Genomic DNA, 57,671 nt, shown 5'->3' with positions numbered 1-57,671 from the left:
CAAGAAACCCGCATAGCATAAGGCTTTGCGGGTTTTTTGTTGTCTTATGCTGTCCAATGGGGTGCGTTGCCATCCAGCCCTTTTAGGCATATCGTTTTGTATGCCTTCCGGAGCGTATGCCTATGCCTCGTATCACCCGCCCATTGTCCCCAACCGAGATCAAAGCAGCCAAGCCCAAAGAGAAGGAATACACCCTCTGTGACGGGGCTGGTCTGGAGCTCGTCATCAAGCCCAATGGCTCCAAGTTATGGCGCCTGCGTTACTACCGTCCCCTAACTAAACAGCGAAACATGATCAGCTTTGGCTCCTGGCCGGAGATGTCGTTGGCTGACGCGAGAGAGAAGCGCTCCGAAGCTAAAACGTTGCTGCAACAAAACATCGATCCCCAACACCATCGTGACGAGCAGGCATCCGCCGCGTTATCGCTGAGCGAGCATACTTTTGAGGCTGTCGCCAAGCGCTGGTTTGATGTCAAACGCCCTTCCGTCACCCCAGCCTATACCGAAGATCTCTGGCGTTCGCTCGAAATGTATCTGTTCCCCGAGATCGGCACTGTACCCGTGATGGAGATAAAGGCGCAGAGAGCTATCAAGATCATCGAGCCAATCGCTGCTGCTGGAAAACTTGAAACAGTGCGTCGCCTCACCCAGCGGGTGAACGAGATCATGACCTTTGCCGTTAACTCCGGCCTGATCGATGCCAACCCTTGCTCGGGGATCCGCAAGGTGTTTCAACGGCCAGCCAAACAGCACATGCCCAGTATTAACCCCAACCAGTTACCAGAGCTGATGAACCGACTTTCCAAGGCCAGCATCAATTTGCAGACCCGCTGCCTAATCGAATGGAGCCTGCACACCTTGGCTCGCCCCAGCGAGGCTGGCCGGAGCAAGGTGGGCAGAGATCGATATAGAAAAGAAACTCTGGCGGATCCCACCAGAGCGAATGAAGAAGCGCAGGGGTCATGACGTGCCCTTGACGCCACAGACACTTTCCTACCTGGAGCTCATGCGCCCCATCAGCGGCCATCGTGAATTTATCTTCCCTGGTATCCGTAATCCTAAAACACACACCAACGAACAAACAGCCAATGCGGCCTTGAAACGAATGGAGTATGAAGGGACCTTGGTCGCTCACGGCCTGCGAGCCTTGGGCAGCACTACCCTTAACGAGAGAGGATTTGATCGAGACGTTATCGAAGCCGCTTTGGCGCACTCTGACAAAGATGAGGTGCGTAGCGCATATAACCGCACGGATTATCTGGAACGACGTAGGGAAATGATGATCTGGTGGTCAGAGCATATTGATGCAGCAGCGAAAACTGGCTCTGCACTGACCTGGTTGCCATCCACAAAAGCAGGTTGAGCATAATTCGGTGAGGTCTCGCAGGAAGTCCTCACCGCCCAATTGCGCGGGTGTGTCCTGAAATGACTGCCCTTTGGCTCTAACCTAAAGAAAAAGAATTAATTGTGAACATTTCCTATCAGGTTACTACGCCCGAAATTACGTTCACCTTCTACTTTCGAGCGTAATTTAAATAAATACCCGATCCTCTCCAAGAATTTATAAAATTTCTCATTGTGCAGGTCAGCATCTCGGCGATCAAATCGATACTCTGCTTCAGCAGGGAAATGCACCAAAGACGCATAATCAGAGTATGCAAGCCTCAATGCTCTGCACCAAACTTTACGGATATGCGTCGCCATGTTATCCGCATCAAAATTAGAGTAATCACCAAGATAACCATAGTCATCTCGGTTAAATAGTAGCACCACGTGATAATGAGGGTACTGGCTTGTTACTTGCTCCTTTACCCAGATATAACCCAAGAAGAATCGTTTACCAGTCTGACCCTTACGGTGACGTAACGCCTGTATCTGGCTTTTTAGTGAAGCAAAAAAGCGCGTAATCGAGCAACCCCGCGTGCTGGCCAGCTTCTTGGCTGACCTGCAGCGCATCTGCATCCATCGCGGCTATGCCGTGGCGAGTGATCCCATCCCATGAGGCAGAAGATGATTAGTGCTGTGCTTGCTATTGAGCTGGAGGCTTATCGTGAGTGCCATGGCCACATTGAAGTGGTGCATGACCAAGGCCAGACAGTGGACGGTTATGCCCTCTACCTGCGCTATGAAAACGAACGGGGCGATGCACTGGCGCAATGGCTGTGCGATCACCCTGATCACTGCTGGCTAACCCAGTTCGGCACCCTTACTAGCCACCAGTTACCACATTCCGCTGCACGACTACACACCTTGGCGGCCTGAACACCGCCAACCTAGCCTGCAGCCCCCCCCATGCAGTAACCTATTAACCAACTACCTCGCCTACCCTGCCGCGTCCAATGCGGTGGGGCGATGGCGTATGGAGCCTAATCATGTTGCATCACAAACTGATCGCCGGAGAGATCCCCGGCACCTATCTCGTCACCGAGCTGATTAACGAAGAAGACCTGTTGACTATCGCCAACCAGATTGCTCGTCAGAAACTGGCCAAAGGAGAAGCTATTACTGACAAATACTTGGCTCAAAAGGCACTACAAGCAATATTGCAGACCAGGGAACGAGAAGTGTTTGTCGCTCTTTTTCTCGATAACCAGCACCGACTTTTGGCTTACGAAAAGCTATTTTTGGGCACATTAGGTGCTGCTACTGTACACCCCAGAGAAGTTCTTAAAAGCGCACTCAAACATAATTCAGCTGCACTCCTACTGGCCCACAACCATCCCTCCGGCTACGCGGAGCCCAGCTCAGCCAACCTGCAGATCACCGAGCAGTTAAAAGGCATATTACAGCTGGTGGAGATACGCCTGTTAGATCATGTGATCATCACCGCACATACATGTGTGTCGCTCGCGGAGCGTGGGTGCTGTTGAGCACCATCAGACGGTAATCCCCCCATTTTTAGGGGCATTCAAAAGTAGAGGTCATGCGGCCTGTGCCAGACGCTGTTTCGGCGTGTAGCCACCCAGCGCCATATTGGGCCGCTCATGGTTATAAACCCACAGCCAGTTCGTGGCAAACTCCTGTAGTTCATTCAGTGACTCAAACAGGTAATGGCCCAGCCAGTCGTAGCGCACCGTGCGGTTAAACCGTTCGATGTAGGCATTCTGCTGCGGATTTCCTGGCTGGATATAGCCCAGGGTTATCCCCTCCTGTTTCGCCCATCGCTTGAGCTCTTCGCTGATGTATTCCGGGCCATTGTCACATCGGATAATGGCGGGCTTACCTCGCCACGTGATCACCTGCTCCAGCGCCCGTTTGACTCGTGAGGCGGGTAAGGAGAAATCCACCTCGATGCACAGCGCTTCACGATTGAAGTCATCGATCACATTAAACAGCCGCACCGAGCGGCCATCGCTGAGCTGGTCATGCATAAAGTCCATCGACCAGCACTGATTAGGCTGGTCGGGAACCGCCAACGGCTCTGGCTTAGCCCGAACCAACCGTTTCCTGGGTTTTATCCGCAGATTGAGCTCCAGCGCCCGATAGATCCGGTATACCCGTTTGTGATTCCAGCCAAAGCCTTGGACGTTGCGCAGGTACAAAAAGCATAACCCGAAGCCCCAGTTGCGCTGGCTGGCCGTGATACGTAGCAGCCAATCGGCAATTTCCTGGTTTTCATCGACCAGCACGGGCTGATAGCGATAGCAGCTTTCACTGACCTTGAAGATCCGGCAAGCCAGACGGATGGATATGGCGTAGTGAGTCACGGCTTTGGTCGCCATCTCCCGGCGGGCAGATGGCGTTACCACTTTTTTGCCATGGCCTCGGTGATGATCTCTGCCTTGAGGCGCTCCTCGGCGTACATCTTCTTGAGGCGGCGGTTTTCGTCCTCCAGCTCCTTGAGTCGAGCCATGAGGGAGGCATCCATCCCCCCGAATTTGGAACGCCACTTGTAGAAGGTGGTCGTGCTGATGCCATGCTCGCGGCAGAGCTCCGGGACGGGAGCTCCAGCCTCAGCTTGTTTGAGGATGGCGATGATCTGGGTATCGCTAAAGCGTGATGTTTTCATGTAGAACCTCCTGCGTTCAAGGTACGGGAAAATTCTACTTATGAGCACCCTGGTTTTTCGGGGGGATTACCAGACCACGGCAAGGATACTTGCCGTGGTATCCTTCAAGCTTGTTTTTTGATTGAACACACGAGTTTTACACGCTCACAGTTGGAACCCGCAGACAGCTGTGTGAAACTAACAGACCTATCTATTGACCACACAGATCCCCTATTCATGACAGCCAAAGCCGACTCTTTGCGACAAAAAGTTAATGCCATCCTCACAGGAAAAAAATTACACGATCATCAACGTATTGCAGCACAAAAAACATTCGATGCACTGAGTGGTAATGTCCGAGCGGTTATCACTGCTGCAGAGATGCAAGCTGGTAAGTCTGGTGTGGCACTCGCTCTTTGTTGTTTGCAGCGTCTCTCACTGACTGATGAAGAGATCTGCGACCGAACTAAGCTCAAAGACACTCTCTATTTGGTAACCATGCCTGACGTTGCCTTGTTAGAGCAGGCAGAAAAAGATCTGACAGATGCCAAAAACGTTGTTGTGAGTAACTTCATTCGATTCGACCAAGATTTAGAGCGAAGTTTTAAAGGCAATCCGCCCAAACTGATCCTGATCGACGAGTGTCACTATGGCTCAAATGCAGCAGCTATTCGGTACTGCAAGGTTTTTGATTACCTCGAAAAAGAGAATAAAGATTGCAAAGTAGTGTTTATCTCTGCGACGCCATTTGGGGCTCTCTATGCGGCAGAGACTGAATATGATGTTGCCAAGCATGAAGAAGAAATAGCAAAACATAATCACAGAGACAGAGAGGCTATCGAAGCTGCAGAAGCAGCCGAAGAGGCAGCTCGCAACTCAATTTTACGGCGTGATTTTAATACCAAATTGGTATTCCATCGCACCAGTAACGAGTACTACGGTGTTCGGGAAATGCTACGTTGCAATAAAGTCGCAGGATTGGATTCTGACTCGAGGAATATTCTTGATGACTCGCCTGCTAAAGAAAAACTACTGAACTTACTTGAACAACATGAAGGTGCTGGATGGGTATTGGTCAGGGTGCCACCAGGTGCCGCCATGGAGGCAAAAAAAGGTTTTATTCAAGCAGGATTTGCAGATCAGAATGTTCATATTCTTGGCAAAGATCTCAGTGGTGTCCCAGAAGACCAATTAACTACCATTGAGCGATTTAAAAAAGAGTTCGATGAGTGCATCGACTTTGACGAAAAGCTCATTGCTATTACTGTAGCAGGCTGTCGCGCAGGGATTAATTTTGGTCAAGATATGAAACAGCGGCTAATTGCCACCTGGGATAGTACAGTAACCAGTGTCGCAGCAGTGGTACAAGCTAACATTGGCAGAGCCTGTGGGTACCATGACAATCGAGAAGCACATCACTTCACAAGTCTTAATGCGGCACAAGCCTATGGGGCAATCCTGGATTACCTTGATAAAAATACCAGTGAACACGCCGCCTCTGATTTTGATGGTCTCAAAGAATTTTTTGAAGATGTATGCCAAGAGTTTAATATCAATGGTTTGGATGTCGGATTAACCGTCAAAAACAAGCGGCGTAGACCCATAGGTGATGTTGAAACATACATGACCGATAGCTACGTTGCCGTGCCAGCCAAGCTGCTTGATCCTGATTACGACTTCACACAGCATACCGAGGATAAATTAATCCTGCAGGCCATAGCATTGCTACGTGAAGAGCTACTCAGAGATTCTGGTCCTTCGGTAAAGTCTTCTCGTGCCATGCGTGGTGCCAAGAAAAGTTGGGTAAAAGCTCATTGGGTCAATGGCGACTCCTATGATAACAAGGAAAAAGCACGTAAAGAAGGTACGATGAAAGAACGGACCCTAAATTTTACGCAAAAAGTTGCTCAGCAAGAGCCTATAGAATTCAATACTATTGTAATGCCTGGCTCTGGTGAATACACAGAGCAAAAGCTCGTCACAGCAACCATTTTCAGTATTTATAACATATCCCGACGCAATAATGTCAGTAAATGGGTCATGACTGAAGATGATGTTCACGAAATGTGTGATCATTTTGGTATAGAACACGATGACACCATGTTCGTACTCTATAAGCGTGGGGAATATAATGCCGAGGCAAGCCGTATGAAAACTGCCGCCAATGAACTGCCAGAAAATGAAACAATCATCCATGATGAATCGCAATTTTCTGAGCAACAGCGCAACGTTTCAGTGAGTTAAACAATCACATGAACAATCAGGTAACACGGCATAGAGAAAAAGTTGCATCAGTACTATCTGGTAATACCTTCTCACATCAGATAAATGCGGCGCAGCGTGCTTTTCGTCATTTCGATAATGGATCAAGAGCTGTCGTTATCGCGGCAGAGATGCAATCAGGAAAGTCTGGTATTGCCTTAGCACTTAGTTGTCTGCAGCGGAATTCATTATCTGACAGTGATTTATGTGATCGTCGCAAGTTAAAGGATACCTTGTACTTGGTCACGATGGCTGACCTTGCGCTGTTAGAGCAGGCCAAATCTGACTTCGCTGCATGCCCCAACATGGTCGTGAGTAATTTCACGAATTTCCGGCTTACCCTGGCATCCGAGTTTAAGCATCAACAGCCACGATTGATCATCATTGATGAGTGCCATTACGGCACTCATCAAGATGGCGTTCGCTACAGCGACGTATTCAATTACCTTGATAGTGAAAATAGCGCTTGTAAGATTGCGTTTATCTCTGCAACACCTTTTAGCGCTCTCTATGCCGCTGGCGCTGACTCAATTCTTAAACATCAGTACCACACTCAACTGGTATTTCACAAAACAAGCTCCGACTACCACGGTATTCGGAGCATGCACCAGCATCATCAGATCGTGAAGCTCGATCCGACACAGCGCGATTTTTGCCAAGACTCGCTATTGCGAAGACGATTCATCAGACAATTTCTTGAACATCAAGGCCCTGGCTGGAGCCTCGTTAGGGTACAAAGTGGCGCAGCTGCTTTAGTGAAGGCCATACTGATCGAGCAAGGGATTGCAGAGGACCAGATTTATATTATTGGCCAAAAGCTAGCTGGTGTCGAAGAACATGAAATTAGCTCGATTCAAGACTTCAAATACGCTTATGATGCCGCCAGCCTCTTTGATGATAAACTCATTGCTATTACCGTTGCCGGCTTTCGAGCAGGCATAAACTTCGGCTCAAAAATGAAAGAGGAGCTAATTAACAGCTGGGATAGCACCATCTCAAATATAGCGGCAATTGTCCAAGCAAATATTGGTCGAGCATGTGGCTACCATAATAATATCAAGGCAATCCATTATACTAACCTTGATGCAATCGGTGCATATAGTGAATTACTTGATCATCTTGAGTCTCAATCCAAGCACTGTGACTTTTCAGCCTTACACGCTCAGTTTGAACATATCTGCCAACGCTATGATGTCGCAGGTTTTGACCGTGGTCTAACCATTAGCAGTAGTATCGAGAATTCTGTAAACACTACTATCCAGCCAGACCAGTTTATCTATTTAACTGAGCGTTATCGCATAGTCCCAGCAAAACTGCATGAAATTGAGCCAAACTTTAGCGACTACAAACTTGATAACGATGAATTAGAAGCTATCAGACTTATTCGAGATGAGTATCTTAAAGACGGCGGACCGTTTATAAAAAGCGGCCGGGCTTTGCGAGGGGAACATCAAAACTGGATCAAGGCACAGTGGGTCAATGGCGCCACCTACAATGACTTTACCGATAGTTGTGCCAAAGCACGAACTTTATCATTTATTAAAACCCTTGATCAGGGTGAGCCATTAATATTTAACCAGGTCGTCAATCCTGGTGGTGGTGAGAGCACAGATAGCAAGCGATTAATGGCAGCAATTTTCAGCATGTACAACTTATCACGGCAACAGAGAGCCTATAAACGCACTATGGATGAAGATGACCTTATTGAATTATCTGTGGCCATAGATATTGACTATGATGATACCATCATCATTTTGTTTAAGCGGGGAGAAATTCAAGATGCAAGCGATGGAAACAAAAATAGTAATATCACTGAGTCACGAATAACCAACCAATCAATCTTTAGATAAAATTAGGCAGAGAGCTATCTCTGCCCTCTTAAATATCATGTTTTGCAGCATCTTTTATATTTTTTACCTGAACCACATGGACATGTATCATTTACACCTATCTTTCGCCCCCCCACAAAACCAGCGAGCTTACTACCAGTCAAAGATCCTTTGCTTAATATATCTAGAATGTTACTAAATTCATCAGCCAATATTTTAGGAAGATCGTTTTCTATAAACATCTTGCTATATGTAGTCGCTTGTTTATCCCCCATTTCTGTTGCTTTTTTTATCAATTCATTGCCTTTTATCTTATCTGGCTTTACATTGTTCCCTTCGATTAAATTCCTACCATAGGCATACATCGTCTGAGTACATCCGAGTTCAATTGCCTTCTCAGCATACTCAATTGCCAATATCATATCTTTAGGGCAGGCCTTGCCTTCACTATAATAAAAATATAGTTGTCTCAATGCCAACAAGTCACCATCTAGACTTGCTGGCTTTAGTAAATCGAAGGATTCAACATAAGCCCCAGAATTGTATAAAAGAGCCCCAAGTAACGCTTGAGAAGGTTGATGATTTCTCCTTGCAGCAGACCTTAGTGCGATGAATGCTCTCTGCTTATAGGGGTCATCATTCGGCCTGTCGGCAACTAACAACGCAAATTCATAGTTGTATTCAGACCTTGCTCTAGAATGAACCAGCTCTTCTCTTTCTTTTTGGTTACACCACAAATTGACTGACACTTTATCTAATTCGGCATCCAGTTCAACCGCAGCCAAATACAATTGCAAGGCAATTTCATCATGACTCGAAAGATGGATATTTTGACGTTCAGTTACAAACGTAGTGGGTAGCTTTTGAAAGTATACATCATGAAGAGCACTTATTGCCTTCCCACCTAAAAACTTATATTTTGCATTGTCAGAAAAAAATGCTTTATATATTATTTCTTTTTCCTCAACAGCTCTTAACTCACCCTCAATAATTACCACGTTAGTTGGAGAAGATGAGAGCAATGCAGATAAGTCCATTAACAATGAACTAAACAATGATCTTGCCTGAACGAATGCCGATATTAGTTCATTACGTTGCCTATCATGCGGCAACTCTTTATTAGCATGCACTGCATTATTTGCAAATTGCCTTACTTTATGTAGCTTATCCTTGATTTCTCGAGTAAAGATGCGCTCACTGTACAGAAAATCGATAAAGTCACGTAGTGTTAAATCGTCTGTTCCATTGAGATTGTTCTTCTTCGCTAGTTCTGCGCACCACAGCTCCAAAATTTGCCTGAAACGCGTCAGAGACACGTCTGGCAGTACCCGTTGATACTCAATAGCCTCCTTATAAAGGTTTGCAATCTTAGTACCAAAGACAGAGACAAAGTCCGTATCAAAAACCGTATTGCACTCTTTATTCATAAAATCCCTTTGTCTCTGTTCATTGTTATTTATTGTTGTTAGATACCATAAGCTCTGGCGTTAAACACTCCTGCAGACTCACACCCCCGTGATTGTAGTAATCCCCTGCCTGGAACAAACTGATCCCGGGGGCCATCACTACTCGTACTGCGGAGTTCCAATGCCAGGGGCATTGCAGGTAGTCACTCTGGCCATTACCTTTCAAAATGGCGCAGCGTGGCGTGCGCAGTTCTGCCATGTGTTTGGTCAGCTCTACTTTAGGTAGCTTCTCTGGGCTCCATAACCAGCCATGGTCGGTCACCACATGTACTCTGGTCCAACCGGCATCCAACAGACTCACAATCCGCTCAACCACCCCCTTTAAGACATGATCGATAAATTTCGGCAAGCTCTGCTGACGCTCGTGCCCAAGACTATCCAGGTCACCACACTGCACCCAAGCCTTACCTTGTTCTGGCTCACCACAATCGTGCCCTTCCAGATATTGCCAACCCGCTTTAGCTAGCCCTTTCTTGAAATGATGGCTAGAGAAATCAGCCCCACTGTCGGCAAATTGCGGGACAAATTTGTCGCTTTCCAGATCACCGGTTAATAAAGGGCTAAGAGGAGTCACTGCCGCTTTCGCTGTCGCCGTCAGACTAGGGAGTGCGCTCCAGCGGGTTTTCAAGCTGGCATGAAGGTTAGCCTGCGCCAAAAGATGCATAAGACGATGGCCCATATCAAGACGCAACCCATCGACAAAAAAGAGTACGGTACTAGCCCCCTGGTATGCTCCGACCGGCTCTTGCACCCCCTGGCCACCCGGATAACCCTGGCTCTTCACCAAGTGCTGGAAGTGCAGGGTCACAGCTTCCAACCAAGGGGTATAGAGTTTGCCAAGCAGCGCGGCGGCTACCTGCTCCATAGCGCTATCGCTCGCCAAGGCCATCACTTGCAGGGCAAGATCATCGGTCTGCCATACCTTCTCCTGGTAATAGCTGGCCATGGCCTCGATATCCGGCCCACCCAGTGGCTGTCGTGTCAGTTCACTCAGCTGGCTTAACGGATCAAGCAACATCGCCCAGGGTGAGAGCCCGAGCCCAGCCCACAACCACTCACGCCGGGCTGCATGCTCAACGTTAAGCGACGCCAGGTGGGTACGAATGGTTGCTACCTCCTCGTTAACCAAGGTGGTGAGCGTCTGCGCCAGCAGTTGCTCTTCATGCTCATTGCAAAAGGGGTAGCGTGCTGGCTCAGAGAGCAATTCGCTGGGCTGCACCTGATGCAGTGCCTTAATCAATGAAGAGTGGTGTGCGGCGGTGTCGCTAAAACGCTCCCACACCGCTTGCCAGGGTCCCTGTGCATCGCACAGCAGCGGCAACAACGACGAGATCTCAGCATTGGCAGGGTCAACACCAAACGCATCTTGGCTCTGACCACAGAAGTGTTGCCAGCGGTTGCTCTGCTGCCACTCCTTTTGGATGGCCTCAGGCTCATTGAGCCAAGCCAGCATATTGCGGATTGGGTCGCCCCCCGCCAACGCATAGAGATCGCTAGTTTCTAACCGTTTGCCCTGCAAACTAACGGCCTGGGCTTCAAGCAGATCAGGCAACACCTCTAGCAACGCTTGCTGGGTTTTACCATCTTTGGCGACATCAAGCTGCAACCCCACTTTGGGATTACTTAAAAAAGAGCCCACGCTCCAATCCCGACCTGCAGTGTTATAGGCCCACCAGCAGCCGCGATACTGCAACTCGGCAAGGGGTTGCAGGGCAAGCGAACATTGGTCGATGGCACGCAGATCTTTGCGACTGACGCCGGGCAGATAGAGGATCGGGATGGCATCAGCAGGCAGGGATTGCTCTGGTGCAGTACCTGCAATCATGCACTTTAGCCAAATGGCAGGGCCGGTGCGTTCGGCGGGTCGATACTCCCCCAGCTCGAGCAGCTCAGGTAAATAGCGCTTGATAATCGGCATGGCGGCTTGCCACTGCCGGGTTTCATCGGTCCAGAGCACCACTGCGGGCGATACCTGCACCTGAGAGTTATAACGTGCGCTGTCGCGCAATTGAGTAACCAGATAGTCGATAACTTGCATGTAATTCTCGATTCTGTTTCGCGCCTTAAGGCTTTAGTCAACCCATAGCGGCTCAGCTCGCCAATGAACAAAGGGAGAGTAGCGTCCTATCTTCCTCACTGACATTCAAACTATTGTACGACAGCCAAGACAGCTTACTAATTCAAATTCCAATTTTGTTTACAGACGTTCACGAGCATTTTTTGCCGATTGTCAACTATATCAGGCGTCCACTGGGTCTCTCTCAAAACCTGTGAGGTAAGAACATAAGAACTCACTCCCGATCTGCCGGTGAAATAACTGGCTTTCTTTTTTTCAAAATTGTAATTTGATGCAGCAGAGTTCTTTGCTCTTGCTAATGGAACCAAGTTACCTAGCTTATGCAACCAATACTCACGCTCAAATGATGTCGGCCACCAACTCTCCCACTCTGAACCCGAAGCTACCGTTTGTGGCAAGACGTGTTCAATAGTCAGCACGTTATAGTTATAACTCGCAGCGCCATCACTCAAGAAAGAGTCCAACCGCAGTAACAGATAGTTTCTTCTTTTCGCAGTCAGAAAGTAAACATCACTGTTTATTACCTCTGCAAAGCTACGCTTCTCAGCAGCTTTTAGTTTTATGCTCTCAATGACTGGGCCGTTACGCTGCTCGATCTCATTTAAGACCTCAGCATAACGTTCAATTCGCTGGTTGATATTGGCAGCTGTGATATGCATTTGAGCTGCAAGACACTCCAAATCTCGAATGAATGTCAAAGTGGCTTCATGATCATCACCAAATCGCTCTAAATAGCTTATGGCAACAGGTAACCAATCTGCGTTATCAATGCGATTTAACCAGTTGAACAGAGAATTAATTTCTCCAGCATTATGACTTGATTCATAGCATGAAAACTTGGCCTTTATATATGCCTGAGCATAAGGCTCTATGACATCATCGATAAATGATTCCGCTGATAACGATTTTGATAAAACATGCGCCTTAAACTCTTCGAGCAAAGAGCGTTTTGCCTTGCTCTTGGCGTAGATCATTCGAATAAAACCAAGCAGGTCATTGAGTCCATCGCGGCCGGTATCAACTTCAATTTCTTCCCACCGGTCATTGAAGCTATCTCTTTTTGACTCAGATATCTTACCTATTGCCTCAGCTTTGATGATGTCGCTAGGCAGTAAATCGAGACCTCGATTGTTCAGCACGGAAAAGACCCGAAACGCAGATTGTTGACTTGGCGTTGATACCACAACTAAAAAGCAACGTGTCATTAAAAATATGCCGAAGCCTAGTAGTTGCTCTTGGGTCGGAAAGTTATTTTTCAACCGATTTAGTAACAGTGCAGAGTTATTTTTAATGTGCTTTTGTGACTCATTTTCTAATGCTGCATCAGGTTTAGCAGCTAAGGAATCAAAATTGAGACTTTGCACTGTCTCGGTGAAAAAGTTCTTATCTCGAGGGCGAAGCTTCAATCGAGGTTTGGCTTCAATGCCTTGCAGGCGCTTACCAGGCTCCATGACATAGGTCAGGCACTCATCACGATCGCTGCCGCTTAACAGCGAGGTCAATGCTGCAATGAAGATCGTCAGCGTTATTAACCGCTGTTGACCATCGATGACATAAGAGTGGGGCTGATTCTCTTCTTTGATGAGGACGATACTACCCAGGAAATAGCTATCCTCGCGCTCATTCTGATAAAAATCATAAAGATCATCAAACAGTTCGCCAGCTTGTTCCGTCGTCCAGGCATAGGGCCGCTGATAAGGCGGAATTTCATAGTGAAAATCCGAGCTAAAAATTTTGCTCAATGGATATTCAGCGCCTGTGATTTTTTTAGACATATATCCAATCCATCCTTAGACTTTTTTTTCAGCGGCTTGTTGTCTCGCATCACGCTTTTCGGCGAGCGACAAGTAGTGATCGTTAATGCGAGCGCCCTCTTTTTCGCCATATTGCAGGCCCAGAGTGTACCAAGGGGCTGAGGCGACGTCGTTACCGCGATCCTTGTTCCAGTTGATATTGGGCTTAAAGCGCAGGATACCGGCGCCTTTTTTGCCGACATCGGCCACTTTGAGGAAGGGGCGGATATTGAGGCGCACACCATCATTGAAATCCGGCTCCCAACCGATGGGTTGTTCGGCCAGGGGCTTCCAGCGTATAAAGATATCGAGCCCCTTTTCACCGGCCAAGATGGCCTCGAGGCGCTGTTGCAGGTTTTTGGCAGCGGTCAGGCGCTCTTCGGCGCCATCGCGCGCTTCTTTTACCCCTTGCTCCTGAATACGGATCCAGTCACCCAGGTAGGTGTAGATCAGGCGCTCCAACCCCGAGCGGTCTAGCTTGTGGTAGTTGACCAGGGCGGAGAAGCCGTCTTTGAGACCGTCCCAGATATGCCAAATAAAGGGTCTATGTTGGAACAACTTGCAGTGCTGCTCGAAGAACTTGTCGCGTAGCCAAAGCTCCAAGCTCTTGCTGCCGACGGCGGTCAGCAGCTTATCCAGGGCACCGTTTTTCCAGTCATCCTCATAGGCTGCCACCAACAATTTTTCCAACCGGGTATGGGCCGGGGCTTCGCCGCGCACGGCGGGCAGGCAGACGATGCCATCCTCATCGGCAAAGACGTTCAGCTTGGCCACCTCATCGACCAGCTGACGCTGCTCATCGGCCAGCTCCATTGCCTCGTCCAGCTCGGCAGGCCACTGATAGCCCAGCAGCCGCGCCACTGCCACTTGCAGCACTGTGTCGTCGAAACGCACCGGCCCCTCTTTGGTCCATTTACTTGCCTCATCCCAAATCACTGAAGCGCAGGGGTGGCCATGGAAGATCCATTGGGTTGGGTCATTCGTGTAGGGTTTTGGTAGGCCATTTGGGTATTGATTTATTGCCTCTCGCCCCCAAAATTCCTTTTCATAAGGCACACTAAGTAAGGTCTGTGGAGTAACATTCATCTTCTGGTTTAATTTTCTGACTTCTTTAGTGTATTCGCCTGACTGGCAATATAACCATAGAGCTGCCAGTTCATTAGCATCATTAGGAATCACCGCGCAACAATTACAATCATATATACATCCAGTATATATGGTTGGATATAGCTCTCGCATTTGGCTGACAATTACACCAGGCTTACCCCAATTCGGCTTACCTCTTAACCAGTTTTGAGCTGCATGATTGAGATGTTTTACACTCTGTGCAAGCTGATAAATCTGGCCTTTTTCTTGCTCCCAAAAAATAACTTCTGATCCACCACCATAATGAAGCGATGTTGATACTGTACTTTGATGAAACTCCCAATCCCCCATAGGGGTATATCGTGGCTCCCAAAAAAATCTTACAAATCGTGGCGAGTCACCCGCAGAACATCCAGATAATGCAGTAGCAAAATGTTGCAACAACTGACCACCAGGTAGCTCATTAAGTGTAATGGCTGCATTAGGGTTTGTTATTTGTTTCTTTTGTTCAACCCCATTAACAACGCTTATAATTAGTAGTTCTGATTTTTCTTTGGGGGACTTTTCTTTCGAAACATCCACCCCATGAAGTAACGCCTCTTTAGGCGCCACACCTTTGCTTAGGGTAATTAATGCGACAAAGGCCCCTGCTGCGGCAGCGGATTCAAAACCCTTTTCGCCAAGACGAGCCAATAAATTCCAGGTCTGCTCGGTTAATAGCTTTTCGCGGAACTTCTTATAGCTGGTCAGAAATAGCCAGTTTTGTGGCAAGACGATGGTCGAGCTCCCCCCCTGCGGATTAAAGTCGAGGCAACGTTCCAAAAATACAGTGGCCAGATCGGCTTTGGCTTCCGGGTAGTAGTTTTCACAAAAATCCTGCAATACGGCACACTGCTTACCGCGCCCCAAGTAGGGGACATTGGTCGCCACCAGATGGTAGCTCCCCGCCAGCAACTTGGCCGCGAGGGCCAAGCCTTGGGCCGCTACGCTGACATCCTGACTCTCTTCGTCGCTCTTCGCTTTTGCATCGAGCAGTTGCTGCCAGGGGGCCGGTGCGCCTTGCGCCTTACCCTCATAGGGTGCGCGCTTAATATCGATCAGGCTGCCGAGCACGGGCGCATCCTTAAACTGGCGCTTGAGCCAGTTAAGCGCCGTCTCCAGCTGAGGGTTTTGCTTGGCCAGTTGCAGCCACTCTTGGTTTGCAGCTGCCACAGCTTGCCCGGAGCAAGCGAGCTGCAAGGCAGGCAGTGGCCGATAACCACCGGCATCGGGGAAACGCCAGGCTTCGAGCGCCAGGGCAAAGGCGGCGATCTCGATGCAGCGGCCATCCAACTCCAGGCCATGCAGGTTTTGCGTGATCACCCGCTCGATGGCGGTATTGGCATCACATCCTTCCAGCTGCATGCGCATCGGCACCAGCATCAAAAAAAGCGCCACCAGGAAGTGGCCGGAGCCACAGCAGGGATCCAGCGCTTTCAGTTCACTGATCTGCTGCGGCCAAGCGTCATACCAACCACCGGCAGGCAGCCAGAGATCGTCTTGGCTATCCGTCACTTTAACAAAGCGCAGGTAAGAGAGGGGCACACCAGGGATGGCGGCGCGCTCCCGCAGCTCCTGCTCATCGCTGGCATAACGCAAATGATCTTGGGTTAAGCGGCGTTTGGCCCACCAGGCACCCAGGGCATTATCCAAGAGGAATGAGACCATATAGGGCTCGGTAAAGAGCTGGGTGACCGGGCTCAGCTCATCGGCCCCGATGGGCACGCCGGACTTGTTGACTTCGTCCTTGCGCTTGCTCTGCCAGAACTGATAGCACCAACCCAGGCTGTCTTGCGCCTCGAACACTGCCGGTGACAGGGCCATGATCAAACCTTCGAGGGTGCGCTGATGGTTGATGGGCAGGCGCACCGCCAGCACCGGGGAATCCACCCGAAACACCTGGGGCAACATCTTGGCTGCCAGTCGCCCTGCCAGCTCCCAGGCGCTGGCGCAGTCGGTCTCTTCTTCTAACAGCTCTGCGCACTCATCCAGGGTGACCGGGGTATAAGCGTCATACATCAACAGGTTGTTTTGCTCGAGAAAACGGGCAAACAGCATGCGGTGCCACTGCTCGTAGGCCATCTCTGCCAGCAGGTGAGCGGTCTCTTGCTTGCCATTATCGTGAAGCGGGTCGCCCAGCTGGCGAGCGTGGGCGCGCAGCCGGTTACGCAGCTTGCGCTGTGCGTCGTTAAGAAAAGCGGGCACTGTGGCATCAGCCACCCCTAAGCGCTCAATCTCTTCCCGGCAGGCGGTTTCAACTACCTCACGGGCGGCAAGGACGGTGCTTTCCAGCTGGTTTCTGAGGGTCTTATCCAGGGCTTGTCTCATGGTGTTGGCTCGATATGTGGCGGATGAGTAAACCCATACGCCTTAAATTGAATGCGGATATTCGGTAAAACAGCGCAGCGGCCAACGTACCGCTGCGCTCTAAATATTGGTTATCTTGGGTTTGCGTTACTCACTAGCTGACGCGTACCGGGTTACCTTGGGCCAGTTCGCTGCGCACCTGCTCTTCTACCTGTGCCAGCCAGGCTTTCAGATCCTGCTCTGATTCAATCAGCGGCTTGGGCAGCGAGATATGGCGCACCTTGGGTTTGAGTAGGGTAACTGCATCGCTCAGGGCCTTATCAAAATAAGAGGTCAAGGCTGAAATTCGATCGTTCCACCCCTGCCAGGAGCAGTTATCCAGGCTCTGCTGCACTTCTTGCAAGTTACCCAGTTTGAGTGCTGGCAACTTGGCAATGCCGTACTTGGTGAGCAGTTGACTCTGCTGATCGCCGGTGAGCTTGGCCCAACTTGGGTCACTGTCGAGTTCGCGGTAGCAGGCCTGGTACTCCTGCTCATAGCGGTCACAGTGCGCCATGATGGCATTACGCAACGCGTCTATGGCTTTGTTGAGTAGCGGCTGCACCGGGGAAGGGCTTTGAAGCAGGGTACGACCGGCACGCAGCGCCTCGCACTCTTGATTCAGCTCAGCAAACACCGCCAGTTCACGGCAGTAGGGCAGCAGACCTTGCAGGTTGTCCCACTGCTCTTTGCGCTCGGCCACCAGCTCAAGCTGTGCTTTCCAGCTCTCGTATTCGGCTTGCAGCGCCTCTTTGCTTTCAAACGCGGCGAGCAGTTGATCATTGCCCGAGAGCACCAATAGCTCATCGAGTTGCTGGGTTGAGGGGGGCAGTGGCAAGGGAGCCTCGCCCCCGAGACGGCGAGCCAGCGCCTTGGCCTGTTGTAATGCCTCGGCAAGCTTGCTGCTCTCTTCCCCGGCGTTACAACTCACCCCCAAGCTGTTGATCAGGCTGCGCACCTTGATCAATTGTACCTTGCCGATGGTGGCTGTTTCGGGGCGGAACTGGGTCGGGCCGACCTGGGCACGCTCCAGGCTGCGCGCATCGGTGGCGTTGAGTTTGGCATCGCTGGCTTTGAGTACGCCAGCAGCCAACATAGCAAAGAGTGCTCCATCGATAGCATCACGGGACCAGCCGTAAGGGGCTTTACCAAAGTGTTCGCGCACTTCACTGCCGGTTTTCATCACTCCGATAAACTTTCTGATCTCACGGCAGACCGGGTGGTTTTGCGCCTCACCCTGGTGGCCAATCGCCTCTAGCGCATCGGCATCCCCCTGGCTGGCACGGGTGTAGACCTTGGCCCACTCCTTGTGATCGGCCATATCGAAGTTGCGATAGAGGCGCACGCAGGCCGTTTCGGCCCCAGCTTGCAGTTGCGCCACCAAGGTATCGCCTCCCACTTCACTGCCACCAGAGAGGCGCAGCCACATCATCCCTTCCATCTCAGCGGTCAAGCGTTTGACCTCGGCTTCGGCATTGCGCTGGCTCGACATCATAGCGGCACGGGCCTCTTTACCCGCTTCGGTCACCACCGCATTTTGTTTGACGTCCAGGGTCATGGTGGCCGCCTGTTTCTCAACGATGGCGGCGTTAAGCTTGCTCTTACCCTCTGAGGGGATATAAAGATAAAGGGTGCCATTATCAGCGCTATCTGCGCGCGCCAAATCTTGCAGTTGCCGCTCCGGTAATCCCGGTGCCCAGACGTAGAGCTTCTCTTGTGCATCATTGGGCAACTCATCATCGAACGCAACATTCAGGGTGCGCCCCTCTGCCACCTGGCCTTGGGTAAGGCGCACTTGGCTGACCAACTTACGCACTATGGTGTGCACCAATTGATTGCGCAGGCCATCGAGTCGTGCTGGATCGGCACGGAGCTCCGCTTGCTGCTGGCGATACATGTCATACCAAGCCTGGCTCTCGGCCGTTTGCAGGCGATACTCAACGCCACTTGCAGACTGCACCGCCATGATCAGCGAGGCCTTTTCCAACGCTTGCAGCGCCGCATTGACTCGTGGCCGCAGGTCGTGTTTCTCATTCTCCAAATCTTCGATCAGCAAGTCAGCCAGGGTTTCTGCACTGGCGTGAATGCCGTAGTCAATTTCGCTCGGCAATTTGCTGATCATCAGGATGAGGGAGAGGATCCGCCCCTGCAGGATCTCTTCAGGCGAGCCATCTTTGAGCTTGCCAATCTCGGCATAGATCTCTTGCCCCACCACTCCGCTATTGACCAGATCGTTGACGATTTGATCGTAAATAAAATCGGCCGGGATCAGACAGCCAAGCGGCTTTTCTGCCCCATAACGGGTTGCCTCATGGGTGATACGCAGTTGATTACGCAGCTGTGAGCCGGTGCCGGTTTTATCCAGCGCGGGCAGCAACTTTTCCCAGAAACGGCGACGCACCGGCAGCAGCGGATAGTCAGCCACCATCCACTGTTCGTCATCACGCTGATGTTCAAACTTAGAGCCCCGCAGATGGCGGCTGATCTCGCCCAAATTTTTCTGGATCAGTGCCTCGACAGCGCCCTTGGCACTCTCTTTTTTCTGCAGGATCACTTTGCGGATCACGGCATCCACATCGGTATCGGCCAGTTGCACTGTCACCACGAAACGGCCCATCAGTCGCTGCAGGTTGGGCGTGTCGCTCAGCGCACTTTGCCCGGTGGCGACAAATAGCAGGCGCGATTTAAAGCGGCTCGCCTTGCAGCAGGTTTCAATCACCTCTTGCACATCAAAGGCGCGGTCTTCATCTCCGCCCACATACTGCTGCACCTCATCAAGCACGATCAGCGTGAGCGGCAGCTGACCATTGCGCTCCAGGGCATCCATGACCGCATCGACCATCTCGTCGTTGGTGATGTCTTTGACCTCTGGGAACTGTGCACGCAGTACCTTGGACATGTCTGGGGCGTTGGTGGCCAAATCACCGAAATGGGGCAACAGTGCCTGAGCCATCACAGGAGAGACGTAGAGATTACGCAGTTCTCTTTGCCAAGGGTCTTGATCTGCTGCTGCTTTACCATGCAGCCTGACGTACTGCTGCACGGCATCGAGTACCCCTTGGGATTTCAACCACATCACAAAGCGGGCCAGGTGGTATTGCTCTGGCAACCCGACCGATTTGAAGATGATAGAGAGAAACGCCAGGCGCACATTGCCACGCTTGCCCGCTCCCAGGGTACCCGAAGCGGCATGCAAGCCCTGATACTGATGAGAGAGCTCGGCAAGCTTGGCAAACTGCTCGCGAATGCCTGCTGGGAGATCGGCCAGGCTCAAGGGATCGGCACCATCAGAGAAGCGTTGATTGGTCCAGAAGGTGCGTAGCATCTTGGCCAAGTGAGATTTACCCGATCCGTAGAAACCGCTGATCCAGACACCTGACTGCTCAACCTTGGCGTCTAGCTTGCTCAGATAGGCCGCCAGAATTTTCTGCATGCCCGCCTCATAGGCGCCATCACAGACAAAGGTTTTAAGCTCATAACGCAGGGTAGCGAAGGACTCGGCACTCTGATCATCGTTGACGACAGCCACACCGTTGTTGGCCAACTCAGATTGCAGCGGATCGTTACTGTAAATCTCTCTATTTAGCATCCCGTAATTCCTTGTTGTTATTCGTTATGGTGACAGATGGCGGTGGCGTGATACCCCCACCCATCCTTGGCATCTAACAGACTAAAGTTGTTGTCGTGATATTCGCCGGGGAAGAAGACCACCAGCTTACCTTTTACCACTGGAGAGAGCGCCTTCACTAACCCAGAAACAGAGGCGAAGCCAAAAAGAGTACCAGTACCCAGCAGGGCCACTACATCGTTGCTCCCCAGGGTTTTATCGACTTCCTCTTTCAGACGCTCGGCCAGCTCTTCGGCAAAAAATTCATAACTGCCCACTAGCAGCTCCGGCTCGGCGAAATAGGCGTCTGCATAGTCGTGTTCCCCCATCCACTTGGGGAAGGCATCTGTGATATCCAACAACTGCCAACGGTGACCATGCTGCTCAACGGCCAGTTGAAATTCAGTGACCCGAGCCCGCAGCTTTAACTCATCTTCTTTGTGGTACACCACAAAGACAGCGCGCTCTTCGGCAGATAGCACCGAACGCCAAGGCACCGAGATATAAGTGGTAAAACGCTTAATCAGTTTTGAGAGGCGATCACCCATGCTCTCGTTCTCCTCAAGATGCTGGCGCTATTGGCCAGAGGGGGAAGCGGATTTCGACAATGCCACTAGCCTGCTTGTAGGTAATTACGCCATGCAGCGATGCCATGTAGGCCAGCTCATATCCCTCTGCCGGATCCAGGCTTAGCAGTTGAAACCATGGAGTCTGAAACAACCCTTGTCCGGCACGCCCTTCACAGTGACCGAGAAAGAGTGCAAATGCCGCATTGACATAGGTCACGACCGGACTGGTTCTTACCTTTTTGTATTTGCCTTGCAGGAACCCGGCGTGCGTCCAACTGCCGTTGATATTCTGGGCAAACGAGCGCAGGGAAGCCGGGCTGAAACGGTTAGGGTCGGGGGCGGCTAAAACGTGTTCCACCTGTTCACGTTCCAGTACGTCTCCCAACGGGGTCGTACTAATCAACGACTGGGTCTGCCTTAATAACGGGTCCCTGGCCAGCGCAAGTTGCAAGGTCAACAGAGGTTGAGCCTCTTCACTTCGCTCCCATAGCTGGCGAAACACGTGAAACAAAGGGATCTCCGGGGAGATACCATACAGATCGACCAGGTGGCGGAACGTCAACTTGCGGGCATTGTCGCTGCTTTTATGCAGCACGTTGTAAAGCTCGATATCTTGCTGATAGTCATGCCGGGGTGCCTGCTCAGGGCGACCATCCAGCAGCGTTTTTAGCTCGCTATACATCAAGCTTCTAGCCGAGTGGGCACCATTTTTACCAAATTTAAAGCCCAGCTTAACCAGGTGTTCTTCGCTACTCATAAATGCTCTATTGACCCTAACGGCGCTCAGTTCATGCTATCAAAGGAGCGTCATTCTACCCCTCAGAGGGCGATTGCTCTATGAAGCCAGGTCACCAAAATCACTTATTTCTATTGTTCGACCAAAATGCATCCAACAGGCAGGTTTCCAGCTAAACCTCGCGTAAATAGAGTGATCATTTCCCCATCAACAACGAAGGGGGTCAGCTATCTCCGGTACACTTCAGACGCGCCAACGCATCGACTCTGCAAACTGTGCCGTCGGACACTCGCAGATTACCGAGGCTATCCTCACGCCAAGTTACTCGCTCACCGGTTTTGAGGTTGCTGCCGCGCATATTGCCCAACGTGTCTTCACGGTAAGTGGTGCCATCACTCCCTTTGAGGTTACCCAAGGAATCGGTGCGCCAGGTGATGCCCGTGCCCGAGTCCTTGATATTGCCGAGCGTATCCTCACGCAGAGTGCCCTGTTTGCCATCGTTACACTGATAGCGGGTATGACCCAACGCATCTTCCCGATAGGTGCAGTCGGTAGCAAATGCTGTTGATTGCAGTAGACCTAGCAGCAAAGCGGCCAGCGGCAATTGGCGCGCTGCTACCCGAAACCCGGTTCGGTTACTCATCAAATACCCTCTCTGATGTGAACTCGGCTGACTATACCGGGCCTGCCGCGCAGCTTCGATACTGGGGTTTTGCACATGTCGTGTTTTCAGGCAGGAATGCGATTTACCATCGCCATTCTGGCCTTGAAGTGAGCTCGTGAATGGTGGTGGTCTGCCCATCAACCTCGGTAAAGGGGTAACCGGTCTCCAGAACCATGCCCAGCGCATAAAGATCGCAACACGGGCAGATCGCATAAACCTCTCTGCCCTTCGCCAGCACACTCGCAGGAATTGATTTAATCGATGGGTGAAACTCACGTTGTATCTCGAGCAGTGTCTCATGGCTAATGTCTACCCGAGGGGTGTCACACTGTTTGCAGCTATCACCCACTTTCAAATATCGTTTCATATTTCTGCTTTCCTGCTAAATAAGTTATCGATGCGGGCCCGGGATCAATCCCTGTCTTGATTCATAATCAACCGCAACCGCTTGGCCAAACGGTCCGCACAAACAGGATCCAGATCCTGATTGAAATAGACTTTGGTTATTCCCATCAAATATGCGGATAAATCGCCCCAGCTCCCTTGTTGAGCCAGGGTAGCAAGCGTTGTGATGTGGTCGTCATATTCGCTCCGGCACTCGTCGAGCCCGCTGACAAAGGCGGGATCCCAATGATTCAGCAGACAGTGGCGAATCACCTCACATTGATCTGGTGTCAATGACACGGGGGGATAACGACCTGCAAGTTGATTGAACAACGCCATCATTGCCACCACCCCCTCCTGACCGAACGCCATGGTGCCCAGGTATTCAAAGTTGCGTTCATGCAACTGATGCGGCGTTTCATCATTCCACCAACAGTAGGCCACCAACTCCCCTTGGGTACTCGCCGCGTTGTAATCGACACACACCACCTTATCGCTCAGTGGAGCCGGGAGCCCTGTCAGTGTGTAGTGACCAATAACAACCGGGGTTTCGATCACCGAATTACGATGCGCTTCTGCCAGAGGCACAGAGGGAATAGCACTTACCATCTCGGGTTGCACTTGAGCTAGATCGCGGTAAGTCTTGGCCTCTTCACACCACCACTTGATACGGACCCGGTGACGCTCGGTGCCGGATTTATCCAAGAAGCTGTAACCTTGCGGCAATGCCAACTCTGGTCCCTTGAGCAAGGTTTCACACAGCTGATACAGCTCGTGTCGCTCGTCGAAGGCATCGGGCCAATGCTCAGCCTTCAGGCTGTTGTCCTCGTTGAGATATGGCCGGATCCTTTGGATGGCGCCCTCGCGCCAACAGGCATGAATAGCCCTGACATGGCCGAAGTCATGAAAGAGGGGTTGCGTCATAAACCAGTGGATCCAGGCCTGATGTTGCTCGCTCCCCTCCTCCACATCATCTAGAAAACGCTGGTGTTGTTTGCGGTTGTTATCGCTGTGGCGACGAAGCGGCAAGCCTGTTTCGGGGTGACGTAGCGCCCAACCCACCGCATTAAATTCATGGTTGCCCATCACGCAACAGGCAAGTTCCTTCTCACACAGGGCCTTAACCATGGTCAACACCCCTTGATGATCTATCTCATGCCCTGGCCCGTTATCGATCAAATCGCCGAGAAAAACCAATTTACGACGCTCTTGGTGTGGATCCGGAATAAAATCAAGATGCTCTAGCAGAGCACGTAACTTCCCATATTGCCCATGAATGTCGCCGATAAAAATCAAATGTTGTCGCGTCATGAACTACCTAAAATCTGGCGGTGAAGAAGATTGAGCAATGGAAAGTGAAATGGCAGATGATCCAGCCCGAGATCCAATAACCCCCAATCAAACCACCAATAGTTGAGAAAATCTCTGCAATATCATGGCAACAAGACCACTGCGCACAGCATCATAGAGAAGGTTGTCGCAAAAACGATCCATCCGAATTAGTGCGGTCAACATGCAGCAGCAGTCGAGCCTGGACCAGGTCGCAATCACGGCACTCTGTGCCTGCTCTTGCTCTGCTGGTGTCAGAGATGACTGCAGTGCCATTACAACGCTGGCTTGCGGCCAATCCAAACCCGTTGGCTGCATGATTCCCAGCTCATAGCAGGCAGAAGCGAGCACCAACGTCTGCTCATCCTCACTCTGATCCACCACACCTTGCATACGTATAACCAGTTCGGCCAATTCACAGTTCTGAGGCAAGCGACAGGTATTTGCGTCATGTAGAGTCAGTGCCATATTAGAAATCTTGTCATACCAGGCTAAACGCTCACGCCAACTAGCCGGGATTCCATCTTCGCCATAATAGGCACCGGCCAGTTGGCCATAGATGGCAGCGACAGTGTCGGCATCATCCCCTAGATTGGCAGCCAGCAAAGCACCTTCGGCAAATGTAGTGCTATGCCAGAAACTCCATAGTGCCGCCTCCAGGCTGTGCACAACATAACCACTACTGGAAATCTCGTAGCGTGTCTTGTGGCGATAAGTTCCACACGCGATCGCGTCTATCTCCTCCGGCAATACTCCCAACGCACTCAACTCAGACTCAGTCAGTTTCAGCACCGCATCTTTGCCAGCATCTTGGGAGGGATCGATGAGCAACGCCTTATCAATAAACAGTGCCATCAACTGACACGCCGCAACGGCTCGAGCCTCACCATGGGTAGTGCGAGAACTCAGTGCAACCATATTCAAGAGATATTGCAGAGCATTCTCTCTTTGCACCCTATGCTGACTGTAAAAGAGAACAATGGGAGCTAATCGCATCAAGCTGCCGTTTCCTGCACTCATGGCATCCTCACTGCCGGGATAAGGGTCGCCACTTTGACCATACTGCCGTAGTGCCCTTCTGACGGTACTACCGATGTCAAAGCAATAACCTGTCACTGAGTTTTCACCCTGCCGATACCAACGTTGATAGCGAGCTAACTGATCGAGTGGCTCATGACGATGACATGCCAACAGGCTGTCAGCCAAGCACAACGCCATGCTGGTATCATCGGTCCATTGACCAGCTTCCAGCTTAAATGGCCCCCCCCCATCATATCTGTCAATGCCGTGTAACTATCACGGGGAGCGAACTCTAGGGTTGTACCCAATGCATCGCCAATAGCCAGGCCAAGCAGGCATCCTTTGGAGGCACTCTGTCTGTTTTTCATACGTGTAATGTCCATGGAAGAGAGAATCGCCCCGGATTTTCTGGACACTCCGTTGCTGAAAAATGAACTGCCTTTCAAACTCTACCGGCGACAGCCCATCACTGGAACTTTGATGCCTAATTTGGTTGTAAAACATCTCGATATAATCAAATACAGCTGCGGGCTTCGTCTCTTGTCGGGTAAATCCTGAGCTTGATCCGCTCCCGTTTCAACAACTGAAAGAAATTCTCGGCAACAGCGTTGTCGTGACAGCTGTCACTGTTGGCTCATACTACAGCTCAGATTGTGAGTCTTTAGGAAGTCCTGCCATTCACCACCGGTAAACTGGCTGCCCTGACCCGAAAGCACAAGTACCGACTGCTTTGGCTTGCGCCGCCAGACAGTCATCAATAGTACATCAACCGCCAAGTGTACCGTCATGCGTGGCTTCATCGCCCAACAGACGATCTGGCGAGAGAACAGATCGAGTACCATCGCCAAGTAGAGCCACTCTTCTTGAGTGCGGAATACCATCTCCATACATAGGCGTGAATGTCCGTTATAGTAATCCCCCTGAAAACAGAGGGACTAGCGTATTTAAATGACACTAAATAAACCATTATAAATCAGCTATTGTCAACAGCTGCAACATGGCGTCATCATAGCTTTCAGTTTCAGACAGGCGAATCGCCTGCTTCAATAACATAGACTCAAATAAATTTCTGGCAAGACGGCCATTCGCGAACTTGTCGGTGGAATTTCTGCAGTTTGAAAATTTATCAAGTAATGCCATTTCCAGTTCTTTCTCTATTGAGTAGTCATTTTTTTCAGCCATTATCTTGACTATGTTGACCAATTCTTCGTCATTGTAATCATCGAACTCAATGAAAAAGTTGAACCGAGACTTAAGACCAGGGTTCATATTCAAAAACTGCTCCATCTCGTCTTTATAACCTGCAACAATAATCACAATATCGTCACGATACTTTTCCATGGCAACCATGAGAGTTTCAATTACAACCTTGCCGAAGTCATTCTTTTCGCCAGCTAAAGCATATGCTTCATCAATGAAGAGAACCCCGCCCTTGGCTTCTTCCAGAATTTTACTGGTAGTTTTTTCTGATTCTCCAATGTATTCTCCGACGAGATCTGAACGCTTAACCTCTCTGAATCCTCCTTGGCTCACCAATCCATAAGCTTTGAATAACCTGCCAATAATTCCGGCTACTGTTGTTTTTCCTGTTCCTGGGTTACCAGTGAAAACGATATGCCTACCAACTGAAACCGACTCCAGGCCCAAATTTTTTCTTTTCTGTTGAATGGCACTGAAGGCAATAAGTTCTTTTATTTTACTTTTAACGCCAGCCAAACCAACAATATTATTTAGCTCACTCTGAATCGATGATATTTCATCATGCACAACATTGGCAACTTTATTTGTATTAGATGATGCTCCACATAAATTACAGAGTGCTGTTATAGATGCCTGCTTGCCCTGATATTTTATATCAAAAAATGAACACAACGTTTTAATATCAGTAAAGGTTAGGCTATTTAAAGCTTGCGATAGAGACAGCGAATCGAGCACTCGTTCAATTAATTCATGCTTGTTTCCGGCACCAGTGAAGCCATTCGCCCTAAGAATAAATTGCAGGTCAGATTTATGGAGTTGCTCTAATAGTTCAAAAGAAACCATATAACTTCCTTATTTGTGAATGTGATTACATAAAAAACGAGGTGTATGCATATCTATCCGGCCAGGTTGGCACACATTACTGTCCATGGTCTAGTTTTTCAATAACAGTGAAAAAACATTTGAATATCTAAGGATGAACGCTTTGGTTGACATTTTTCTAATTGAGAGGCGGCAAGCAGAGCGTGCCCACTTGCCCCATGTCAGGTTTGATTAGCCTTGGCAAACCATCGAGCTACCCTGCAAAAAGCCTATCGGCCTGGCATTACCACGCTCTCGGCCTGCGATCAGTTTCTTCAGGATCCGCAGAATTTCGGCTGCTCCCAGCTTGCGCCTTTGCAGGCGCTGGCGGCGCTTGAGAACGGCTATATCACCGAGGGTCACGGCCCCCAGACCGGGCAGGGATGAGCCGAGCTCGCGCAGGGTCGTTTTATCGACACAGCCTTCCAATGCGCCATGGAGTTGGGCCGGCAGCAGCGGACAGAGTTCAAGCTGGTAGTCAAAACGCCGGGTAACCGCCGTATCGAGACGATCGAGAAAATTGGTTGCCACCACCAGCATGCCATCGAAGTGCTCTATCTGCTGCAACAGCTCGTTGACCTGGCTGGTTTCCCAGCTCTGGTGATGGCTGCGGCGGTCCGTCAACAGGCTGTCTACCTCATCGAGAAACAAGATGGCATTACGCTCTCTGGCCTCGGCAAATGCCAGCGCCATCGCCTGTTCGGATTCACCCACATATTTGTGTAGCAGTTCCGACCCCAGCTTCTGTACCACCTCGCAGCCAAGCTGCTTGCCCAGGTGATGAACCAGCGCCGTTTTGCCGGTACCCGGCAGGCCATGCAGCAAGATCCGCCCCTCTCTTGCCTGGTTGAGTGATGCCATCAGCTCGGCGATATCGATATCCTGCAGGAGCTGGCCGTCACGTCCTCGCAGGTTGAGCAGCTCTGCGTCAAATTCCCCATCCATCCGGTAAGCGCAAGCCGCCTCATTTGTCCCAGATTTCCCCCCTGCCCTTTTTCCAATCGGATTGCGGGAGCACTCATCCGACTCGATGCTAAATGCCCGCTCACGCTGATCCAGCCAGTGCTCAATGGCATCTGCGGCATCCTTGCGCTTGAGCCCGAGAGTGCGCATCAGATTGGCCACTCTCTGGATATCGGCCTGTGACAACCAGGTACGCTCAGCCCAGTGCACGATCTGCTGCTGCGTGATCCCGAGGCCCCGCACGGCCTTGGTAAACAAGCGGATGCGGGTGTCGGGATTGGGAAACTCGAATTGCTGCAACCAGTTGAAGCGGCGCAGACAGGCGGCATCAATACTCGCCACATCATTGGTGGTCCAGATGACCGGGACCGGGTTATCTTCGAGCTGTTGGTGGCGCCTGTTTTTGGAGATGGTGCCGCTCATCAGGAGATCGTCCCCCTCATCGATCAGTAACATGCAGTTTCCATTTCGCCCAAGCAGGCGCTGCGCCAGCAGCAATTCACCCACCCTGCTCTGCATCCCATTTCGGCGATAGGCTCGGGCATCCTCTTCGCTGCGCAAGGTGTAGAGTGTCAGGTTGGCCAGCCCTGCCAGCAGACAGGCAAGCTGCGTCTTGCCGGTGCCCGGTTTTCCCCATAGCAGGGCATTCCAGCCTGACGGCATCTGCTGATCCAGCATGCCAGCATGCTCAACCAGGGCACCCAGCTGCATATGGCCGTAATCTTCCAGCGTCAGCTGACTGGAGGCATCTCCTCGAGCACATCGGAGATCAACTCAACTGGTTTTTCCAGCGTCTGGGTAAGCAGCTTTTCGGCCAACAGCAGATCCATGTTGATATTCACCCCCAGCAAAGAGTCCGCCTCACGATAGAGAAAAGCGACCTCGCCCATCCAGTTGGCACCGCTGAGGTAGTGACGCAGTGCCTCTAGCGAAAAGCCTATCATCGCCGCCAGCAGCGGCAAGCGGCTACCCTGTCTTTCGGCATAACCGGCCTCTTCAATCACCTGCTGCAGACCACGATGCAAGGTGTAGATAGCGATGAAGCGCAAGAGGGCCAGGCTGAGGGGCGAGTCTTCACCGGCCTGCCGATCGAGCAACTCGCAGTTGTGCCAGAGACAGGCGGGTTTGGGGGCGGCGGCACGGGTCTTGAGTAACTTCAGCAATGCCTGCCGGCTGGCGAGATCCTGGGGGCTCAGCTCAAACTCCCCAAGTTGGTGGGGCTCCATCTCGCGCATCTGCGGGTACATGGTGGGAATGGTGCGCAGCAGTTGCCAAAGATAACCGCATGCTACCCCATTGAGGGCCGAACTTTTTATGTTTGCTGTCATGATATGCCTCTCTCACCAACCGATGCAGCCAGATGACCGTTCTGGTGCCCATTAAAGCGCGCACCAGGGCAATGAACGATACTGAACGTATAAACATGTAACAAAAACAGGCAGACCCCTCGTTTGCATTGGCAATCGGGGCATTGACCTATTCAGGGAAGCGAGTATGTATCAGGGCCGGTTCCCAGGCCTTAAGGGGTGAGCCAAAAGATGGCGATAGAGACGGCGCCCCCAGTAGCGTGACACCCGCCCCACCTTGGGGCCTGTGACCTCAATCAATGAGCTGAATGCTGGTTGATCGGGGGCGGATGGTGCAAGCGACATTCGTACCCATCCAAGCACTCTCTTTCTCCGAGGAGAGCAGAGCCGAAACAGCGCCTGCCGTCCACGCAAGATGTCATTCAACATTGTTTGCGACCAGAGTTCGCATCTGCGCGGGTTCATTCGTGCGCAGGCAGCATCCAACTCTGGCCAACTCGCCACCTGCTGTAACCAAGGCGTTTGCAGATGGCTTAATCGCTTGGCTGAGTCCGGTAAAGGGTGCTGTTCGTCCAGCTTGAGTCGCTCACACAGATACTGAAACTGGTAAGTCCTGTCATCTGCCTGCTCCACCTTTAGGACCGTATCTGAAACCTCTGCCAGCCCCACCATATTCCGCAACGCCTGCCAGCTACCAGGAAATCGCCCCGCTCGAGCCAACGCTAGGGCAGGGTCGAGTAGACGACTGAGCCATAACCCATCGTCATCATGATGTGGTAACGAGCGAATCAGTACACTGCCGGTAAGCTCGGGCGCATGAAACCGCAGGAACAGCTGCACGGGGCCAATTCTCGGCTCATGACGCAGGGCCAGATAGGCCTCGGGTTCCTGATATAGAAAGAGCCGTAGATAATCACGCTGCCATTCGATGGCAAGATTGAGCCGCAGGCGGTCAAGAAAACGCAACAAACTGCGGCGCGGCGCCAACCCCATAGCGTGCAACAACGCACGCTGCCCACAGGCTGCGTGTTTCACGATGGGTAAATTGTCTTGCGGCCAATATAGCGCCGCCAAAAACAGCAAGATGGGCCTGAGTTTGAGCAGCTCGGCACAAGACGCATGCTGTCGTGCCAACGACAAGAGCCGCAAGGCCAGCTCACCATAAGGGGCTGCCGCCCCCTTTAGCTCATCGGGTATGCCGGCCAGAAAATGATCTGGTAGATGGGAGAGTGGCAGCGGCAGATGGGCATCCTGATATTCCGCACTTCCTGCACTCTGGCTGAGGCAGCGCAGCCCCACCTGCCAGTTTTCGACCAACAAGCTGGTACCAATTTCCTCAATTTCATATCGCAATGCCATACGTCCCCCTCCCTTTCCTCACTGGAAACAACCACCTTGTCGCGTATCCACTCATACCCGGTCTTTGAAGACAGTTCGATTACCAATAATGATCTCAGTCACCCTCAAACAAGGTTGGTGGTGTGCTCTGCCCATCACACCTGAGCAGACCCTGGGAGTTGGTGCGGCAAACGGTGCCATCAGAAGCGCGCAGAGTCCCGAAGCTGTCTTTGCACCAAGTGATGCCGATGCCAGAGTCTTTGATATTGCCGAGCGTATTCTCGCGCTAGGCACCGCGCTTGCCATCGTCACACTGATAACGAGTATTGCCCAACGCATCTTCCCGATAGGTGCAACTGGCTGCCAGCACTACCAGGGGCAATAGCCCCCGCAGCGCCACCAACAATACCCGGCGCACAGCTCCCGGTAAGCAAGTTTGACCGTTCATCATCCAACGCCTCCCTTAGGTGGTGGAAGTCAGCTTGACTATACCCATCCCCCTTGGCTGCTTCGATACTGGGATTTTGCACATGTCGTGTTTTCAGGCAGGCGCTATACCTCGTTAAGATCTGTGAGAACAACGACACTCATCAAGATTCAGGCATGGTATAGTGGACCAAAATGAAACTTGTTTTAGTTTGAGGAATGCCATGCCAATTCCCCCTCCCCCGACGACATTTCGCTGCCCTCAATGCGGCTGGCACAAGACGGTTGCCCCCAAGAGTGACGTACTGGTGCGTGGCCATAGCTGGTTCGAAGCATGCCCCGAGTGTAACCATGCACCACCTGAACAAGCGCCGGCCACCCTGGTGGATCTGACCATCGCTAAGCTGAAGGATGTCATCCGAAAGTAACCGCTGTTATTACCCCTTGCTATTCCAGCCAGTTCGTCAAAAGTCCGTTGAGGTCGCAGAGATACCGTGTGCTGGGGTCATGGTTACAGAAGCTAGCTATTCATCTGATTGAGAAGGAGATCGTCATTGAATTTTGAACAGTTGAAAACCCGTCACCGGGCGCTGCGTGAACACTCTCCCAGCAACCTCAACCTGCGAGTTCATCGTGCCTTAAGCTGGCTGCAACGCGCTGAAATGGCCGAAGATGAAGATGGCCGCTTTATCTTTCTCTGGATTGCGTTCAATGCGGCTTATGCCACTGAAATCGATGACGATCGTCGCCTCTCCGAACAGGAAACCTTTAAAGGCTTTCTGGAGAAACTGTGCGAACTGGATGAGCACAGGCAGATCGAGCAGCTCGTGTGGCAGGAGTTTTCTGGGAGTATCCGTATTTTGCTGGATACCCCTTTTGTACTACAAGGCTTCTGGGATTTTCACAGTGGCAAGATAAGCGAAGCACTGTGGAAGGAACGACTGGCACAGGGCAAGAAGATGGCGACACTAGCGCTCGCCAGCGGCAACACACCACAGTTACTGGGTGTGGTGTTTAACCGCCTCTATACCTTGCGCAACCAGTTGATCCATGGCGGTGCGACCTGGAACAGCTCGGTCAATCGCAAACAACTGAAGGATTGTGCCAACCTGCTCGGCAAGCTTATCCCGGTGATCATCGAGCTGATGATGGCCCATCCACAAACCCTGTGGGGGGACGCCTGTTATCCGGTGGTAGAAATGACGAGTTAGTCCGCCACTAAGGGGTTACGGAGCTCGGCCTAATCCGCCAGGTAAAAAGCTCCCGCCAACATGCCATACACAACGCGCACTCGGATATCTGCCCCCAGCAGTGCACCAAGCAGGGCTTCGCCATCTTGCAGGGTGTCGCTATGCCAAAAACACCAGAGCGCCGCTTCGACCACATCGAGCCAATTGCCTCGGCCAAGCTGATTACGTGATTTTCGGCGCCAACTCCCCCGCACCACAGCACCGGTGTTGGGGGACTGGGCGGCCAGCGCTCTTTGCTCCATCACACTGAGGGTTAGCCCGTCCAGTTTGGCCTGTGCACTGCCACGGCCTCCCCTCAACAGCTTGTCGAGCTGCAATGCCAATAACCGCATGGCATCACCACATGCAAGAGTCATATCTTCATCCAACAATGCAGCAGCCCCAGCCATCAGTTGCTCCCGCCCTTGATAGATGGGCAGAACAGTACGATCCAACCGATGCCGATCAATATGCAAAGCCAAACGCGTCAATCTACGCAGCTCAATACCGTGAGGCGTTCCCTCGGCCTCCGTAAATGACATAACGCCCAATCGACCCTCTTCTTCTGCAATCACAGTCACAAGTTCGCCGACCTGCTCGGCTGGCAGCAGGCAACAGATACCCATGATCAGAGGCATTGCCGCCGGATCCAATATCAGATTTGAATTCATAGAACCTCAGTGACGATGGTGTTTGAAATAAGTGATGCGGTTGCTGACGGTAACGATGTCGCCACCTGGCCAAATCAGGTAGTGGCGATGCGGGTGTTAGCACTTTGGAGTATCAGAGCACCTCCTGCTTGCGGTTTCCTGAGCGCGAAATGCTTGGGATAAAATACTTTCTGCTCCCTGTAATACTTGCCCCTGCCAAACATGAGCAGAGAGCCTATGGCTGTAGCGACAATCCCCCTTAATGGCACATGGCACAAAGCTTGACAGTGATGGGTTAGAACCAGCTTGCCGTTCATGACATACTCTCTTGACGCCGCTTTAGATGGACTCATTATATGTAGCCTGTATACTCATGCCGATACTGGTTACATACACATGTCGCATTTTGGAGCACATATGGCACCCAAAGAGCTCACCTGGGATCAAACCCTGCGTTTTCGTCTGCTGGAAATCGTGTTGCAGTGGGAGGGACGGCTGACCACCAATCATTTGATGACCGCCTTCAATATCGGCCGCCAACAGGCATCACGGGATATCAACCACTACCTGACCCACTACTCGCCGGAGGGGTTGGTCTATGACAAAAGTCTGAGGGGATATAAACCCACTGAGCAATTTGTGCCCCGCTTTAGTGAAGGCAAAGTGAATGAGTATCTGATACTGCTGCATCGGGAGAAGCAATATCAGCGCCAGCACGAATCAGGGGTTCTGACCCTACCCTTGATGGACCTGCGCTACGGCCACATAGAGATCCTGGATGTGCCAAACCGCCATATTGATCCGAAGATCGTACGTGGTTTGGTGCAAGCGGCTCGAGGCCAGTTACGGGTAGATGTGGACTATGTCTCACTGAGTTCAGAAGAGCAGAGCGGCCGCAATATCGTGCCTCACACCCTGGTCTATGACGGGATCCGCTGGCATGTGCGGGCCTACTGCGAGAAGAAAGGGGAATATCTGGATTTTGTGATGAGCCGTTTTCGCGGAGAACCGGATCTGCTGGATGCCTCTCCTCACGGCCGTGATCAGGACATAGAGTGGAATACCCGAGTCACTGCAGTGGTCATCCCCAACCCAGGCCTCAGCGAAGGGCAGCAGGCCATCATTGCCAACGACTATGCAATGACCGGGAACAAGCTGTTGATCAACCAACGCATACCCTTAGCACATTACGCGCTGGAGCGTATGCAGGTGAGCTACAACGGCGAGCATAAGCTCCATCCCCTACTTTACCCACTGGTGCTGGCAAATCGGGATGAGCTCATCCAGCAAGGCTGTACCTTCAAGCTCAAGAGCGCGGATTTGCAAATTTAAAAATGCAAAGGGCGCTTGGCTCCATAACGAAAGATGTTGAGATAGAGAGAGGCTCCCGGCACTGCCGGGAGCCTCTTCATTCAGGTTATAGGATTTAGATTGTGCTGAGTCGAGTCAGCAATTCATCATAATCGGCCAACTCCTGCTCCTTGTGCTGCAAGCCTTGGCGTACTTGATCCAGTTCTGACCGAAGATCCCGGGTCAGCTCCTCCTTAAGAGAGGTCTGCAACGCTTCCAACTGAGCCAGCACCTGATTGATCCCCTTATCCAACTGTTTTTCCAATCGGTCAAAGACATTTCCCAACGCTTCGTCCAGATAGCGGCGAAGCCTCTCCATCTCGTCACGTTCCTTGATCTGACCCGAGAAGGGGATGATCGAGGTGGCATCCCCAAGCGAGAGCCTCAGGGTCGGCATCGACAGGCGATTGATGGCCCCCTCCAGGGTGCTCCTGAACAGCGCGGGATCGAAGTGATCGCTCTTGGTATCCAGATGCTTGAGCAGAGTCTTGCGCAAACTACTTTTAAGCTCGTGTGGGGAGATGAGACGGTTGATATGACTTCGCATCTGATCAGCACACTGAGCACCGAAGTCACGCACCTGTTCTATGGCATCGGCCGCATTGAGATAGTCATAGCTAACAGTGTCGGTATAGTACTCGGTTCTGGTGCTACCCCAAGTCCAGGGTTTATACCAGGTCGAATCGCTAACCTTGTATGATCTGGTCACCTCTTTGGTGCCGCTGCGAGTCTGGATATTTCTGAAGCGACCGCGATCACGGGCCAATTGCGACAGCATTTCCCCGCTATCCTTGCGCGCCCTTGCTGTCACACTTTCGACAATGGCTTTAAGCTCATCGGCGATGGCCGAAAGTCGCTGATCGCAGTTTTGCTGCTGCAGTGCCAGCGACTGCAGATCCTGGGTCTTAAGCAGGTGGATACGCTGCTTGATCCGCTCGGCAAAACCATTGCGCCACTCGATAAGGCGCTCTTGTATCTCTTGTTCAAAACCCTGCCGTTGCAGCTCCAGCAGCGGCAGGCGATCACAGCGTGCCTGTTGATAGGCCGCTTTCAGCGCATCGAAGTTCGCCAGGCGTTGCCATTGTTCGGTTGTGATGGGCTCATCCCAGCACTCCTCGGCCATCTCCTGCAACTTTCTGTGGGTATGGCGCATGCTGTCACCCCAACGTACCTCAGGCCAAGTGGCGAAACCGTAGGCAAAGGTGCTGGCAAACACCGGCAGTGCTAATTGCTCCAGCACCTTGGCGCGCGCATCTTGCCCCCGCTCGCGGCTCTTTGTTACCAGTTCGGTCACTGTCTCCGCAGCCCCCCGCTGCAGTCGACGGCGGATATTGTTGTCGGTTTCATCCAGCGAGCTGCGATCGTAACCATCATCGAGGATGGCCGAATCAAACTGCCCCGCAACCAACACTAGCCGCTTCACCCCCTTGCCCGGCAGTTGTTCGCCTAGTAGTCCCACATCCGACTTGTCGAGGAACTGGCTGCAGCGGGATAGAAAGAAGACCACATCACAGTTGGCCATATAGTCGCGGGTCTTCTGGGAACGACTTTGCACCGGATCGTTCAAGCCCGGAGTATCGACCACCTCAAACCCTTTGAGCTGCTCATCGGGCAGGGTCAGCATGGTGGACTTGACCAGAGCGGTGTAACGACCATTGTTACCGGCATACTGATTAAGCAGTCCCTGCAACCCCGCCAGATCGTCGGCATAGAAGGTCTCACAATGTTCTTCGCCACCCATTCTTTGCCAGTGCTGCGTCAGATCAATCCCGGATGCCTGCCCCATGGCCACCAGCTCACGGGCGACCTTGCTCTTGTCCCCTTCCCCTGCTTGATTGGCCTGGCTCACAATCTCGTTCCACTCCTGCTGGCTGTAATATTCCACCTGCAGGCTGTAACGCTCGCCATAGACCACCTTGGTCAGATTCGCTGTCTTGGGTGTGGCTGCCTCAGGCAGGATCGGGCGACCATCAAACAGCAGAGCGTTAAGAAAAGTACTCTTGCCCGCCTTGACCTGTCCCATAATACCAATATTGAGGGTCTGCTCCTGCATCTGCCAACGGGAGAGCTTGCTCTGATAATCGGTGTAAATGCCTTTTAACCCTTCTTGTTCTTGTTCAAAGCGGGCTAATATAGATTTCTGATGGGAAAGAAATTTAAATGTTTCCATCTATTCAAAAGTATCCTGTGCATCTAAGACTTAATAAAGATGTGTGACAACACTTGCAAGTGTTAATATAGTCACAGCACAATAGCTATTATATTTCTTCACTATCAAAAAACCTACACCAAGTTGATAAGCCATTTGGATATGGAATCATACACAACGCCGGAGCCTTTCCCCCAAAAGACCAAAGTTTACTAGAGAAATTTTTTATTGGAGCATATATGCTTACTAACAGACCTCGTGGAAACCTCACTTTATTCACACAGTAATAATAATTGTAACTGATGCCGGCATCTGAAAAGTAACTAGATATTGAACCACCCGTGTAAAACTCATTTTCATTATAAATCTTACCTGGTTTAAGCGAAAAAGAGATGCAATTAAAATTGCTAAGAATATCTCTATCAGATTTAAGAACACATTCTGCGTAAACTATTTCATGCAAGTCAACATTGGTTTCATATATTGACAGGGGTTTCCCTTGAGTTAAGTAACCGAACCAAAACACGAGGTTTTTTGCTTCACGCTCAGTAACCCCTAAAACTGTAAACTGTTGTTCTATAAGTGTAATCTTGGTAGAATCGAGAGGGCTATCAATACGCAGCAGCACCAGTAGATCGAATAGATAAGCTTTGGTCCTTTCTTTGTCCTCTCTTAAATAAAGCAGAATTTCTTTGAGCTCGTTATGCTCCAGGGCATTGGCTTGCTGCATATAGAAGCTGGCCGAATGATCGGTCTCCATAGAGGTGATCAGCATATCGAACAAGCGGCTGCGAGCCTCACTCAATGCTCCTACCTCTAACAAATTGGCCGCCAGCAAGGTGAGATAACGATCTCGCGCCAAGGGCGTTTCGTTCGATAAATAATGCTCATCTAGGGGATCAATCTCAGGTCGGACCCTATCCAACATCTGTAATAGTTTATTCATTTAATCAATTCCTTCTGGAGTGCGTCAGGCTTGCAGCACCTGTAAGGTAGTAGCAAGGGGGGTATCACGGCACAGCAAATATTCACGTCGTGCTAGAGGCATATCTTGAATTAGGAACAGCCACTGCTTGGCAGCGTGCTTATTTCGGCGTAACAGATGATCACGATGCTCCAAAGGTTGCTTACGAGTTAGCGGCAGCCAGAATAAGGAATCCCATTCTGTCGCAGGAATATCCCACTCCCTCATCAATTGCCAGAGCATATCCGAGAGCTGAATAGAGCCAAGATCCAGCAGACTTAGGGCATCCGGCTCCGGCAGCGCAATGCCGACCCTATCCCCTATCTGTTTAAGTTGGGTAAAGAAGCGGTCCTGAAGATCGGCCAGTGTCTGCGCCAGTTGCTCCAACTGTTCGAGCTCGCCCTTGCAATTGCGCTGCACACTGTCGATATCGACCTGCACGTCGCCATCATCGCTCAGGGCGAGGATGCGGTTGAACTTAGCCAGCAGCCGCTGCGCCTCCTGACGTTCCTCGTCAATAAAACGTTGATAGCCCATAAACTGGCGCTTGAACTGCTTGGCAAAACCCAGCTCCCGGCTCGCCTCATTCCATTGAGCAAAGTAGTCCATCAGTGGCCCCGCATTGAAGCCGGTACGGGGACGGGTCGAGAATGGGAGCACATCGAGTACCGATAGACCGCGTTTGGCCAGCGTTTCCCTCACCAACTGCACTATATTGGCAATCTCTTCCGGCGGGTGCTTGTCGGCGCGGCTCACCACGATCAGCTTAGGAATGGCGCGATCGAGAGAGGCGAGGAACGCAATATCCTCCTCGGTGATGGTGCCCTTGTCGGCCGGCACCAGCCAGAGGATAAACTGGGCACTGCTGAGCTGGGTTCTGGCTACATTAGAATCCGTCCGTTCGCCACTCGCCTCATCCGCCTTGCTGTAACCCGGCGTATCTAACAGGGTCAGATTGGCCCACGGCAGTGCTGGGTGAGCGACTACCACCGACTTGAGCAGAGTGCTCACCTGACTACCATACCGCTCCTTTTCATCATGAGTGATGGTACGAAACTGGGCATAAGTGAGGGAGACCTTGCGGTTGAAATGATTAATGGCATGCACCCCAACCTCTTCCCCCAGCCCCTGCACCAGATAGGTAGGCAGCGAGGTGGTCGGGGTCAGCTCAGTCGCCAGACACTTGCGATCACCTATCAGCGCATTGATCAGCGACGACTTGCCGGCACTGAAACTCCCGCCCAGCCCGACCACCACCTTGCTGGGGAGTTCGGGGTACTCACAAAACTCCCGAAAACGCACCATCTCTTGGCGAAGGGCATGGAGCAGATCGGCAAAATTGTCCGGGCTTCCCCTGCGAGCCAGCGCTGGCAGCTCATGCTCGATCAATTGCTCAAGGCACTGCAACTGCCCTTCCAACTGCAGCTCCGCTCCCTGGGGGGCGGCGTCACAGACCTGGCAAAGCAGGGCATAGCGCTCGCGAAGGGTTTGCTCATCGAGCAACAACCTAGTGTTATCACTCATGACCAAACGCTTTCACCTTGGTTAACAGAGCAGCCAGCTCGGCATGCTCTTGCTGCAAACGGGCCTTGTTGGCATTATCGTTGGCCTGCTCGCTAGCCAGTTGCTCGGCCAATTGCGCCAGGGACTGCTGAAAATTGCGCAACTCGCGCTCGGCTTCTCCCTTGACCGTGGAGATCACCTGCTCAATGCCCTTCGCCAGCGCCTGCTCAATTGGATCTTTAACCTGAGCAAGGCAATCAGGGATCAAGTTGCGGAGCACATATTGACGCGCTTCTTCCCGCTGTTCCCGTCTCGCCACCTCTTTGGCGGCATTATCAAACAGCGAACCCAGGATGGTTTTGAGGATTGGGGCAAAGATCATCAGTGCCGGAATACGGGTCAATGCTGCCATGACCAGTGGCAATAGATTGCCGATCACATCCTTGAGCAAACCGCCATTCACACTATTGAGCTGGAAGTTATGGTCAAAACTCAGCTCACCGAATTCTCCCTCCGTCAGGCGCTCAAGCTGACTCAGCTTGCTGCTGATAAGCGGTTTGAGCCGCTCCTCCACGCCAGTGGCATAAGCCATGCGTAGCGCAGTCCCTACCACGCCATTGATATCCCCGTGGTGGAGCAGATGGCCTGCCAGGGTGTCGAGTTGCGAGTTGAGCCGGCTAGCAAACTGATCGCAAACAAACGCCGCTAAGGTGATGACCTGGGACTGCAACTGCTGTTGGGTCTGTTGGAGATCCTGCTGGAGACGCTCCTTATCCTGATGGAGTTGTGCCTGCTTGCCCTTAATCTGCTCGATGGTGAAGTTCTCGCTGTTGAGCAGCTTGTTCAGATGGGTCATCAAGGTTTCAAGATGTCGCTCAAATTGGCTGCCGACACGTTGATGGAAGAATTGCTGGTTAAGAGGAATGATCTCTTGTAACGCATTGGCCCACTCCTGTGGCTGTTTGCGTTGAGCTTTGCTGACCGAGAGCAGAGGTATGCCGGTAATGGATTCGATCTCACCCTGTACCTGAGCCAGTACGCTGGCAACATCTTCCGGCGTCTTCTTATCGCATTTGGTCAGAATCAACATCATCGGCTTCTTATAAATGGCCAGCTCTTCGATGATCTTTTTAAGGCTGCTTTTGAGTCCCCCCTCATCGACACTGACCACGACGCAATAGGCAGAGCTGCGCTCAAGATAGTTGTCGATAGCATTGGAATGTTGCTCAATACCGGACTCCCAACCCGGCATATCAACCAGGGTCATTCCCCCCAGCTTGGCAAGTACTGGTGAGGGTGTGGCGACCTCTACCCAACTGCTGGCAGTGATCTCGCCAAACGCCTGCGCTTTAAGGGCTTCGCGATCAAGACAGACATCTGACCTATTGGAATGATGCAGCGTGATGGCTTCAGACTCCGCATGGCGAAGCTCGGTCGGCAGACAGGTCTCCGGATTGACCGCGACCGATAGCAGGCTATCACCCAGCAAGAAGTTGATAAGAGAGGACTTGCCAGCGCTGAATGAGCCTATAAGGGGAAGGCGAACCGAAAACTGGTTTAACTCGACCTCCAATGCCGCCAGCTCCTCAGTAGGGAACTCGTGGGCAGACCAGAGCACCTGGAGACGGGGAAGACTTTCCTTGAGAAATACCTGTTCGTTGAGCATATGAACCTCATAATTTATAGATGGCGACTTATCGCTCTAACCCATTGACGAACATACGATAAGCGTCTTGTGGAACCATCATACAGAGGAACCATGATCCTTTTAAGGGGTGTATAAATTCACATGTCACATTTTCAGGCAGAAGTTGGCTCAACCTCCCACTTTTACCACACCACCCGCTCCCGAACTCTCTCTTGGCGTGGTTTTGGCTCACTCACGACCACGGCCAGCTGGCCGTTGCGCTCCTTCCATACCGCATATGCGGCGGCCTTCTCGACCTCGACCCGTTCTTGCTGCTCTTTCGGTAGGGCACACAGATTGTGACTCATACTGACTTCTTTGTTATTTGTAGGCGCCATGGTGATGTGGTGATTGCACTACTCGATGGCAGCTTCACGGTCAAGACCTTACAACTCAAGCCGAGGCTGCGGCTGTTGCCAGCCAATCCGGCGTTCGCGCCTATCGACCCTTTCATGAGTCTCTCCCTTAAGCTGTTCGGGGTGTTCACCCATGTGATTGGCAATCTGAGGCAGCGTAATGGCCATAGCGCTTGTTGATGTAAACAACTTCTACGCCAGCTGTGAGCGGCTGTTTCGCCCTGAGCTGCGTGGCCGCCCGATCGTGGTACTCTCCAACAACGATGGATGCGTGGTGTCGCGCAGCCCCGAGGCAAAGGCGATGGGCATCAAGATGGCCGGGCCCTACTTCAAGATCCGCGAGCAGTTCGAGGCGCATGGCGGTGTGGCGTTCAGCTCCAACTACGCGCTCTATGGCGATATGTCTGGCCGGGTCATGAGCACGTTGGAGACCATGGCCCCCGAGCTGGAGGTCTACTCCATCGATGAAGCATTCCTGTCTCTGTCAGAGTCGTTTGCCGGGGATCTGACGGTGTATGGACAACAGATACGGCAGCGAGTGTGGCAGTGGACCGGCCTAACGGTAGGTGTCGGGATCGGCCCCACCAAGACCCTCGCCAAGCTGGCCAACTATGCTGCCAAGAAGTGGCCTGCCACAGGCGGCGTCGTGGACTTGCATGACGAGCTGCGCCGCGCCCGGCTGATGGCCATCACCCCGGTGGGTGAGGTGTGTGGCATAGGGCGGCGCTTGGGGGCCAAGTTGGTGGCGCAAGACATCAACACCGTGGCTGACTTGGTGGCCGGTGATGCCAAAGGGTTGCGCGCCCAATACGGCGTGGTGGTCGAGCGGATCGTACAGGAGCTACGTGGCCAGCCTTGTGCGGAGCTGACCGTTGAACCGGTGGCGAAGCAGCAGATCCTCTCGAGCCGTTCCTTTGGTGAGCGCGTGACCGACAGTGGGGAAATGGCTCAAGCGTTGTCAGGCTTTATGGCTCGAGCTGCCGAGAAGCTGCGGGCCGAGGGGATGTGTTGCCAGCGGGTGCACCTGTTCGTGCGAACCAGCCCCTTTGACGAACGAGCGCCTTACTACAGTGAGCAGGCTGGCGTCCGACTGGTCTGCCCTAGCGATGACACCCGGTTGTTGCTGCAGCAAGTGAACGCGCTGCTACCGCAGATTTGGCGCGACGGTTACCGCTATCAGAAGGGAGGTGTCATGCTGAGTGAGTTCACCCCCAAGGGGCAACAACAGGCCGATCTGCTTGCCCCGTCATCCGCTCAATCGGATGCGCTGATGGCAGTGATGGACCAGATCAAAGCCAAGGGATTGGGGCGCGTAGGATTTGCCAGCCAAGGCACGGGGTCGCCTGAGTGGATGATGCGACAAGAGCACCTGAGCCCCTGTTACACCACCAGCTGGGAGGACCTGCCGGTGGCGAGGTACAAGCCACAGAAGATTGAAACAGTCTATTCAAAGCTCGCTGGACAGGTAAATTTTGGACGGGAAATTTTTTTCCAAACGAGGAACTGATACAACAGAGAGCGCCAACTTTCGCAAGAGTCAGTTACCTTTTGAGAAAGGTGAGAGTTAAAATTTCCTCCACGGCCAATTAACCACATATGACCATTCCAGCCCAGATAACACTATGTTATTGCAGAAGTTCTGATGTTAGGCATACGGTTAGGCATACATGAATTTTCTGAATTGGCGATTTTAATTTAAGATCAATTGGTTAGTCATTAGGTTCAACATCCCCCAGCCCAAACGTTTGGAAAGGGCCACCTCGCAAGAGGTGGCCCTTTTTTATTCCTCTGTTTTCAGCAAACACCCAACCGCACAATCTAGCCGCCAATCCCGTTACGCCTGGCAACCATCTATCAACGCTGGCATCAGGGTGATGGTCATCGCGATGCTCATGGTGTCACCGCGCTGCAGCAGCCGCAGGCCGGGGTGACCGGCCAGGTGGTGGGCATTGGCTGCGTGGCTCTGGGGCTCAAGACAAACAAAACCGCTCGCGTCATCCGGCTGATAGAGCATCAGGAAAGAAGCGTCGCTGACCACCTTCAACCGTTGCCGGCGGGTGGGGTGCTCCAGCTCGGCCATGCCATGCCAACCACCGTAACAGTGGTTGAGCCACCCTTGCGGGCGCTGCCACTGGCGAAAGTCGAGGTGGGGCGCCAGTCTGCTCGACCAGTCGGTCGGCAGATGATCCGCCCCCTCCTGCCAGACGCCGCTCGCCAGAAAGCGAATCTTTGTCTGCTCATCGCGCCAAAAGAAGGGGTGAAAACCCACGCCGTAGAGGCAGGGCGCCTCCCCCAGATGGGTCAAACTGATGCGTGCCAGCAGGCTCACCCCCTGTAGCCGATAGTGAATCTCGGCCCGATAGTGAAAAGGGCCGCATTGGCTGTCGAGCTGCAGCGTCACCGAACTGGCTGAACCTGCCACCCGCTGCCATGGCAGCAGCCAGCCATCGCCATGCAGGAAGAAGTCGGGATCGACGGGGCTTTCTGGCAAGCGATGCTCCTCCCCCCACAACTCAACACGATTGCCTGCCACCCGGTTGGCCAGCGGCACCATGGGAAAGAGGGCGCTTTCGCCGGGATGCCATTGCCCGAGCTCACAGGTAACATTGGGGCCGGTATCGCGCAGCAGCGGGCGCCCCTGCTCATCCTCCAGCCCCAGCACACAGGCCCCTTGGGTTGAAACCCGCATCCGAAGATGCGGGTTGCTCAATGTGTATACCGTCATGCCGAGGCGCTCGCCTTGGTCGGCGTCAACTCCACCTTGCCCTGGGCCAGCTGGGCTTCCAACGCCTCCAGCGTTACTCCCTTGGTCTCGGGCACCTTGCGGTAGATGAAGATAAGCCCGGCGAAACAGATAAGGCCGTAGAGCAGGAAACTGCCCGCGGCCCCCAGCCCGGCGTTGAGCAGCGGGAAGGTGTAGGTCAGCACGAAGCAGGCGATCCAGAGCGCCAGGGTTCCGGCCGACATGGCCAGTCCGCGCACCCGGTTCGGGAAGATTTCAGAGAGCAGCACCCAGGTGACCGGCGCCAGCGTCAGGGCATAGATGGCGATGGCCGCCAATACCAGCAGCAACACCGGCAGCCCCAATACGCCTGTGGCATAGGCCGCCGCCATCATGCCGTAGATGATGGTCAGCCCCGCCGAGCCAATCAGCATCAGCTTGCGACGGCCAAGCTTGTCCACCATGGGCAGCGCAATCAGGGTAAACAGCAGGTTGATAAGGCCGGTGGCGACGATGGATTTGAGGGTGCTGTTGATGTCAAACCCGGCGGAGGCAAAGATCTCCTGCGCGTAGTTGAAGATGACGTTGATGCCGCACCACTGCTGGAACACCGCCAGCACCATGCCGATGATGAGGATGGGGCGCACCGAGGGCTTGCCCAGCTCCGCCAGCGATACCTTGTGCGCCGACTCCCCCACCAGGGTCTGGCGGATCTCGGCCAGCGTCTGCTTGGCATAGGCATCCCCGCCAATCTTGCCGAGCATGCGGGCCGCCTGCTCATACTGGCCATCTCTGGCCAGCCAGCGCGGTGACTCCGGCACGAAGAACATCAGTACCAGAAACGCCAGCGCAGGTACCAGTTCGGCCCCGAACATCCAGCGCCAGCCGGACTGGCCGTTCCAGGTCGCCAGAATATCGGCCTGAGTGGCATTGCTCGCGACCGGATCGGCGATCATCAGGTTGACCAGCTGGGCCGCCAGCACACCGATGACAATGGTGAGCTGGTTGATGGCGACGAACTTGCCTCGCTTGTCGGCCGGACTTATCTCGGCGATGTACATGGGCGAGAGGGCGGAGGCCAGACCGATGCCGATCCCCCCACGATACGATAGATAACAAACAGATCGAAGTTGCTGGCAGCTGCTGTACCCCATGCCGAGATGGTGAACAGGATGGCGGCCAGGATCAGCGGCTTCTTGCGGCCGAAGCGATCCGCCGACCAGCCGGAGATGGCGGCCCCCAGCACGCAGCCCACCAGCGCCGAGCTCATGGCCCAGCCGGACTGGGCCGGGTCGGTGATGGAGAAATAGGCCTCATAGAAGGGCTTTGCCCCGCCGATGACCACCCAGTCGTAACCAAACAGCAGGCCACCGCAGGCGGCCACCAGGCAGATCATCCAGACGTAGCCCATGTTGAGCCGGTGCGTATCCGAGCGATGTTGAGTGTGTTCCATGACTCATCCTTATTATCTTGTCGATTGTAGGGTGCAGTGGCGCCCCGTACCGTGGCGGGGCGCCCGTTGTTGTTATGGCTGTGATGGATTGAGTGACAGCTCGCGGCAGATCAGGGCGAACAGCTGCCCCTTGTCGTGAGCCGGGTTGAGGGTGAGCAGCTCGCGCAGGGTCTGGGCACACGCTTCGCGCTGCTCCAACCCCAACTGGCCGAGAGCCCGGACCAGCAGGCAGTGCTGACGGTGTTTGTGCTGCGGGTCGTCATCCAGCACGATGAGATCCGGCAGCGAGACGGCGAAAAAGTCCGCCTCGACCGACTCATCCATTGCCTGCTCGGCCCAGCCGACCATCCCTTCAAACAGACGCAGCGCCTCCGTAACCCGACCACGACGCGCCAGTGCCAGGCCCTGATAGAAGAGGTAATCCACCGGCTGATCGTTGTAGTAGCGGCTGGCCCCGAGCGATCCTTGGCCGAGGCAGGCCAGTTGCAGGCACTGGGCCGCCAGACTCTGGTTGTCACAGGCCAGATGGCAGAGCGCCAGCAGGTAGTGGATGTCGTTGTCGGTTTGTCCAACCAGACGCCCCTCTCCCAGATTGAGGGGGTAGTGCAGCGCCTGTTGCAGCAACGGAATAGCCTGCTCGTGGCGTCCCTGCGTCATCAACACCAACGCCCGGCGCTGTTGGTTGATGAGGTACTGACCGGTCACCTTGCCCTCGCCCCCCTCCCAGGGGTGGAATTCGCGCAGCCGCAAGATCTCGGCCGCAGCATCCAGCTGACCGGTAATGTGATAGAGGCTGAGCAGTTCGGCGGTCAGATCATCGCGCTTGAGAGCGACCGCACGGTGCGCCTCCAGCAGGGCCAGCCGCTCTGCGGGTGCCATGGCGCAGCGTTTGTGCAACTGATCCAGTTCAAACAACAGGCGGGCATCGTCCGGCTTGAGGGAAAAGGCGCGGCGCAGACACTGCTCGGCCGCCGCCATATCACCCGCCTTGTTGAAGTGGTGGATACCGAGGTTGCGCCAGACCGGGGCAAAGTCCGGTTCCTGCTCGCACACCCGCTGCCACAGGGCAATCGCCTGCTCGTAGTTGCGCTTGCTGTAGTGAAAGCAGCCCAGCAGATAGCTGGCAAACCAGCTGTGGGAAAGCTGCGCCAGCATGGCCACCTCGCCCAGGGTGTTGGGGAAGCGTACCTTGCGGCCAAAGGCCTGTTCGGCCCGTTGCAGCAGCGCCTCCTGCTCCGGCCCCGCGGCCAGCAAGCTCGCTTCGAACAGCAGCGGCAGGGTCTCCTCCATCGGCAGGGCTGCCAGCAGCTTGCTGGCCAGTTCGGGGCGCCCCCAGCTCAGCAGTTCGCTGGTGAGGAAGCAGAGGTTGGTGCCACGCCCGTTGCAAAGACGGACCAGCGCGTCGCGATCGGCTGTCTGCTCGCTCGCCAGCCAGCACAGGAAGGCCAGCTGATAGTGAAGCGGATAGCGGACTCGCTGCTCGTCGATATAGGCGATGGCCACCTCTCGCAGGCCAGACTCCAGCAGAGCCAACCCCTTGAGGGCGATGGCGCCGTAGTGGGTACCGTTGACGGCAAGACTCTTCTCAACAAATTGCAGCGCCTGCGAGGCATCGCGGCGCACCATAGCGATACGGGCCAGCCCGAGAAAGCCGCCATCACGACAGTTACCGCTCCAGGTCGCCTTGTAAAAATCATCAAACGCGGCATCGAACTGGCCGAGTCGCTCCTCGATATGGCCGCGCAGCAAGCAGGCCTTGCCACACTGGGGGTTCTTGTTGAGCCGATGGGCCCGGGTCAGCGCCTGATTGACGTAGACCAGCGCCTGCTTGTAGTTGGCACGGTTGTACTCCAGGGTCGCCAGTGCCAGGTTGCAGCGATAGTCGCCGCTATCCAGCTCCAGCGCCCGCTGGTAGTAATCAAAGGGCGAGCGGCTGGCGTGCAGATACTGCTCCAGATGCTGGCCGATGAAGTAGAGCTCGTCGACCGAGTCGAGATTGACGGCAGGCTCCGGCGCGGTGGCGGGATCCGGCAGGGCTTCGCCCACAGGCAGGTGTTCGAGATAGCTCAGGATCGTCTGGCCCTGCTCATCCAGCAGGCGTGCCTGCAAACGCCCCTCGCTGGTGATGGCGAACGGCTCCAGCCAGGCCTGACCCGGCTGCAGATCCAGAGGTTGCGTAAACAGCACGCCCCCCTCGTCGCTTACCTCGAAGCTGGCCCCGCGAAGCGGCGCCACCGCATATACCCCGCAGACGAGGCCGTCATCGCTACGCTCCAGTTTGATGGCGGCGCGGGTATTGGCGTTTTGCAGAGTGCCAAGGGTGTTATAGGGCAGGAAGTTTTGCACGAACACCTTCTCTTCACCGGCATCCAGCCAGGTGAAGTCGGGCTGGTTGTCGGTATAGACCCCGGTCATCAGCTCGATGTAGGGGCCGTTGTCGTCGGTCAGGTTGCGATCCCAGGCCAGACCAAAATCGCAGTTGCCCCAGCTCCACTGCTTCTTGCCCGGCGACACATGGTGATCCGCCACGTGCAACAGGCCGCCCTGCTCGTCATGACAGTAGGCGCCGACGAAGTCGTAGTCGGACTTGTCCGCCATGTAGGAGGTGGGCACCGGAATGTTGCGGTAACGGGAGATATCGACTCCGGCGGAGTAGTCCACCTTGTAGTAGGTGCCACGGGCGATGGGGAAGGCGCTGACGTCGCGCTTGCCGTGGTCGTAGACGGCGGTGACGTCGGGCGGGAAGACGCTCTGGTGGGCATCGCCCCCTTTCACTGCCGGGTTGGACCACCAGAGGAAGTGGCGCGGTGTGTCGTTGCCGTTGAACACCTTGCCGGTGATCTCGATGAGCGCCTTGTCGGGGTAGAGGGTGAACCCCGCCATCACCTGCAAACCGCGCATCGGCTCCACCTCGCCAAGCCAGACGGTCTTGGCGCCGCCCTCCTGCTCCGCGATGGTGAAGTCCACCGGCATGAAGGTGGTGGGCCTGTGGTGCTGCGGCCAGTTGAACTCGATGCCGCCGGAGATCCAGGGCCCTACCAACCCCACCAGAGCGGGCTTGATCACTTCGTTGTAATAGACGAAATCCCGCTGCATCACCTTGTCGTAAGCACGGTGGATGCGACCGCCCAGCTCCGGCAACAGCATCACCTTGATGAAGTCGTTCTCCAGCCAGACCGCCCGATAGGGCTTCATCTGCTTCTGGCCGGTAAGAGTATCGATCACCCCATAGGGATAGACGCCCCCGAGGAGCCCTGATAGACCCGCTTCTCGAGAAACATGGGGTTGGGATCTTCGGCGCCCACCTCGTAGGTCGGCAGGGTGATGGGTTCGACCCAGACCTTGACATCAGCTCTCATCAATCTCGCCTCACTTAATACTTGTTAGTAAAAATTTCAGTGAGACCAGATTAGAATGGTTAAACCACCATTAATTGCCTAAAGATCACGCAATACAGTAAGCGGAGTTTAGTGAAGTGATGAGCACAGGGTTGAACAACCAGAAGGTACGCCACCACAACAAGCAGGTGCTGCTGGCCCTGCTCTACCAGCTCAAGGAGGCGAGCAAGTCCACCCTGGCGCGCCATTGCGAGCTCTCCATTCCGGCGGTCAGCAAGATCCTCGACGAGCTGGTCGCCGAAGGGGCCATCAGCCACAGCGACCAGAACCTCTCCCAGCGCGGCATCAATGGTGGCAGCTACCGCATCGCCAGCGGTCAGGGGGCAATCCTCTGCCTCAATATCAGCCCCACCAGTCTGGAGAGCATTCTGGTGGACAACCTGATCACCCCCCTCGATGACTACGCCGGTCAGAAAATTGCGCCGCAAACCCCGGACGAGCTGCTGCGCCTGATCGAGGCCTGCTACTACCAGCACAAGCGCCGCCACAAGGGGCTGGCGATCCGGCTGGCCATTGCGGTACACGGTCAGGTCAACCCGGCCAGCGGGGTGTCGCAGACCATGCCGCAAGCCCCCTGGCACGCGCCGGTCGAGCTCAAATATCTGCTGGAGGAGCGCCTCGGCTGCGAGGTGATGGTGGACAACGACTGCATCATGCTGGCGCTGGCCCAGAAATGGCAGGGGGCGGAAAACGTCGGCGATTTTTGCGTCATCAACGTCGATTACGGGATCGGTTCAGCCTTCATCATCAACGGCCAGATCTACCGGGGAGCCCTGTTTGGCAGCGGCCAGATCGGCCACACCATCATCAACCCGGACGGCAGCGCCTGTGCCTGTGGCCGCTACGGCTGTCTGGAAACGGTCGCCTCCCTCTCGGCCATCAAGAAGCGGGCCCGGGTCTTTCTCAAGCAGCAGGGGGCGGATCCCGCTGCGCTGGCGGAGGGGCGTGTCGGCACAGCCCAGTTGCTGGCACGTTACCATCAGGGGGATCCCATGATCCGGGCCATGGTGGACGAAGGAGCCCGCGCCATTGGCCTGAGCCTCTACAACTTCCTCAACATCCTCAACATCAACCGTATCTGGCTCTATGGCCGCAGTTGCGGCTTTGGCGAGGAGTGGCTGCAGACCATCATCCATCAGACCGGTGCCAACCCGTTCGACTGCAGCGATGCCGTCAACGCCACCCACATCCGCTTTGGTCAGCTCAGCCGCGCCCAGCAGGTGATGGGGATTGGCTATCTCTATGTGGAACGTGCCCTGGTACAGCCTCGCTAGTCTGTTTGCACAAGGGCTGACTCAGTCCCCCGCCTGCTGGCAGGCCCAGTCGATGAAGGCTTGCGCCTTGGGGTTCTGGCACTTGGGCAGGGTGGCGATGTAGTAGCGCTGGGCGCAGCGCACCGCCATGTCCGGGAAGGGGGCCACCAGCTCGCGCCGTGCCAGCCGCTTGCTCACCAGGTTCTGCCGTCCCATGGCGATCCCGGCGTGGTTCATGGCGGCGATGATGGCCAGATCGGAGCGATCAAACCCCATGCTGGCCCTGCATGCCGAAAGCGAAACGCCGGACTGCTCGGCCCAGCTGGACCACTCGTCGCCGTCGGAGTCATGGCCCCAGGCTTGCCGATCATGGAGCAGGCGGCAGTGCGCCAGGTTGGCCGGGTTGCCGAGCAGCCCGTGCCGTTCGGCATACTCCGGGCTGCACACCGGCACCATGTACTCGTCCATCAGCGGATGGATGGCGAGCCGCTCCGGGGTCTTGTCGTCGAAATAGAGGGTGAGATCGATGCCGTAACCGTGCAAGTTGATGTTCTCGTTGCCGGTCATGATGTTGAGCTCGATCTGGGGATGTAGGCGGGAGAAATCCGCCAGTCGCGGCACCAGCCAGCACTGGGCGATGGAGGGGCGCGAGTAGACGGTCAGGGTGCCCGACAGCTCCTGATGGCGGATCTCCAGGATCTCCTGGTTGATGAACTCCAGCGATGAGGTGAGCGCCCAGAACACCCGCTGCCCGTCTGCCGTCAGCGCAACCTTGCGGTGAAAGCGCTGGAACAGCTTGAAGCCGAGATCCTCCTCCAAGGCGCTTATCCGGTGGCTCACCGCACTCGGGCTGAGCGCCAGCTCGTCGGCGGCCAGCGCAAAGGAGCCATGTCTGGCTGCCGCTTCGAAGGTGTGCAGCCTGGCCAGCTGATAGCCGTTGAGCAGCTTGTTTCCTGCGATGCGGCTTCTCGCCACCTGATGATCCTGCTGGTACATAACGCTCCCATTGCCCCCTTCAACACATGCGCCGATGATACCGAAAAAGCGCTCTCTTGCATCAGCTCACGCCACCCAATGTCGTTCCCAGGCCAACTTTGTGATGAATGGGGCGCTCTTGCATCAACCCAACTCACCCAAGACGTCCATTTCATCATTTGTCACGACCACCTCATTGGCATTGAATAACGCCAAGCTTATTCCCATGCCGGGGCGCGCCGCAGCTATCGCAGCCTTGAGGCGGCATCGGTCATGACTGGCCGGCACGCCCGTATTCCATGACGAGACCGAGAACACCATGAAAAACATCGACGTATCACAACTCATCCAGCAGTTTCCGCTGCTGCAATCCCTGATCGCGCTGGAACCGGTCAGCTGGTTCAACCCCAAGGCCACCACCCTGGTGGAAGGTCTGCCCCATGTGGGACTGGATGGCCGCGATGTGGCGGATGCCTCCGCCCGCCTGGCCCGCTTCGCCCCCTATCTGTGCGAAGCCTTCCCCGAGACCCGCGCCAGCAAGGGTATTATCGAATCCGACATCGCCGCCATCCCGGCGATGCTGCGCGCCCTGAATGCCCGTTACGGGGTCAAGGTGAGCGGCCGGCTGCTGCTGAAAAAAGACAGCCATCTGCCCATCTCCGGCTCTATCAAGGCCCGCGGCGGCATCTACGAGGTACTGACCCATGCCGAACAGCTGGCCATCAAGGCCGGCCTGCTCTGCGAAGAGGACGATTATCGCAAGCTGTTCACGGACGAGTTCCGCCACTTCTTCAGCCAGTACAGCATCGCAGTGGGCTCCACCGGCAACCTCGGCATGTCCATCGGCATCATGAGCGCCCGCCTCGGCTTTCGCGTCACCGTCCATATGTCAGCCGATGCGCGGGAGTGGAAGAAGCGCAAGTTGCGCGAACATGGCGCCATCGTGGTGGAATACGCCGAGGATTACGGGGTGGCCGTGGAGCAGGGGCGCAAGGAGGCCGAACGCGACCCCAACTGTTTCTTCATCGATGACGAGAACTCCCGCACCCTGTTCCTCGGCTACGCGGTAGCCGGTGAGCGGGTGAAAAAGCAGTTTAATGACATGGGGATTGTTGTGGACGCCGACCATCCGTTGTTTGTCTACCTGCCTTGTGGTGTCGGCGGCGGCCCCGGCGGGGTGGCCTTTGGCCTCAAACTCGCGTTTGGGGACAACGTTCATTGCCTGTTCGCCGAGCCGACCCACTCCCCCTGCATGCTCCTGGGGGTCCACACCGGCTTGCACGATGCCATTGCGGTGCAAGACCTTGGCATCGACAACCTCACTGCGGCCGACGGCCTGGCGGTGGGGCGCGCTTCCGGCTTTGTCGGCCGCGCCATGGAGCGGCTGCTGGCCGGTTTCTACACCCTGAGCGATCAGGAGATGTATGACCTGCTGGGACTCTTGGCCCGCGCTGAACAGATCAAGCTCGAACCTTCTGCGCTGGCCGGCATGGCAGGCCCGTGGCGCGTCGCGGCCAACCTTGCGTGGCAGGCCGGTCAGGGGCTGGATGCCGCCAGAATGGCTCGGGCCACCCACCTGGTGTGGGCCACCGGCGGTGGCATGGTGCCCGCCGAGGAGATGGAAAAGTACCTGGCCAGCGCCCGCCGCTGATCTTTTTTTCAGCCATAAAACCCGCCAGACTGGCGGGTTTTTCTCGTGTGGGATCAGCAAGATGGCGCTGCTATTCGCCCCCTTGCAAGCCAGACGGCCAGACAGCTGGACACCCTGAATTGCCGACAATCCCCCCAAGCTGGTTATTTTGTGATACGATAGTGGCCGTTTTTTGACATCTGCACCCACGTTGGCGCCCTGATCCGGCGAGATCGCGACCCAATCCGTCGATCACAACCATCACGGGTATGCAGAAAAACCGTGGCCTGATGGCCCCGTCCGGCACAAAGCCTGGCGGTGGTCAGCAAGACACACGAGATAAGGAGATCGGGCAATGAAACAATATCAAAGCTGGCTGGGACAATATCTGATGAGTCGCCGCGATGGGGATCACGCCATGGCATCCGAACTCGCCAGCTCCATCTGCGAGTTCTGGCAGGCCCAGGGAGACGAGGCCGAGTTCAGCAAGTGGCAGCAGATCTACCAGCAGCACGTGGAAAAGACCACCTGACCCATTGGGTGCCCCCATCGGTACCCGCCCATCACCCATAAAAAAGGCTCAGTCCCAGTTATGTGTTGAAAGGCTAACCTTGAAGTAGGTCATCACCTTGAGGGCCGCCATCATGGATACCCAAGCCTTTCAACATCTACTGTCCCTCTTCCCATTGCTCACTTTGCGTCAGCGTCGTCTCGCGCAACAGGAACTCACCACCCCTCACCCCATCACCTCGTTGGCCGCTCAACTTCCCGCATGCCAATGCTGCCCTCACTGTCAGGCCGAGGCCACACTGCTGGCCCCCTGGGGCTGGTCTCGAGGGCTGCGCCGTTATCGCTGCAAGCAGTGTTTGCGCACCAGTTCCGTGCTCACGAACACGCCTCTCGCCCGACTTCGCAAGCCACAATGCTGGGAAGATTATGCACAGGCCCTCATCGACGGTCTGACCGTCCGGCAGGCGGCGCTCCGCTGTGGGGTCGGTAAAAACACCGCCTTTTTGTGGCGTCACCGCTTCCTGAAGGCCATGGCTAGCCACCAGGCGGTACGGGAAGAGGGTATTGTCGAGGTCGATGAGACCTTCTTCCTGGAATCCTTCAAAGGCCAGCGCGGATTGCCCCGCCCGGCCCGCCATCGTGGAGGTAAAGGCCGTACCCGAGGCACAGGACCGGATTACATCCCGGTGATGGTGGTGCAAGACAGAGCAGGCCACCTGGCTGACTTCCAGTTGGAACGGCTGAATGCCAGGGCGGTGAAGGCAGTGCTTCAACCGCTTATCGCCCCGGATGCCGTCCTGTGCAGCGATGGTGCCGGGGTGTATGCGAGTTTCAGCAAGGGGCAAGGGATAACACACCAAGTGGTGCGCAATCGAGCGGGAGAGCGGGTGGTGGGTGCATATCACATCCAACATGTGAACGGGTACCACAGGCGATTGAAGGAGTGGATGGAGCGGTTCCATGGGGTCGCGACCCACTATCTGAGGAATTATCTGGGTTGGCGAAGGATGTTGGAGCGCTATGGGCGGGAAGTGAATATCTCACGTTGCTTGCATGAGGCGCTGGGGCGCCCCATGCAACACGTAATTGGGACATAGCCATAAAAAAACCGGCGCTCATGGCGCCGGTTTTGCATTTCAGTAACCCGGATTACATCTGGTCGACCATGTCCTGGGCGAACTGGGAGCAGGAGCGCAGGGTGGCCCCTTCCATCAGACGTTCGAAGTCATAGGTGACGGTCTTGTTGCGGATCGCCGCTTCCATCCCCTTGATGATGAGGTCAGCCGCTTCGGTCCAGCCCATGTGGCGCAGCATCATCTCAGCAGAGAGGATGAGGGAGCCCGGGTTGACCTTGTCCTGACCGGCGTATTTCGGCGCGGTGCCGTGGGTTGCTTCGAACAGGGCCACGCCGTCGCCGATGTTGGCACCCGGCGCGATGCCGATGCCGCCCACCTGGGCCGCCAGCGCGTCGGAGATGTAGTCGCCGTTCAAGTTCATACAGGCGATGACGTCATACTCGGCCGGGCGCAGCAGGATCTGTTGCAGGAAGGCGTCGGCGATGACGTCCTTGACCACGATGGTCTTGCCGGTTTTCGGGTTCTTGAAGGAGCACCAGGGGCCGCCGTCGATGAGCTGGGCATCGTACTCTTTCTGGGCCAGGGCGTAGCCCCAATCCTTGAAGGCACCTTCGGTGAACTTCATGATGTTGCCCTTGTGCACCAGGGTCACGGAGTCGCGATCGTTGTCGATGGCATACTCGATGGCGGCACGCACCAGACGCTCGGTACCGGCCTTGGACATGGGCTTGATGCCGATGCCGCAGGTCTCGGGGAAGCGAATTTTCTTCACGCCCATCTCGTTTTGCAGGAAGGCGATCACCTTCTTGGCTTCGTCGCTGTCGGCTTTCCACTCGATGCCGGCGTAGATGTCTTCGGCGTTCTCGCGGAAGATCACCATGTCGGTCAGATCAGGACGCTTGACCGGGCTCGGGGTGCCCTCGTAGTAACGGACCGGACGCAGGCAGATGTAGAGATCCAGCTCCTGGCGCAGGGCCACGTTGAGGGAGCGAATACCGCCACCGACCGGGGTGGTCAGCGGGCCCTTGATGGCCACGCAGTATTCACGAATGAAATCCAGGGTTTCGGCCGGCAGCCAGGCACCTTCGCCATAGACATGAGTCGACTTCTCGCCGGTGTAGATCTCCATCCAGGCGATCTTGCGCTCGCCTTTGTAGGCTTTCTCGACCGCGGCATTCACCACATTCAACATGGCCGGGGTCACGTCCACACCGATGCCATCCCCTTCGATAAACGGAATGATCGGATGGTTGGGAACCTGCAGCTTGCCGTTGGCATCGACTGTGATTTTCTGGCCCTGGGTCGGGATAACTACTTTGCTTTCCATCGGCATCTCCTAACTTCCGTTTGTTATCAATCTGTAAGTTGCGCGCGGCCATCTTAAGCCCATCCATTTGCAGAATCAAATGGCGAGCACGCATGTCAGACCATAGTCGCGCACTGGATCACAATGCGTCCCCTCTGCCTGCTCCGGATCCGAAGCAGCCCCGCCGGCGCCTGCCTCGGACAGGCTCCAGCAGCATCCCTGCTTATCCCGCCAGCCCCTCGGCCTGCCCCTGCGGCTGGCTGAGTGCCCGGTACTGGGAGGGGGTCAGCCCGGTCTTCTGCTTGAACACCCGGCAAAAATAGTTCACATCGCTGTAACCACAGCGGCTGGCCACCTCTTCGAGGCGAAAGCGGTATTTCTTGAGCATGAACTTGGCCCGATCGATGCGCACCCAACTGATGTAATCGGCCAGGCGCATGTGCCCCTGCTCGCGAAACAGGTGCGACAGGTGGCTGGCCGAGACGTTGAAGCGATGGGCGATCGAATCCCGGCTGATGGGGCGGTGAAAGTTCTCCTGGATATAGATGCAGATCCCGTGAAACAGCTCGGCCCCCCGCGGCCGCTCGAAGGTGGACTCGGCCAGCAACTGGCGCACGCTGGTGAGCAGCGCCTGCAACAGGTGGTTGTCGGTGGGGGAGCGAGCGGGATCCTCGGTCAGCACGTTGAGTGCCGCCAGTATGTGTTCGTTCACATGGCCGGCCCGGGCCATGATGCTGTGCTTTTGCACGTCAAAGAAATCGGGGTCTTCCCGCCGCTTGCTCACCAGACTGAAACCCAGCTGGCGCTTGCCGAACAGCAGGCTCAGCACCGAGCAGTCGGTGGTCCAGAGCGGCTTGTTCCAGCCGTTGGGGGGGATGTAGAGCGCCTGCCCCGGGGCGATGCAGATCTCCTGGCAGCCCTGCTCCCTGTCCCAGATCTGGTTGCGGTACTCGCCACTGAACACCAGCTCGAGACGGGGAAAGTTGACCTGATAGCTGAAACCGGGCGGCACCCCCTGATCCTGGGCAAACCAGATCTGGTCGAAGGGGGCCTGCTCGTGGAGGGCGCCATCGAGCAACTGGCTGAAGACAAGAGACATGCTGATCCTGATCAAGAGAGAGGCAAGCGGTTGCGGTGCCCGCGACCGCCCATGTTATAGTCCGGTCCACGGCAGCAATGCCACCCTTTTCTGCACCCGATTTTCTGCACACCAAATGAGGCATCCCTTATGAGCAGTCGCGATCTGCCCTCTTTTTTGTCAATGCAAAATCCGATTCAAGGCTACGACTGGGGCAGCCATGACGCCCTCACCACCCTGTTCGGCATCCCCAATCCGGCAGGCAAGCCCCAGGCCGAACTGTGGATGGGTGCCCACCCCAACGGCTGCTCCGAGGTCGTGCTGGCCGGGCAGGCGCAAAAGCTCTCGACCCTGATAGAGAACGCCCCCGCCGCCGTGCTGGGGGACGCCACCCAGGCCCGTTTCGGCAGCCTGCCGTTCCTGTTCAAGGTGCTGTGCGCCGAGAAGGCCCTCTCCATTCAGGTACACCCGAGCAAGGCGCAGGCCGAAGCCGGCTTTGCCAAGGAAGAGACCGCCGGCATCGATGCCAAGGCAGCCAACCGCAACTACAAGGATCCCAACCACAAGCCCGAGCTGGTGTTTGCCCTCACCCCCTATCAGGCGATGAACGGCTTTCGCGCCATCCCGGCCATCCTGGCGCTGTTCGAGCGGGTCAAGCTGCCCGCCCTTGCCGAGCTGGTTGCCGCCCTCGCCGCCAGCCAGAATGAAGCGGGTCTGCAGCACTTCTTCCACCAGCTGCTGGTGCTGGAAGGGGCGCGCAAGGAGGAGGCACTGGCGGGCCTGCTGGCCTTTGCCGCCGCTCATCAGGATGAAGAGACCTTCGCGCTGATCACCAGCCTGGCCGCCCAGTACCCGGGAGATGTGGGGCTCTTCTCGCCGCTCTTGCTCAACGTGGTGACCCTGCAGCCCGGTCAGGCGATGTATCTGGACGCCTGCACCCCGCACGCCTATGTACGCGGCACCGGCCTTGAGATCATGGCCAACTCCGACAACGTGCTACGCGCCGGGCTCACCCCCAAGTACATAGACGTGGCCGAGCTTCTAGCCTGCACCCGCTGCTTGCCCAAGCCGGACGACCAGATCCTGCTGGCCC

The 57,671-nt window shown here is 54.4% G+C and carries 43 protein-coding genes and 4 pseudogenes (1 of these 47 running past the window's edge); 14 read left to right on the top strand and 33 right to left on the bottom strand.

The window, feature by feature from the left end; translation table 11 throughout:
* Window positions 1-122: 122 nt before the first annotated feature.
* Window positions 123-1,362 (top strand): annotated as a pseudogene (locus E5E97_RS12210) (integrase domain-containing protein).
* A gap of 98 nt (window positions 1,363-1,460) precedes the next feature.
* On the opposite strand, the gene E5E97_RS12205 reads toward E5E97_RS12210, so the two are convergent.
* Window positions 1,461-1,955, bottom strand: coding sequence for an inovirus Gp2 family protein (locus E5E97_RS12205; RefSeq protein WP_171280314.1), 495 nt, complete (start codon window positions 1,953-1,955; stop codon window positions 1,461-1,463).
* Between the two features lie 42 nt (window positions 1,956-1,997).
* On the opposite strand from E5E97_RS12205, the gene E5E97_RS12200 reads away from it, so the two are divergent.
* Window positions 1,998-2,261 (top strand): hypothetical protein, encoded by a 264-nt coding sequence (locus E5E97_RS12200; protein WP_238427677.1) that lies wholly within the window; start codon window positions 1,998-2,000, stop codon window positions 2,259-2,261.
* Between the two features lie 110 nt (window positions 2,262-2,371).
* Entirely contained in the window at window positions 2,372-2,869 is a 498-nt protein-coding gene (gene radC / locus E5E97_RS12195) for a DNA repair protein RadC (protein ID WP_171280313.1), read from the top strand.
* Window positions 2,870-2,920: 51 nt separating this feature from the next.
* Here the strand turns inward: radC and E5E97_RS12190 are convergent.
* A protein-coding gene (locus E5E97_RS12190; protein ID WP_099368947.1) for an IS3-like element ISKpn10 family transposase occupies window positions 2,921-4,008 on the bottom strand; the annotation gives its coding sequence in 2 pieces (ribosomal slippage) (window positions 2,921-3,756 and window positions 3,756-4,008; 1,089 coding nt in all).
* A 216-nt stretch (window positions 4,009-4,224) separates the two neighbouring features.
* Between E5E97_RS12190 and E5E97_RS12185 the strand changes: the two genes are divergently transcribed.
* On the top strand, window positions 4,225-6,231 hold the full coding sequence (locus E5E97_RS12185; RefSeq protein WP_171280312.1) for a DEAD/DEAH box helicase family protein: 2,007 nt from the start codon (window positions 4,225-4,227) through the stop codon (window positions 6,229-6,231).
* An 8-nt stretch (window positions 6,232-6,239) separates the two neighbouring features.
* Window positions 6,240-8,099, top strand: coding sequence for a DEAD/DEAH box helicase family protein (locus E5E97_RS12180; protein WP_171280311.1), 1,860 nt, complete (start codon window positions 6,240-6,242; stop codon window positions 8,097-8,099).
* 35 nt (window positions 8,100-8,134) lie between these two features.
* Here the strand turns inward: E5E97_RS12180 and E5E97_RS12175 are convergent, their stop codons facing one another.
* The 18 genes and pseudogenes from E5E97_RS12175 to E5E97_RS23530 all read right to left on the bottom strand — a co-directional run bounded on the left by E5E97_RS12175 (window position 8,135) and on the right by E5E97_RS23530 (window position 31,311).
* Window positions 8,135-9,505, bottom strand: coding sequence for a tetratricopeptide repeat protein (locus tag E5E97_RS12175; RefSeq protein ID WP_171280310.1), 1,371 nt, complete (start codon window positions 9,503-9,505; stop codon window positions 8,135-8,137).
* Between the two features lie 25 nt (window positions 9,506-9,530).
* Window positions 9,531-11,582: a BREX-1 system phosphatase PglZ type B gene (gene pglZ / locus E5E97_RS12170; protein WP_171280309.1), complete on the bottom strand. Its 2,052-nt coding sequence runs from the start codon at window positions 11,580-11,582 to the stop codon at window positions 9,531-9,533.
* A 137-nt stretch (window positions 11,583-11,719) separates the two neighbouring features.
* Window positions 11,720-13,396, bottom strand: coding sequence for a DUF262 domain-containing protein (locus E5E97_RS12165; protein WP_171280308.1), 1,677 nt, complete (start codon window positions 13,394-13,396; stop codon window positions 11,720-11,722).
* A 15-nt stretch (window positions 13,397-13,411) separates the two neighbouring features.
* Entirely contained in the window at window positions 13,412-16,867 is a 3,456-nt protein-coding gene (locus tag E5E97_RS12160; RefSeq protein ID WP_171280307.1) for a DNA methyltransferase, read from the bottom strand.
* A gap of 133 nt (window positions 16,868-17,000) precedes the next feature.
* Window positions 17,001-20,474, bottom strand: a complete 3,474-nt coding sequence (brxC, locus tag E5E97_RS12155; protein ID WP_171280306.1) for a BREX system P-loop protein BrxC — start codon at window positions 20,472-20,474, stop codon at window positions 17,001-17,003.
* A gap of 17 nt (window positions 20,475-20,491) precedes the next feature.
* Complete coding sequence (locus E5E97_RS12150; protein ID WP_171280305.1) at window positions 20,492-21,040, bottom strand: BREX protein BrxB domain-containing protein; 549 nt, start codon at window positions 21,038-21,040, stop codon at window positions 20,492-20,494.
* A 13-nt stretch (window positions 21,041-21,053) separates the two neighbouring features.
* Window positions 21,054-21,818, bottom strand: coding sequence for a hypothetical protein (locus E5E97_RS12145; protein WP_171280304.1), 765 nt, complete (start codon window positions 21,816-21,818; stop codon window positions 21,054-21,056).
* A gap of 202 nt (window positions 21,819-22,020) precedes the next feature.
* Window positions 22,021-22,440: a hypothetical protein gene (locus tag E5E97_RS12140; RefSeq protein WP_203133982.1), complete on the bottom strand. Its 420-nt coding sequence runs from the start codon at window positions 22,438-22,440 to the stop codon at window positions 22,021-22,023.
* A 103-nt stretch (window positions 22,441-22,543) separates the two neighbouring features.
* Window positions 22,544-22,828: a hypothetical protein gene (locus E5E97_RS12135; protein ID WP_171280303.1), complete on the bottom strand. Its 285-nt coding sequence runs from the start codon at window positions 22,826-22,828 to the stop codon at window positions 22,544-22,546.
* 44 nt (window positions 22,829-22,872) lie between these two features.
* The gene (locus tag E5E97_RS12130) at window positions 22,873-24,156 is read right to left on the bottom strand and encodes a metallophosphoesterase (RefSeq protein ID WP_238427638.1); all 1,284 of its coding nucleotides are present in this window, start codon (window positions 24,154-24,156) and stop codon (window positions 22,873-22,875) included.
* An 87-nt stretch (window positions 24,157-24,243) separates the two neighbouring features.
* Entirely contained in the window at window positions 24,244-24,567 is a 324-nt protein-coding gene (locus E5E97_RS23765; RefSeq protein WP_339354940.1) for a DUF6508 domain-containing protein, read from the bottom strand.
* A gap of 177 nt (window positions 24,568-24,744) precedes the next feature.
* Window positions 24,745-25,562: pseudogene (locus tag E5E97_RS23760) on the bottom strand (ADP-ribosylglycohydrolase family protein); the annotation flags it as partial.
* Between the two features lie 43 nt (window positions 25,563-25,605).
* A pseudogene (locus E5E97_RS12120) lies at window positions 25,606-26,066 on the bottom strand (IS3 family transposase); the annotation flags it as partial.
* Window positions 26,067-26,160: 94 nt separating this feature from the next.
* A complete protein-coding gene (locus E5E97_RS12115) occupies window positions 26,161-27,237 on the bottom strand; it encodes an AAA family ATPase (RefSeq protein ID WP_171280302.1) in 1,077 nt (358 codons plus the stop codon).
* 210 nt (window positions 27,238-27,447) lie between these two features.
* A complete protein-coding gene (locus E5E97_RS12110) occupies window positions 27,448-28,896 on the bottom strand; it encodes an ATP-binding protein (protein WP_171280301.1) in 1,449 nt (482 codons plus the stop codon).
* A gap of 53 nt (window positions 28,897-28,949) precedes the next feature.
* The gene (locus E5E97_RS12105; RefSeq protein WP_171280300.1) at window positions 28,950-29,546 is read right to left on the bottom strand and encodes a hypothetical protein; all 597 of its coding nucleotides are present in this window, start codon (window positions 29,544-29,546) and stop codon (window positions 28,950-28,952) included.
* Window positions 29,547-29,717: 171 nt separating this feature from the next.
* Window positions 29,718-30,884 carry a hypothetical protein gene (locus tag E5E97_RS12100; RefSeq protein WP_171280299.1) on the bottom strand — a complete coding sequence of 389 codons (1,167 nt, stop codon included), beginning with the start codon at window positions 30,882-30,884 and terminating at the stop codon, window positions 29,718-29,720.
* Between the two features lie 265 nt (window positions 30,885-31,149).
* Window positions 31,150-31,311, bottom strand: a complete 162-nt coding sequence (locus E5E97_RS23530; RefSeq protein WP_238427639.1) for a hypothetical protein — start codon at window positions 31,309-31,311, stop codon at window positions 31,150-31,152.
* 532 nt (window positions 31,312-31,843) lie between these two features.
* Between E5E97_RS23530 and E5E97_RS12090 the strand changes: the two genes are divergently transcribed.
* Window positions 31,844-32,500, top strand: coding sequence for a HEPN domain-containing protein (locus E5E97_RS12090; RefSeq protein ID WP_171280298.1), 657 nt, complete (start codon window positions 31,844-31,846; stop codon window positions 32,498-32,500).
* 29 nt (window positions 32,501-32,529) lie between these two features.
* On the opposite strand, the gene E5E97_RS23525 is transcribed toward E5E97_RS12090, so the two are convergent.
* The gene (locus E5E97_RS23525; RefSeq protein ID WP_238427640.1) at window positions 32,530-33,189 is read right to left on the bottom strand and encodes an ADP-ribosylglycohydrolase; all 660 of its coding nucleotides are present in this window, start codon (window positions 33,187-33,189) and stop codon (window positions 32,530-32,532) included.
* Between the two features lie 396 nt (window positions 33,190-33,585).
* On the opposite strand from E5E97_RS23525, the gene E5E97_RS12080 reads away from it, so the two are divergent.
* A complete protein-coding gene (locus tag E5E97_RS12080; protein WP_171280297.1) occupies window positions 33,586-34,500 on the top strand; it encodes a WYL domain-containing protein in 915 nt (304 codons plus the stop codon).
* Between the two features lie 94 nt (window positions 34,501-34,594).
* On the opposite strand, the gene E5E97_RS12075 is transcribed toward E5E97_RS12080, so the two are convergent.
* The 5 genes from E5E97_RS12075 to E5E97_RS12055 form a co-directional block, all read right to left on the bottom strand.
* Complete coding sequence (locus tag E5E97_RS12075; RefSeq protein ID WP_171280296.1) at window positions 34,595-36,688, bottom strand: dynamin family protein; 2,094 nt, start codon at window positions 36,686-36,688, stop codon at window positions 34,595-34,597.
* 88 nt (window positions 36,689-36,776) lie between these two features.
* Entirely contained in the window at window positions 36,777-37,613 is an 837-nt protein-coding gene (locus tag E5E97_RS12070) for a hypothetical protein (protein ID WP_171280295.1), read from the bottom strand.
* Between the two features lie 24 nt (window positions 37,614-37,637).
* Entirely contained in the window at window positions 37,638-39,155 is a 1,518-nt protein-coding gene (locus E5E97_RS12065; protein WP_171280294.1) for a dynamin family protein, read from the bottom strand.
* Entirely contained in the window at window positions 39,148-40,800 is a 1,653-nt protein-coding gene (locus tag E5E97_RS12060) for a dynamin family protein (protein WP_171280293.1), read from the bottom strand. The genes E5E97_RS12065 and E5E97_RS12060 overlap by 8 nt, the downstream gene beginning before the upstream one ends.
* A gap of 164 nt (window positions 40,801-40,964) precedes the next feature.
* The gene (locus E5E97_RS12055) at window positions 40,965-41,129 is read right to left on the bottom strand and encodes a DUF3283 family protein (protein ID WP_157737197.1); all 165 of its coding nucleotides are present in this window, start codon (window positions 41,127-41,129) and stop codon (window positions 40,965-40,967) included.
* Between E5E97_RS12055 and E5E97_RS23520 the strand changes: the two genes are divergently transcribed.
* Together E5E97_RS23520 and umuC are read left to right on the top strand one after the other, a co-directional pair.
* Window positions 41,121-41,357: a S24 family peptidase gene (locus E5E97_RS23520; protein ID WP_339354936.1), complete on the top strand. Its 237-nt coding sequence runs from the start codon at window positions 41,121-41,123 to the stop codon at window positions 41,355-41,357. The two genes, E5E97_RS12055 and E5E97_RS23520, sit on opposite strands and share 9 nt — an antisense overlap.
* Complete coding sequence (umuC, locus tag E5E97_RS12050; protein WP_274382115.1) at window positions 41,338-42,684, top strand: translesion error-prone DNA polymerase V subunit UmuC; 1,347 nt, start codon at window positions 41,338-41,340, stop codon at window positions 42,682-42,684. The genes E5E97_RS23520 and umuC overlap by 20 nt, the downstream gene beginning before the upstream one ends.
* Before the next feature lie 327 nt (window positions 42,685-43,011).
* On the opposite strand, the gene E5E97_RS12045 is transcribed toward umuC, so the two are convergent.
* The 4 genes and pseudogenes from E5E97_RS12045 to E5E97_RS23420 form a co-directional block, all read right to left on the bottom strand.
* Entirely contained in the window at window positions 43,012-43,902 is an 891-nt protein-coding gene (locus E5E97_RS12045) for an aldose 1-epimerase (RefSeq protein WP_118881603.1), read from the bottom strand.
* Window positions 43,899-45,295: pseudogene (locus E5E97_RS12040) on the bottom strand (sugar porter family MFS transporter). Before E5E97_RS12040 ends, E5E97_RS12045 begins: the two are co-directional and overlap by 4 nt.
* Before the next feature lie 129 nt (window positions 45,296-45,424).
* Window positions 45,425-48,577 (bottom strand): DUF5107 domain-containing protein, encoded by a 3,153-nt coding sequence (locus E5E97_RS12035; protein ID WP_216368142.1) that lies wholly within the window; start codon window positions 48,575-48,577, stop codon window positions 45,425-45,427.
* A complete protein-coding gene (locus E5E97_RS23420) occupies window positions 48,574-48,711 on the bottom strand; it encodes a hypothetical protein (protein ID WP_216368141.1) in 138 nt (45 codons plus the stop codon). The genes E5E97_RS12035 and E5E97_RS23420 overlap by 4 nt, the downstream gene beginning before the upstream one ends.
* A 119-nt stretch (window positions 48,712-48,830) precedes the next feature.
* Between E5E97_RS23420 and E5E97_RS12030 the strand changes: the two genes are divergently transcribed.
* Complete coding sequence (locus E5E97_RS12030) at window positions 48,831-50,024, top strand: ROK family transcriptional regulator (RefSeq protein ID WP_060388904.1); 1,194 nt, start codon at window positions 48,831-48,833, stop codon at window positions 50,022-50,024.
* Window positions 50,025-50,045: 21 nt separating this feature from the next.
* Here E5E97_RS12030 and dsdC read toward each other — a convergent pair whose 3' ends face one another.
* Window positions 50,046-50,999, bottom strand: a complete 954-nt coding sequence (gene dsdC, locus E5E97_RS12025; protein WP_118881606.1) for a DNA-binding transcriptional regulator DsdC — start codon at window positions 50,997-50,999, stop codon at window positions 50,046-50,048.
* A 298-nt stretch (window positions 51,000-51,297) separates the two neighbouring features.
* Here dsdC and E5E97_RS12020 point away from each other — a divergent pair, with 298 nt between their 5' ends.
* The 3 genes from E5E97_RS12020 (at window position 51,298) to E5E97_RS12010 (ending at window position 54,215) form a co-directional block, all read left to right on the top strand.
* Entirely contained in the window at window positions 51,298-52,629 is a 1,332-nt protein-coding gene (locus E5E97_RS12020) for a D-serine ammonia-lyase (protein ID WP_171280292.1), read from the top strand.
* A gap of 334 nt (window positions 52,630-52,963) precedes the next feature.
* Window positions 52,964-53,140 (top strand): hypothetical protein, encoded by a 177-nt coding sequence (locus tag E5E97_RS12015; protein ID WP_011705338.1) that lies wholly within the window; start codon window positions 52,964-52,966, stop codon window positions 53,138-53,140.
* Window positions 53,141-53,252: 112 nt separating this feature from the next.
* Window positions 53,253-54,215, top strand: a complete 963-nt coding sequence (locus E5E97_RS12010; RefSeq protein WP_171280261.1) for an IS1595 family transposase — start codon at window positions 53,253-53,255, stop codon at window positions 54,213-54,215.
* 52 nt (window positions 54,216-54,267) lie between these two features.
* Here the strand turns inward: E5E97_RS12010 and icd are convergent, their stop codons facing one another.
* Together icd and E5E97_RS12000 are read right to left on the bottom strand one after the other, a co-directional pair.
* On the bottom strand, window positions 54,268-55,521 hold the full coding sequence (icd, locus tag E5E97_RS12005; RefSeq protein WP_011705337.1) for an NADP-dependent isocitrate dehydrogenase: 1,254 nt from the start codon (window positions 55,519-55,521) through the stop codon (window positions 54,268-54,270).
* A 202-nt stretch (window positions 55,522-55,723) separates the two neighbouring features.
* Entirely contained in the window at window positions 55,724-56,599 is an 876-nt protein-coding gene (locus tag E5E97_RS12000; protein WP_005298937.1) for an AraC family transcriptional regulator, read from the bottom strand.
* 129 nt (window positions 56,600-56,728) lie between these two features.
* Here E5E97_RS12000 and manA point away from each other — a divergent pair, with 129 nt between their 5' ends.
* Window positions 56,729-57,671, top strand: partial view of a mannose-6-phosphate isomerase, class I gene (manA, locus tag E5E97_RS11995; RefSeq protein ID WP_118881609.1) — the 5' portion only. It continues 257 nt past the right edge of the window; the window shows 943 of its 1,200 coding nt (coding positions 1-943); it begins with the start codon at window positions 56,729-56,731; the stop codon falls past the right edge of the window.

The organism is Aeromonas sp. 2692-1 (assembly GCF_013085505.1).
In the GTDB taxonomy this organism is placed as follows: Bacteria; Pseudomonadota; Gammaproteobacteria; order Enterobacterales; family Aeromonadaceae; genus Aeromonas; species Aeromonas hydrophila.
Note: the sequence above shows the minus strand (reverse complement) of the source record. Positions and strands in the feature narration are given on the sequence as shown.

What these genes read in the sequence shown, in the direction of transcription:
- E5E97_RS12060 (WP_171280293.1), bottom strand. Translation starts at nt 40,800, where the DNA reads ATGCTCAACGAACAGGTATTTCTCAAGGAAAGTCTTCCCCGTCTCCAG.
- dsdC (WP_118881606.1), bottom strand. Translation starts at nt 50,999, where the DNA reads ATGTACCAGCAGGATCATCAGGTGGCGAGAAGCCGCATCGCAGGAAAC.
- umuC (WP_274382115.1), top strand. Translation starts at nt 41,338, where the DNA reads ATGGCCATAGCGCTTGTTGATGTAAACAACTTCTACGCCAGCTGTGAG.
- E5E97_RS12145 (WP_171280304.1), bottom strand. Translation starts at nt 21,818, where the DNA reads ATGAGTAGCGAAGAACACCTGGTTAAGCTGGGCTTTAAATTTGGTAAA.
- E5E97_RS12135 (WP_171280303.1), bottom strand. Translation starts at nt 22,828, where the DNA reads ATGAAACGATATTTGAAAGTGGGTGATAGCTGCAAACAGTGTGACACC.
- E5E97_RS12070 (WP_171280295.1), bottom strand. Translation starts at nt 37,613, where the DNA reads ATGAATAAACTATTACAGATGTTGGATAGGGTCCGACCTGAGATTGAT.
- E5E97_RS12115 (WP_171280302.1), bottom strand. Translation starts at nt 27,237, where the DNA reads ATGGTTTCTTTTGAACTATTAGAGCAACTCCATAAATCTGACCTGCAA.
- E5E97_RS12175 (WP_171280310.1), bottom strand. Translation starts at nt 9,505, where the DNA reads ATGAATAAAGAGTGCAATACGGTTTTTGATACGGACTTTGTCTCTGTC.
- radC (WP_171280313.1), top strand. Translation starts at nt 2,372, where the DNA reads ATGTTGCATCACAAACTGATCGCCGGAGAGATCCCCGGCACCTATCTC.
- E5E97_RS12110 (WP_171280301.1), bottom strand. Translation starts at nt 28,896, where the DNA reads ATGCTGGATCAGCAGATGCCGTCAGGCTGGAATGCCCTGCTATGGGGA.
- E5E97_RS23420 (WP_216368141.1), bottom strand. Translation starts at nt 48,711, where the DNA reads ATGAGAGCTGATGTCAAGGTCTGGGTCGAACCCATCACCCTGCCGACC.
- E5E97_RS12045 (WP_118881603.1), bottom strand. Translation starts at nt 43,902, where the DNA reads ATGACGGTATACACATTGAGCAACCCGCATCTTCGGATGCGGGTTTCA.
- E5E97_RS23530 (WP_238427639.1), bottom strand. Translation starts at nt 31,311, where the DNA reads ATGAACGGTCAAACTTGCTTACCGGGAGCTGTGCGCCGGGTATTGTTG.
- E5E97_RS12020 (WP_171280292.1), top strand. Translation starts at nt 51,298, where the DNA reads ATGAAAAACATCGACGTATCACAACTCATCCAGCAGTTTCCGCTGCTG.
- E5E97_RS12010 (WP_171280261.1), top strand. Translation starts at nt 53,253, where the DNA reads ATGGATACCCAAGCCTTTCAACATCTACTGTCCCTCTTCCCATTGCTC.
- E5E97_RS23765 (WP_339354940.1), bottom strand. Translation starts at nt 24,567, where the DNA reads ATGCAAGGTGTGGTGGATCAGAGTGAGGATGAGCAGACGTTGGTGCTC.
- E5E97_RS12140 (WP_203133982.1), bottom strand. Translation starts at nt 22,440, where the DNA reads ATGAGTAACCGAACCGGGTTTCGGGTAGCAGCGCGCCAATTGCCGCTG.
- E5E97_RS12130 (WP_238427638.1), bottom strand. Translation starts at nt 24,156, where the DNA reads ATGACGCGACAACATTTGATTTTTATCGGCGACATTCATGGGCAATAT.
- icd (WP_011705337.1), bottom strand. Translation starts at nt 55,521, where the DNA reads ATGGAAAGCAAAGTAGTTATCCCGACCCAGGGCCAGAAAATCACAGTC.
- E5E97_RS12075 (WP_171280296.1), bottom strand. Translation starts at nt 36,688, where the DNA reads ATGGAAACATTTAAATTTCTTTCCCATCAGAAATCTATATTAGCCCGC.
- E5E97_RS12000 (WP_005298937.1), bottom strand. Translation starts at nt 56,599, where the DNA reads ATGTCTCTTGTCTTCAGCCAGTTGCTCGATGGCGCCCTCCACGAGCAG.
- brxC (WP_171280306.1), bottom strand. Translation starts at nt 20,474, where the DNA reads ATGCTAAATAGAGAGATTTACAGTAACGATCCGCTGCAATCTGAGTTG.
- E5E97_RS12160 (WP_171280307.1), bottom strand. Translation starts at nt 16,867, where the DNA reads ATGAGACAAGCCCTGGATAAGACCCTCAGAAACCAGCTGGAAAGCACC.
- E5E97_RS12200 (WP_238427677.1), top strand. Translation starts at nt 1,998, where the DNA reads ATGAGGCAGAAGATGATTAGTGCTGTGCTTGCTATTGAGCTGGAGGCT.
- E5E97_RS12055 (WP_157737197.1), bottom strand. Translation starts at nt 41,129, where the DNA reads ATGAGTCACAATCTGTGTGCCCTACCGAAAGAGCAGCAAGAACGGGTC.
- E5E97_RS12065 (WP_171280294.1), bottom strand. Translation starts at nt 39,155, where the DNA reads ATGAGTGATAACACTAGGTTGTTGCTCGATGAGCAAACCCTTCGCGAG.
- E5E97_RS12205 (WP_171280314.1), bottom strand. Translation starts at nt 1,955, where the DNA reads ATGCGCTGCAGGTCAGCCAAGAAGCTGGCCAGCACGCGGGGTTGCTCG.
- E5E97_RS12180 (WP_171280311.1), top strand. Translation starts at nt 6,240, where the DNA reads ATGAACAATCAGGTAACACGGCATAGAGAAAAAGTTGCATCAGTACTA.
- E5E97_RS12165 (WP_171280308.1), bottom strand. Translation starts at nt 13,396, where the DNA reads ATGTCTAAAAAAATCACAGGCGCTGAATATCCATTGAGCAAAATTTTT.
- E5E97_RS12015 (WP_011705338.1), top strand. Translation starts at nt 52,964, where the DNA reads ATGAAACAATATCAAAGCTGGCTGGGACAATATCTGATGAGTCGCCGC.
- E5E97_RS12080 (WP_171280297.1), top strand. Translation starts at nt 33,586, where the DNA reads ATGGCACCCAAAGAGCTCACCTGGGATCAAACCCTGCGTTTTCGTCTG.
- E5E97_RS12150 (WP_171280305.1), bottom strand. Translation starts at nt 21,040, where the DNA reads ATGGGTGATCGCCTCTCAAAACTGATTAAGCGTTTTACCACTTATATC.
- E5E97_RS23525 (WP_238427640.1), bottom strand. Translation starts at nt 33,189, where the DNA reads ATGAATTCAAATCTGATATTGGATCCGGCGGCAATGCCTCTGATCATG.
- E5E97_RS12030 (WP_060388904.1), top strand. Translation starts at nt 48,831, where the DNA reads ATGAGCACAGGGTTGAACAACCAGAAGGTACGCCACCACAACAAGCAG.
- pglZ (WP_171280309.1), bottom strand. Translation starts at nt 11,582, where the DNA reads ATGCAAGTTATCGACTATCTGGTTACTCAATTGCGCGACAGCGCACGT.
- E5E97_RS12105 (WP_171280300.1), bottom strand. Translation starts at nt 29,546, where the DNA reads ATGACAGCAAACATAAAAAGTTCGGCCCTCAATGGGGTAGCATGCGGT.
- E5E97_RS12185 (WP_171280312.1), top strand. Translation starts at nt 4,225, where the DNA reads ATGACAGCCAAAGCCGACTCTTTGCGACAAAAAGTTAATGCCATCCTC.
- E5E97_RS12100 (WP_171280299.1), bottom strand. Translation starts at nt 30,884, where the DNA reads ATGGCATTGCGATATGAAATTGAGGAAATTGGTACCAGCTTGTTGGTC.